General features: G+C 61.4%; 59 protein-coding genes (1 of these 59 only partly in view). 18 read left to right on the top strand and 41 right to left on the bottom strand.

The genetic code is table 11. The features are described 5' to 3' along the window. Positions 1–14: the 5' portion of a TIGR02757 family protein gene (locus KOM00_RS00295; RefSeq protein ID WP_216496843.1), read on the bottom strand. Its footprint begins 844 nt before the window's first position; only the first 14 of its 858 coding nucleotides appear in the window; the start codon lies at positions 12–14; its stop codon lies off the left edge, out of view. A 110-nt stretch (positions 15–124) separates the two neighbouring features. Here KOM00_RS00295 and KOM00_RS00290 point away from each other — a divergent pair, with 110 nt between their 5' ends. Then, the gene (locus KOM00_RS00290) at positions 125–496 is read left to right on the top strand and encodes a pyridoxamine 5'-phosphate oxidase family protein (protein ID WP_216496842.1); all 372 of its coding nucleotides are present in this window, start codon (positions 125–127) and stop codon (positions 494–496) included. A 2-nt stretch (positions 497–498) separates the two neighbouring features. Here KOM00_RS00290 and dtd read toward each other — a convergent pair whose 3' ends face one another. The 5 genes from dtd to dapF all read right to left on the bottom strand — a co-directional run bounded on the left by dtd (position 499) and on the right by dapF (position 3,739). Beyond that, positions 499–948 (bottom strand): D-aminoacyl-tRNA deacylase, encoded by a 450-nt coding sequence (gene dtd / locus KOM00_RS00285; protein WP_216496841.1) that lies wholly within the window; start codon positions 946–948, stop codon positions 499–501. Continuing rightward, on the bottom strand, positions 945–1,463 hold the full coding sequence (locus KOM00_RS00280) for an O-acetyl-ADP-ribose deacetylase (RefSeq protein ID WP_216496840.1): 519 nt from the start codon (positions 1,461–1,463) through the stop codon (positions 945–947). Before KOM00_RS00280 ends, dtd begins: the two co-directional genes overlap by 4 nt. A 24-nt stretch (positions 1,464–1,487) precedes the next feature. Continuing rightward, positions 1,488–2,339, bottom strand: a complete 852-nt coding sequence (locus tag KOM00_RS00275; RefSeq protein WP_216496839.1) for a deoxyribonuclease IV — start codon at positions 2,337–2,339, stop codon at positions 1,488–1,490. After that, positions 2,339–2,776 (bottom strand): HIT family protein, encoded by a 438-nt coding sequence (locus KOM00_RS00270; protein WP_216496838.1) that lies wholly within the window; start codon positions 2,774–2,776, stop codon positions 2,339–2,341. The genes KOM00_RS00275 and KOM00_RS00270 overlap by 1 nt, the downstream gene beginning before the upstream one ends. A 123-nt stretch (positions 2,777–2,899) precedes the next feature. Continuing rightward, the gene (gene dapF, locus KOM00_RS00265; RefSeq protein ID WP_216496837.1) at positions 2,900–3,739 is read right to left on the bottom strand and encodes a diaminopimelate epimerase; all 840 of its coding nucleotides are present in this window, start codon (positions 3,737–3,739) and stop codon (positions 2,900–2,902) included. Positions 3,740–3,872: 133 nt separating this feature from the next. Between dapF and KOM00_RS00260 the strand changes: the two genes are divergently transcribed. The 3 genes from KOM00_RS00260 to larE all read left to right on the top strand — a co-directional run bounded on the left by KOM00_RS00260 (position 3,873) and on the right by larE (position 5,559). Next, the gene (locus KOM00_RS00260; protein WP_216496836.1) at positions 3,873–4,082 is read left to right on the top strand and encodes a hypothetical protein; all 210 of its coding nucleotides are present in this window, start codon (positions 3,873–3,875) and stop codon (positions 4,080–4,082) included. Positions 4,083–4,193: 111 nt separating this feature from the next. Further along, the gene (locus KOM00_RS00255; RefSeq protein ID WP_216496835.1) at positions 4,194–4,652 is read left to right on the top strand and encodes an RrF2 family transcriptional regulator; all 459 of its coding nucleotides are present in this window, start codon (positions 4,194–4,196) and stop codon (positions 4,650–4,652) included. 100 nt (positions 4,653–4,752) lie between these two features. Beyond that, complete coding sequence (gene larE / locus KOM00_RS00250; RefSeq protein WP_216496834.1) at positions 4,753–5,559, top strand: ATP-dependent sacrificial sulfur transferase LarE; 807 nt, start codon at positions 4,753–4,755, stop codon at positions 5,557–5,559. A 4-nt stretch (positions 5,560–5,563) separates the two neighbouring features. Here larE and KOM00_RS00245 read toward each other — a convergent pair whose 3' ends face one another. Next, positions 5,564–5,986 (bottom strand): Hsp20/alpha crystallin family protein, encoded by a 423-nt coding sequence (locus tag KOM00_RS00245; protein WP_216496833.1) that lies wholly within the window; start codon positions 5,984–5,986, stop codon positions 5,564–5,566. 104 nt (positions 5,987–6,090) lie between these two features. After that, the gene (locus KOM00_RS00240) at positions 6,091–6,264 is read right to left on the bottom strand and encodes a hypothetical protein (protein WP_183345018.1); all 174 of its coding nucleotides are present in this window, start codon (positions 6,262–6,264) and stop codon (positions 6,091–6,093) included. 184 nt (positions 6,265–6,448) lie between these two features. On the opposite strand from KOM00_RS00240, the gene KOM00_RS00235 reads away from it, so the two are divergent. Genes KOM00_RS00235 through KOM00_RS00225 form a run of 3 tightly spaced genes read left to right on the top strand, consistent with a single transcriptional unit; the run spans position 6,449 to position 10,339 of the window. Beyond that, entirely contained in the window at positions 6,449–6,622 is a 174-nt protein-coding gene (locus KOM00_RS00235; protein ID WP_216496832.1) for a DUF4177 domain-containing protein, read from the top strand. Then, positions 6,623–9,301: a DNA polymerase I gene (gene polA, locus KOM00_RS00230; RefSeq protein ID WP_216496831.1), complete on the top strand. Its 2,679-nt coding sequence runs from the start codon at positions 6,623–6,625 to the stop codon at positions 9,299–9,301. It begins immediately after the preceding gene. Between the two features lie 48 nt (positions 9,302–9,349). Continuing rightward, positions 9,350–10,339, top strand: a complete 990-nt coding sequence (locus KOM00_RS00225) for a PilZ-like domain-containing protein (protein ID WP_216496830.1) — start codon at positions 9,350–9,352, stop codon at positions 10,337–10,339. Here KOM00_RS00225 and KOM00_RS00220 read toward each other — a convergent pair. Continuing rightward, entirely contained in the window at positions 10,323–11,756 is a 1,434-nt protein-coding gene (locus tag KOM00_RS00220; protein WP_236026658.1) for a GspE/PulE family protein, read from the bottom strand. The genes KOM00_RS00225 and KOM00_RS00220 overlap by 17 nt on opposite strands. A 232-nt stretch (positions 11,757–11,988) precedes the next feature. Here KOM00_RS00220 and KOM00_RS00215 point away from each other — a divergent pair, with 232 nt between their 5' ends. The 3 genes from KOM00_RS00215 (at position 11,989) to KOM00_RS00205 (ending at position 14,216) form a co-directional block, all read left to right on the top strand. After that, the gene (locus KOM00_RS00215) at positions 11,989–12,708 is read left to right on the top strand and encodes a Smr/MutS family protein (protein ID WP_216496829.1); all 720 of its coding nucleotides are present in this window, start codon (positions 11,989–11,991) and stop codon (positions 12,706–12,708) included. Positions 12,709–12,838: 130 nt separating this feature from the next. Beyond that, complete coding sequence (locus KOM00_RS00210) at positions 12,839–13,741, top strand: ROK family protein (protein ID WP_216496828.1); 903 nt, start codon at positions 12,839–12,841, stop codon at positions 13,739–13,741. An 82-nt stretch (positions 13,742–13,823) separates the two neighbouring features. Further along, a complete protein-coding gene (locus tag KOM00_RS00205) occupies positions 13,824–14,216 on the top strand; it encodes an FKBP-type peptidyl-prolyl cis-trans isomerase (protein ID WP_216496827.1) in 393 nt (130 codons plus the stop codon). A gap of 64 nt (positions 14,217–14,280) precedes the next feature. Here the strand turns inward: KOM00_RS00205 and KOM00_RS00200 are convergent, their stop codons facing one another. Next, positions 14,281–14,577 (bottom strand): MTH1187 family thiamine-binding protein, encoded by a 297-nt coding sequence (locus KOM00_RS00200; protein ID WP_216496826.1) that lies wholly within the window; start codon positions 14,575–14,577, stop codon positions 14,281–14,283. Positions 14,578–14,806: 229 nt separating this feature from the next. Between KOM00_RS00200 and KOM00_RS00195 the strand changes: the two genes are divergently transcribed. The 4 genes from KOM00_RS00195 to KOM00_RS00180 all read left to right on the top strand — a co-directional run bounded on the left by KOM00_RS00195 (position 14,807) and on the right by KOM00_RS00180 (position 17,732). Further along, the gene (locus tag KOM00_RS00195) at positions 14,807–15,742 is read left to right on the top strand and encodes an NAD(P)H-binding protein (protein WP_216496825.1); all 936 of its coding nucleotides are present in this window, start codon (positions 14,807–14,809) and stop codon (positions 15,740–15,742) included. A 120-nt stretch (positions 15,743–15,862) separates the two neighbouring features. Then, positions 15,863–16,255 (top strand): response regulator, encoded by a 393-nt coding sequence (locus KOM00_RS00190; RefSeq protein ID WP_216496824.1) that lies wholly within the window; start codon positions 15,863–15,865, stop codon positions 16,253–16,255. 19 nt (positions 16,256–16,274) lie between these two features. Then, complete coding sequence (locus tag KOM00_RS00185) at positions 16,275–16,994, top strand: PilZ domain-containing protein (RefSeq protein ID WP_216496823.1); 720 nt, start codon at positions 16,275–16,277, stop codon at positions 16,992–16,994. A 27-nt stretch (positions 16,995–17,021) separates the two neighbouring features. Next, positions 17,022–17,732: a cytidylate kinase-like family protein gene (locus KOM00_RS00180; protein ID WP_216496822.1), complete on the top strand. Its 711-nt coding sequence runs from the start codon at positions 17,022–17,024 to the stop codon at positions 17,730–17,732. Between the two features lie 9 nt (positions 17,733–17,741). On the opposite strand, the gene KOM00_RS00175 is transcribed toward KOM00_RS00180, so the two are convergent. The 24 genes from KOM00_RS00175 to KOM00_RS00060 form a co-directional block, all read right to left on the bottom strand. Continuing rightward, a complete protein-coding gene (locus tag KOM00_RS00175) occupies positions 17,742–19,913 on the bottom strand; it encodes an alpha-amylase family glycosyl hydrolase (RefSeq protein WP_216496821.1) in 2,172 nt (723 codons plus the stop codon). A gap of 226 nt (positions 19,914–20,139) precedes the next feature. Beyond that, entirely contained in the window at positions 20,140–20,565 is a 426-nt protein-coding gene (locus KOM00_RS00170; protein ID WP_216496820.1) for a MarR family winged helix-turn-helix transcriptional regulator, read from the bottom strand. 100 nt (positions 20,566–20,665) lie between these two features. Continuing rightward, the gene (locus KOM00_RS00165; RefSeq protein WP_216496819.1) at positions 20,666–22,723 is read right to left on the bottom strand and encodes a PocR ligand-binding domain-containing protein; all 2,058 of its coding nucleotides are present in this window, start codon (positions 22,721–22,723) and stop codon (positions 20,666–20,668) included. Positions 22,724–22,887: 164 nt separating this feature from the next. Further along, positions 22,888–23,487, bottom strand: a complete 600-nt coding sequence (locus KOM00_RS00160) for a response regulator (RefSeq protein WP_216496818.1) — start codon at positions 23,485–23,487, stop codon at positions 22,888–22,890. 29 nt (positions 23,488–23,516) lie between these two features. Continuing rightward, positions 23,517–25,427, bottom strand: coding sequence for a PAS domain-containing hybrid sensor histidine kinase/response regulator (locus tag KOM00_RS00155; RefSeq protein ID WP_236026657.1), 1,911 nt, complete (start codon positions 25,425–25,427; stop codon positions 23,517–23,519). 200 nt (positions 25,428–25,627) lie between these two features. Next, positions 25,628–26,368, bottom strand: coding sequence for a molybdate ABC transporter substrate-binding protein (modA, locus tag KOM00_RS00150; protein WP_216496816.1), 741 nt, complete (start codon positions 26,366–26,368; stop codon positions 25,628–25,630). Positions 26,369–26,732: 364 nt separating this feature from the next. Continuing rightward, positions 26,733–27,149, bottom strand: coding sequence for a DUF350 domain-containing protein (locus KOM00_RS00145; protein ID WP_216496815.1), 417 nt, complete (start codon positions 27,147–27,149; stop codon positions 26,733–26,735). A gap of 1 nt (position 27,150) precedes the next feature. Then, positions 27,151–28,284: a glutathionylspermidine synthase family protein gene (locus KOM00_RS00140; RefSeq protein ID WP_216496814.1), complete on the bottom strand. Its 1,134-nt coding sequence runs from the start codon at positions 28,282–28,284 to the stop codon at positions 27,151–27,153. Positions 28,285–28,287: 3 nt separating this feature from the next. Then, positions 28,288–29,613 (bottom strand): hypothetical protein, encoded by a 1,326-nt coding sequence (locus KOM00_RS00135; protein ID WP_216496813.1) that lies wholly within the window; start codon positions 29,611–29,613, stop codon positions 28,288–28,290. 123 nt (positions 29,614–29,736) lie between these two features. Then, positions 29,737–30,171 (bottom strand): c-type cytochrome, encoded by a 435-nt coding sequence (locus KOM00_RS00130; protein WP_216496812.1) that lies wholly within the window; start codon positions 30,169–30,171, stop codon positions 29,737–29,739. 4 nt (positions 30,172–30,175) lie between these two features. Then, positions 30,176–30,709, bottom strand: a complete 534-nt coding sequence (locus KOM00_RS00125) for a HyaD/HybD family hydrogenase maturation endopeptidase (protein WP_275423280.1) — start codon at positions 30,707–30,709, stop codon at positions 30,176–30,178. Between the two features lie 183 nt (positions 30,710–30,892). Further along, a complete protein-coding gene (gene cybH / locus KOM00_RS00120) occupies positions 30,893–31,558 on the bottom strand; it encodes a Ni/Fe-hydrogenase, b-type cytochrome subunit (RefSeq protein ID WP_216496811.1) in 666 nt (221 codons plus the stop codon). Between the two features lie 12 nt (positions 31,559–31,570). Then, positions 31,571–33,268, bottom strand: coding sequence for a nickel-dependent hydrogenase large subunit (locus KOM00_RS00115; RefSeq protein ID WP_216496810.1), 1,698 nt, complete (start codon positions 33,266–33,268; stop codon positions 31,571–31,573). A gap of 1 nt (position 33,269) precedes the next feature. Then, positions 33,270–34,385 (bottom strand): hydrogenase small subunit, encoded by a 1,116-nt coding sequence (locus tag KOM00_RS00110; protein ID WP_216496809.1) that lies wholly within the window; start codon positions 34,383–34,385, stop codon positions 33,270–33,272. 400 nt (positions 34,386–34,785) lie between these two features. Next, a complete protein-coding gene (locus KOM00_RS00105; RefSeq protein ID WP_216496808.1) occupies positions 34,786–35,421 on the bottom strand; it encodes a response regulator in 636 nt (211 codons plus the stop codon). A gap of 1 nt (position 35,422) precedes the next feature. Then, complete coding sequence (locus tag KOM00_RS00100; RefSeq protein WP_216496807.1) at positions 35,423–37,129, bottom strand: sensor histidine kinase; 1,707 nt, start codon at positions 37,127–37,129, stop codon at positions 35,423–35,425. A 238-nt stretch (positions 37,130–37,367) separates the two neighbouring features. After that, complete coding sequence (locus KOM00_RS00095; RefSeq protein ID WP_216496806.1) at positions 37,368–37,910, bottom strand: C-GCAxxG-C-C family protein; 543 nt, start codon at positions 37,908–37,910, stop codon at positions 37,368–37,370. Between the two features lie 132 nt (positions 37,911–38,042). Continuing rightward, complete coding sequence (locus tag KOM00_RS00090) at positions 38,043–39,173, bottom strand: ABC transporter permease (RefSeq protein ID WP_216496805.1); 1,131 nt, start codon at positions 39,171–39,173, stop codon at positions 38,043–38,045. A 10-nt stretch (positions 39,174–39,183) separates the two neighbouring features. Next, the gene (locus KOM00_RS00085; protein WP_216496804.1) at positions 39,184–40,317 is read right to left on the bottom strand and encodes an ABC transporter permease; all 1,134 of its coding nucleotides are present in this window, start codon (positions 40,315–40,317) and stop codon (positions 39,184–39,186) included. Next, positions 40,314–41,324, bottom strand: coding sequence for an ABC transporter ATP-binding protein (locus KOM00_RS00080; protein WP_216496803.1), 1,011 nt, complete (start codon positions 41,322–41,324; stop codon positions 40,314–40,316). The genes KOM00_RS00085 and KOM00_RS00080 overlap by 4 nt, the downstream gene beginning before the upstream one ends. Next, the gene (locus tag KOM00_RS00075; RefSeq protein ID WP_216496802.1) at positions 41,321–42,292 is read right to left on the bottom strand and encodes an ABC transporter ATP-binding protein; all 972 of its coding nucleotides are present in this window, start codon (positions 42,290–42,292) and stop codon (positions 41,321–41,323) included. Before KOM00_RS00075 ends, KOM00_RS00080 begins: the two co-directional genes overlap by 4 nt. A gap of 1 nt (position 42,293) precedes the next feature. Next, entirely contained in the window at positions 42,294–43,292 is a 999-nt protein-coding gene (locus KOM00_RS00070; protein WP_216496801.1) for an HlyD family secretion protein, read from the bottom strand. Between the two features lie 19 nt (positions 43,293–43,311). Then, positions 43,312–44,649 (bottom strand): TolC family protein, encoded by a 1,338-nt coding sequence (locus tag KOM00_RS00065; RefSeq protein WP_216496800.1) that lies wholly within the window; start codon positions 44,647–44,649, stop codon positions 43,312–43,314. Positions 44,650–44,672: 23 nt separating this feature from the next. Continuing rightward, positions 44,673–45,302 carry a TetR/AcrR family transcriptional regulator gene (locus KOM00_RS00060; RefSeq protein WP_216496799.1) on the bottom strand — a complete coding sequence of 210 codons (630 nt, stop codon included), beginning with the start codon at positions 45,300–45,302 and terminating at the stop codon, positions 44,673–44,675. Between the two features lie 196 nt (positions 45,303–45,498). Here KOM00_RS00060 and KOM00_RS00055 point away from each other — a divergent pair, with 196 nt between their 5' ends. Next, on the top strand, positions 45,499–45,654 hold the full coding sequence (locus KOM00_RS00055; protein ID WP_216496798.1) for a hypothetical protein: 156 nt from the start codon (positions 45,499–45,501) through the stop codon (positions 45,652–45,654). A gap of 77 nt (positions 45,655–45,731) precedes the next feature. Here KOM00_RS00055 and KOM00_RS00050 read toward each other — a convergent pair whose 3' ends face one another. From KOM00_RS00050 to KOM00_RS20865, 7 genes are all read right to left on the bottom strand, one after another. After that, on the bottom strand, positions 45,732–45,944 hold the full coding sequence (locus KOM00_RS00050) for a hypothetical protein (protein WP_216496797.1): 213 nt from the start codon (positions 45,942–45,944) through the stop codon (positions 45,732–45,734). A 129-nt stretch (positions 45,945–46,073) separates the two neighbouring features. Next, on the bottom strand, positions 46,074–46,877 hold the full coding sequence (locus tag KOM00_RS00045; RefSeq protein ID WP_216496796.1) for an amino acid kinase family protein: 804 nt from the start codon (positions 46,875–46,877) through the stop codon (positions 46,074–46,076). Positions 46,878–46,904: 27 nt separating this feature from the next. Further along, positions 46,905–47,651 carry a hypothetical protein gene (locus KOM00_RS00040; protein WP_216496795.1) on the bottom strand — a complete coding sequence of 249 codons (747 nt, stop codon included), beginning with the start codon at positions 47,649–47,651 and terminating at the stop codon, positions 46,905–46,907. Between the two features lie 341 nt (positions 47,652–47,992). Then, positions 47,993–48,217, bottom strand: a complete 225-nt coding sequence (locus tag KOM00_RS00035) for a hypothetical protein (RefSeq protein ID WP_216496794.1) — start codon at positions 48,215–48,217, stop codon at positions 47,993–47,995. Between the two features lie 118 nt (positions 48,218–48,335). Beyond that, positions 48,336–48,665 carry a hypothetical protein gene (locus KOM00_RS00030; RefSeq protein ID WP_216496793.1) on the bottom strand — a complete coding sequence of 110 codons (330 nt, stop codon included), beginning with the start codon at positions 48,663–48,665 and terminating at the stop codon, positions 48,336–48,338. 76 nt (positions 48,666–48,741) lie between these two features. Beyond that, on the bottom strand, positions 48,742–49,176 hold the full coding sequence (locus KOM00_RS00025; protein WP_216496792.1) for a hypothetical protein: 435 nt from the start codon (positions 49,174–49,176) through the stop codon (positions 48,742–48,744). A 283-nt stretch (positions 49,177–49,459) separates the two neighbouring features. Then, positions 49,460–49,987 carry an HNH endonuclease gene (locus KOM00_RS20865; RefSeq protein ID WP_328757752.1) on the bottom strand — a complete coding sequence of 176 codons (528 nt, stop codon included), beginning with the start codon at positions 49,985–49,987 and terminating at the stop codon, positions 49,460–49,462. Positions 49,988–50,461: 474 nt separating this feature from the next. Here KOM00_RS20865 and KOM00_RS00015 point away from each other — a divergent pair, with 474 nt between their 5' ends. The 3 genes from KOM00_RS00015 (at position 50,462) to KOM00_RS00005 (ending at position 55,554) form a co-directional block, all read left to right on the top strand. Next, on the top strand, positions 50,462–51,280 hold the full coding sequence (locus tag KOM00_RS00015) for a metallophosphoesterase (RefSeq protein WP_216496791.1): 819 nt from the start codon (positions 50,462–50,464) through the stop codon (positions 51,278–51,280). 442 nt (positions 51,281–51,722) lie between these two features. After that, complete coding sequence (locus KOM00_RS00010) at positions 51,723–53,297, top strand: site-specific integrase (RefSeq protein WP_216496790.1); 1,575 nt, start codon at positions 51,723–51,725, stop codon at positions 53,295–53,297. Next, positions 53,287–55,554 carry a VPA1269 family protein gene (locus tag KOM00_RS00005; RefSeq protein WP_216496789.1) on the top strand — a complete coding sequence of 756 codons (2,268 nt, stop codon included), beginning with the start codon at positions 53,287–53,289 and terminating at the stop codon, positions 55,552–55,554. The genes KOM00_RS00010 and KOM00_RS00005 overlap by 11 nt, the downstream gene beginning before the upstream one ends. The last annotated feature ends 114 nt before the right edge of the window (positions 55,555–55,668 follow it).

Genomic DNA, 55,668 nt, shown 5'->3' with positions numbered 1-55,668 from the left:
GTTTTCAGCTCCACGTGCTCTTCCTTCGCTGCTGACCGGCCCGCGGGCGCGGTAGACAATTCTTACGGGCCTGCTAGATTATCATAGTGGTTCATCAGCTTAAAGAGAAAAGGGGGCGGAACACATGAAGCTTGCGGAACTGTTTCCGGAAGGGGGGCGCGGCATATTGGGCACCGCCGACGCCAACGGTGTGGTGAACCTCGCCGTCTTCGCCATACCGCACGTAGTCGACGACCAGACGCTGGCCTGGGGTTTTGGCGACGGGCGCAGCATCGCCAACTTGAGGCAAAACCCGCATGCCAGTTACCTGTACCTGGCGCCGTCGCGAGGCTACAGCGGCTGGAGGCTGACCCTCACCATGACCGATGAGAAGGGGGAAGGGGAACTTCTGGGCGAGATAAAGGAGCGGACCGCGCTGGTGGCGAGCCCGCAGGCAAGCGCCGCGGTTTCCTGCGTGGTCTACTTCAAGGTCGAAGAGGTACGGCCTCTCATGTGAGCTCAGCGGTTGGGCGGGGTCTCCAGGACGAAGGTCACCGGCCCGTCGTTCACCAGCGACACCTCCATGTCGGCCTGGAAGATCCCGCTTTGCACCGGCACGCCGAGCTCCCAGACCTGTCCCATGAAATAGCTGTACAGCTTGTTGGCCTCCTCCGGAGCGGCAGCGGTATCGAACGAGGGGCGTCTCCCCTTGGAGCAGTTGCCCGCCAGGGTGAACTGGGAGACCGCCAGCATCTCTCCCTTGACGTCGGGGAGGGCGAGGTTCATCTTCCCCTGGTCGTCGGTAAAGATCCTCAGGTTGACGATCTTCTCCGCCATCCAGTCCGCCTGCTTGCAGGTGTCGCCGATCTCCACGCCGAGCAGCACCAGGACTCCGGGGCCGATCTCTCCGACCACCTTTCCTGCCACAGTCACGCTGGCCCGCTTGACCCGCTGAATTACCGCCTTCACAGAAAAACCTCCTGCATCGTTTCCCGATAGGTCTCGGCGTCCTCGGCGGAGAACGCCACGAAGATTATTTTTCCCAGTTCGGGATAGCTTGCCAGCGCCGCCTTGGCCTCTTCCAGCGCGATCCGGCAGGCGGGACCCTTGGGATAGCCGTAGACGCCGGTGCTGATGGCGGGGAAGGCTATCCCGGTAAGCCCGTTTTCGTGTGCCAGCCGGAAGCAGTTGCGGTAGCAGGAGCGGAGCTGTTCGGCCTCGCCGCTGCCGCCGCCGTGCCAGACCGGACCCACCGTGTGGATCACGTGCCGGGCCGGGAGCCGGTACCCCTTGGTGATCTTGGCTGCTCCGGTTGGGCATCCCCCCAGGGCGCGGCACTCGGCGAGGAGCTCGGGACCGGTCGCCCGGTGGATGGCGCCGTCCACCCCACCCCCGCCCAGGAGCGAGCTGTTGGCCGCGTTGACGATGGCGTCGACCGCCACCTTGGTGATATCCCCCTGTACGATGTCAACCTTCTCGCGCATGCCGTACCCCCTCTCGGTTCCGGATCAGCTTTCGATCAGGCTCCGCAAAAGTTTCAGGTTCACCGCGTCCATCTCGTCGTCATCCCCCTTCGGGGTTTCGATCACCTTCGGGACCAGGGCGAAGTGCGGGTCGTTCAGGATGAAGCGGAAGGGCTCGAGGCCGAGCGTCCCGGCGCCGATGTGGTCGTGACGGTCCACCCTGCACCCCAGCCCCTTCTTGGAGTCGTTCAGGTGGAAGGCCATCAGCCGGTCGATGCCGAGCAGGGCGTCGAACTCGTCAAAGGTCCTGCGATAACCTTCCCTGTCGGCGATGGCGTAGCCCGAGGCGAAGGCGTGGCAGGTGTCGAAGCAGACGCCGAAACGGGTCGGGTCGGAACAGCCCCCCACGATCGCCTTCAGGTGTTCGAACTTGTAGCCCAGGTTGCTCCCCTGGCCCGCGGTGTTCTCCAAGAGTACCTTGCCGGTGAACTGCGGCACCTCGGCGAAGAGCTGGTCGAAGGCCTCGCAGACGCGTCTGATGCCGACCTCCTCGCCGTCGCCGTTGTGCGAGCCGGGGTGCATGACCACCTTGTCGATGCCGAGCTTGGCGCAGCGCTCCAGCTCCTCCCGGAAGGCGACGAGGCTCTTGTCTTTCACCTCGCCGGGTGCCGCGGCCAGGTTGATCAGGTAGATGTCGTGGCTCATGACGCTTTTCATGCCGCTGGCAGCGAACTTGTCCCGGAAGAGCTGGGCGTCGGCGTCGGAGACGGCCTTGCCGCGCCACTGGTTGGCGTTCTGGGTGAAGAGCTGGATCACGCCGCAGCCGGAGGCGACCCCGCGGTCGACGGCGTTGTGGATGCCGCCCGAGATGGAGACGTGAGCGCCCAATAGGTCCATTACGCCCTCCCCTTGACGCCCAGTTTCCCGAGGTGGGTCCTGATCAGCTCGGCCCTTGCCAGGTACTCCTCGCTTTTGAGGATCAGTTCCCGGTGCGGCTCGCTCCAGTGCGGGCGGGGCCAGAGCGGGTCCCCCGAGCGGCGCGGCACCACATGCCAGTGCATGTGCGGCGCCATGTTCCCGAGCAGTTCGTAGTTGATCTTATCCGGGCTGAAGGCGTTGTAAAGCGCCTCGGCGACGGCACAGACCTCGGCCATCACACCGTTTCGCACCGCTTCGGAGAGATGGAACAGTTCGGTGACGTGGTCCTTGGTGTAGACGAAGCAGTAACCGGCGAAGAACTGGTCCCGGTTCAGCGAAACCATGGTGTGTTCCAGTTCGATGACCCGCTGGTCTACGTCGTCTTCCCATTTGGTGCAGATGGGGCATGAGTTCACAAAAAGCTCCTAAAGGCAGATTAAAGGCAGATTGAGATTAAGACAAAGATTGAGCTTCTCCTTAATCTCAATCTCTATCTTAACCTATGTTTATCTCGCTTCTCCTTAATCTTAATCTCAATCTTAACCTATGTTTATCTCGCCGCTGAAGACCTCGACCGCCGGACCGGTCATGTAGATGTTGCCGTCCTCGCTCCACTCCATTTCGAGGTCGCCGCCGGTCAGGTGGTTCAGGATCTTTTTCTCGGTCAGGCCGTTCAGGACGCAGGCCGCGGTGACGGCGCTGGAGCCGGTGCCGCAGGCAAGGGTCTCGCCGGCCCCGCGTTCCCAGGTGCGCTGGCGTATTTCGGTGCGCGAGATCACCTGCACGAACTCGACGTTGGTGCGGCGCGGGAACAGCTCGTGATTCTCGATGAGCGGCCCGTACTTCGCCACCTCGAAGCCGTCCACGTCGTTCACGAAGATGACGCAGTGCGGGTTCCCCATGGAGGCGCAGGTGATGTTGAAGGTGGAGTGCAGGATGTTGAGCGGCTCGCCGATCACCTTCGCGTCGGGATCACCCTGCATCGGGATCTCCTTCCGGGTTAGCCGGGGCGGCCCCATGTTGACGCGTACCTTCTCCACCTTGTTCCCCGCGCCGGTGAAGAGCTGCAGGGTCAGGATCCCGGCGCCGGTCTCGGCGGTGATCTCCTTCTTGGCCACGATGCCGTGGTCGTAGGCGTATTTGGCGACGCAGCGGATGCCGTTGCCGCACATCTCGCTCTCGGAACCGTCGGAGTTGAACATGCGCATCCTGACGTCGGCCACCTCGCTGGGCATGATCAGGATGAGGCCGTCGGAGCCGATTCCGAAGTTGCGGTTGGATACCTTGACGGCCACGGCGGCGGGGTCCTGCACGGTTTCTTCGAAACAGTTGACGTAGACGTAGTCGTTGCCGGCACCCTGCATCTTTGTGAATTTCATGGAAAAGACCCCCAAGGAAAATGTCATTCTCTAATAACAAAAACGGCCTGCGGCAACAAGCGAAAACCGGAGTTGCTTGACCGACGCGTATACTTTTCAGTAAGATCATGAGAAAAAAAGGCGGGGAGGTTTAATGGAAATCAAGAACAAGCTCTGGATGAACGGCAGCCTGGAGTGGTACGCCTACATCGGCGACGCCGAGGTATTCCTGGGCAGCCGCGAGGTCCCGGTGCCGTTGGAAGAGGGTGACAAGTGGACCAACATCTACGGCGACGTCTTCCAGGTAGTCGACGGCTACATCACCCTGGTGGAGCGTGTCGAGCCGCCCCAGCGGTACTGGTGATATGGCCCAGGCCTGCAGTGGTAAATTCGGACATACAATTCTTTATATTGTTGACATGAAAAATGTGGTATTGTATCCTCGCTTAACCATTAAACAGCGGGAGATACAGACATGAGACTTTCCACCAAGAGCCGTTACGGCTTGAGGGCTCTTTTCGACATCGCCTACAACGCCGGGAGCCAGCCGGCGCAGATCCAGGATATCTCGCGGCGTCAGGACATCTCGCCTCGTTACCTCGAGCAGATCTTCCAGGGGCTGAAAAAGCACGGCATCCTGAAGAGCAAGCGCGGCCCGCAGGGTGGATACTGCCTAGCCAAGAGTCCCGAGGACATCACGGTGCGCGCCGTGATCGAGGCGACCGAGGGGGACACCCTCATCGTCGATTGCGCCGGCAGGCGAAAAGGGGAGTGCGGCTTCGACGGAAGCTGCGTGACCCAGACCGTCTGGGAGGAATCCAACTCCAGGCTCAACGAGTTCTTCGAGTCGGTCACCCTGAAGACCCTGTGCGAACGGGGGGAGGCGCTGGGGATCAAGCGGGAGCAGGATCATCGCTTCATGTACTTCATCTAGACGGCGGGCAGCTCCCATCACAAAATGACTGCAGCCGCGGCGGCACCAACGGCTGTGAGTTACGCGGCGTGTCCCCGGGGCGGCGGTCCTGCGAGGCACCATGGCATCACCCCAGGAAAAATACACGAAACTGCAAGAGGCCCTGCGCGAGATGGGAACCGTCCTGGTTGCCTTCTCGGGCGGGGTCGACTCCACCTTTCTGCTCAAGGCGGCCATAGACACGCTCGGAACCGGGAGCGTCCTGGCCGTCACCGCAACCTCACCCACCTACCCCGAATCGGAACTCAGCGAGGCGAAGCGCCTGGCGGCGTCCGTCGGCGCCACGCAGCTTTTGGTCGAATCCAACGAGCTGGAGATCCCCGGTTTCAGCCATAACCCAAAGGACCGCTGCTACCACTGCAAGAGCGAGTTGTTTCGGATCTGCAGCGACAAGGCGCGCGAACTCGGCTTCGCCTTTGTCGCCGACGGCAGCAACACCGACGACCTTGGGGACTACCGCCCCGGGCGCGTCGCCGCCTGCGAGCTCAAGGTGCGCTCGCCGCTGCTCGAGGCGGGACTCTCCAAGGCCGACATACGGGAGCTTTCCCGGGGGCTGGGCCTCCCCACCTGGGACAAGCAGGCCTACGCCTGCCTGGCCAGCCGTTTCCCCTACGGCACCGAGATCACCGAACAGAGGCTGAACCAGGTGGAGCGCTGCGAGGAGTTTCTGAAGGGGGAGGGGTTCAAGGTGTACCGGGTGAGGTTCCACCTGGAGAGCGCGCGCATCGAACTCTCCGAGGCGGAACTTGGGCGCATGCTGGAGCCGGCGCTTCGGCAGCGCACCCTCGACTTCTTCCGGCAGGCCGGCTTCACCTACGTGTCGCTCGACCTGCAGGGGTACCGCACCGGCAGCATGAACGAGGGGTGAGCCCTCAGGTGATCTCCACCGTGATGGTCTTGGGGATGACGATGGTGAGGACGCCGCAGTCGCAGCTCGCGCTGAAGCCCGTGGTGTCGAAGTCGGGAGGGACGGCGAAGCTCCTTTGGAAGGGGCCGAAGAAACGCTCGATCCGGTGAAAGTTTTCCTTCCGTATCTCCTCGCTGTGCTTTCTTTCCCCCTTGATGGTGAGGGTGTGGTCTTCCGCCCTGATGTCGATGTCGTCCAGCTCCAGGTCCGGAAGCTCCACCTTGATGGTCACCGCCGCGTTGCTCTCGTAGACGTCGGCCGGCGGGTGCCAGACCCCCTCCCTGATCTCCTCCCCGATCTCGCGGGTCCAGGCCAGGTCCAGCAGCCGGTTCATCTTGTCCTGCATGCTTCTGAGTTCGCTGAGCGGGTTGTACCTGACGATCGCCATCTTCTCCCTCCGCAAGGTGCGCCACCGGGCGCGTATGGTAGGCAAAATTTAAGGGGAGGGAGCCGTTTCCTCAAGCCCCCTCCCCGTTGTTTCCTTCTTCTGGTTTAAATCCGCTTCCCTTTGGGTACGGTGTGCTTCAATTTTTTGGAGCCGTCGTAGAGGTGTTGTTTGACCAACTCCCTTTGTGCCTTCAAGTCCTTTTTCTCGTAGTCCATTGCCAGGTTGATTTCCATCCGCTGTGCCAATTCGTCGATGGTTTTTTCTTCGTCTCGTGCCATGCTGGCTCCCCTTTTACCTGGTTGTTAACGCCGACGCCTAACTGCCTGAACTTGCTGCACCCCCTTTTTTTATTTTTGTGAATCATAGCAGTTTGGATCTTTTTTGCAACAGAACATTTCGCCTTGAAGCATAAGGGTTTATCGGATAATATGGCCGGGAAAATCCCAGTCGTGAGGAGTATTTATGCTGCAGTACAAGGTGGTCGAGTTAAGCCACGTTTCCGAGGACGCCATCGAGGAGGCGCTCAACGAATGGACCCGGAAGGGATGGAAATTCGACGCCATGCAGTTCGCCATGCGTGACGCCAGCAAGCGCCCGGCCATGGCCTTCGTGGTCTTCACCAAAGAGGAGAACTAGGTGACGGCCGAGAGAGAAACCCTGTACCTTTTGGACGGCTCCTCCTATATCTACCGGGCCTATTTCGCCATCCGCCACCTGAGCTCCCCCAACGGCTTCCCCACCAACGCGCTCTACGGTTTCACCCAGATGCTCCTGAAGGTCATGAAGGACCGGGCTCCCGCGCACGTCGCCGTGGTCTTCGACGCCGGCAAGATCACCTTCAGAAACGAGCTCTTCCCCGCCTACAAGGCGACCAGGAGCGCCATGCCCGAGGATCTGGCCCAGCAGATCGAGCCGATCAAGCAGATGGTGCGGGCCTTCAACATCCCGGCGCTGGAGCTTCCCGGCTGGGAGGCGGACGACATCATCGGGACCATCGCCAAGAAGGCCGAGGCGGCGGGGCTCGACTGCGTGGTGGTCACCGGCGACAAGGACCTGATGCAGGTCGTCACCGAGCACGTGACGCTTTTGGACACCATGAAGGACAAGAGCTTCGGCATCCCCGACGTCATCGAGAAGTTCGGCGTGGAGCCGGGACGGGTGGTAGACGTGCTGGCGCTTTGGGGGGACACCTCCGACAACATACCCGGCGTCCCGGGGGTCGGGGAGGTGACGGCCAAGAAGCTCCTGCAGGAGTTCGGCTCGCTGGACGAGCTGCTCGCGAGGGCCTCCGAGGTGAAGGGGAAGACCGGGGAGCGGCTGGTCGAGTTCGCCGACCAGGCCCGCCTGTGCCGCACCCTGGCCACCATCGACTGCAACGTCCCCATCGAGTACGACATCGACGATTTCGCGGTGACCCCTCCGGACAACCGCCGGCTGGCAGCGCTGTTCCGCGAGTACGGTTTCGCCACCTTGTTGAAGGACCTGACCAGCTCGCCCACCCTTTCCTGCGACCGCTACGCGCTGGTGCTGACCGAGGCCGAGCTGCGCGAGCTCGTGGCGAAGCTGGAAAAGGCGCCTGCCTTCGCCATCGACCTGGAGACGACGAGCCTCAACCCGTTCGAGGCCTGCATCGTCGGCTACGCGGTCAGCTGCCATTCCCACGAGGCCTACTACATCCCGGTCGGGCACCGCTACCTGGGCGCCCCGGAACAGCTCCCCGAAAAGCTGGTGCTGGAACTCCTGGGACCGCTTCTCACCGACCCCGCCCGCAAGAAGATCGGCCAGAACCTGAAGTACGACTACCAGGTGCTGCAACTTTCCGGCGTGAAACTGGCCGGCATCTGGTGCGACACCATGCTGGCGGCGTACCTGGTCAACCCGTCGCGCAACAGCCAGGGGCTCGACGCCCTGGCGCTTGAGTACCTGGACCACCGCATGATCTCCTACGCAGAGGTGGCGGGCAGCGGCAAGTGCGAGCTGAACTTCTCCGAGGTGGACCTGGACCGCGCCGGCCCCTACTCCTGCGAGGACGCCGACGCCACCTTCCTGCTGCACGAGATCCTGCTCCCCAAGGTGCGCGAGCAGGGGATGGAGGAGCTCCTCTTCGACCTCGAGATGCCGCTCCTGGAGATCCTGGCGGACATGGAGCTGTGCGGCGTGAAGCTCGACCCGGAGCTCATGAAGGAGCTTTCCACCGGGTTCGGCAAGCAGCTCATCGAGCTGGAGGCGAAGATCCACGACCACTGCGGCGGCCCCTTCAACATAAACTCGCCCAAACAGCTGGGGGAGATGCTTTTCGAGCGGATGGGGCTCGCGGTCGGCAAGAAGACCAAGGGTAAGACCGGCTGGTCCACCAACGTCGAGGAGCTGGAGCGGCTGGCCGAGCAGCACGAGGTGGCGCGGCTGCTGCTGCAGTACCGGAGCATCTCGAAGCTTAAGTCGACCTACACCGACGCCCTCCCCAAGCTGGTCGATCCCAGGACCGGGCGGGTGCACACCTCCTACAACCAGGCGGTCACCAACACCGGCAGGCTCTCCTCGTCCGATCCGAACCTGCAGAACATCCCGGTGCGCGGAGCGGAGGGGCGCGACATCAGGCGCGCCTTCGTGGCCGAGCCGGGAAGCCTGATCCTTTCGGCCGACTATTCCCAGATCGAGCTGCGGGTGCTGGCGCACCTCTCCGGCGACCGTGTCCTCTGCGAAGCGTTCGCCTCCGGCGAGGACGTCCACCGTCGCACCGCCGCCGAGGTCTTCGGCATGTTCCCGGAACTGGTCACCCCCGAGATGCGGCGCCAGGCCAAGGTGATCAACTTCGGCATCATCTACGGCCAGGGGGCTTTTTCGCTGGCCAAGGAACTGGGAGTCACCGCCAAGCAGGCCAAGGCCTTCATCGACAACTATTTCGAACGCCACGCCGGTGCCAGGAGCTTCTTGGACAGCTGCATCTCCGAGGCCGAGACCTGCGGCTTCGTCACCACCATCCTGGGGAGGAGGCTGCAGATCCCGGAGATCGCCAGCAAAAACGGCAACGTGCGCGCCTTCGCCCAGAGAAACGCCACCAACTACCCGATCCAGGGCTCGGCAGCGGACATCATCAAGGCGGCCATGATCAAGGTCTCCCGCCGCATGCGCGACGAGCGGGTGGCCAGCCGCCTGATCATGCAGGTGCACGACGAACTGGTGTTCGAGGTGCCTGAAAACGAGCGGGAGCTGATGGCTGAGCTGGTGCGCAGCGAGATGGAGGGGGCGCTTCCCCTCTCCGTCCCGCTCAAGGTAGACCTCAACTTCGGCCTGAACTGGGCCGAGGCCCACTAACGTTTTCGGCGGCAGCCGCCGAAGAGGAGCTTGAGGGACGGAGGCGTCATGGCTGAGGAGCTGGAACAGTACGCGAGATACTTCCATGAAGGACTCAGGGTCCGCGTGGGGATACCGCTGGAAGGAGGCGGCTGGTTCCCGGAATGGGGGATGGTCGCCACGCTGGACGACGACCTGCTGCTGGTCGATCTCTCGCGGGACCAGCTCCCCGAGGAAGCGAGGCTCGAGACCGGCCATACCCTGAACGTGGGGCTACCCGACCAGGAACAGGCGCTCACCTGCCGCGCGGTACTGGTCCGCATCGACGCCGCGGAGCACCGCCTGGCGCTGCGGCTGATCGAAGACGTCTACCCCTTCGAGCCCAGGGAGTACTATCGCCAGGACGTCTATCTCCCCCTGGACTACCGGCTTCCCCTGTCCCAGATCGAGGCGGACGTGAGGCTGCGCTGGCTGGAACGGCGCCGGGAGATGGAGTTCGCGGCGCAGACCCCGGAACCGGGCGAACCGGAGGAACTCGAGGACAGCAGGGAGGAGATCCGGGCCAGGCTGGAAAAACGCAGGGAAACCCCGCCGGTGGCGGCCAACATCTCGGGGGGCGGCCTGCGCATCAACATCAACGAGAAGTTGATCGCGGGGCAGCTGATCGAGCTCAGCATCTACATCCCCAACGCCAAGCACCCGGTCGAGATCGTGGGGGAGGTGGTCGAGGTGCGGGACCTGACCGATCAGGTCCGTTTCAGCACCGCGGTGCGCTACCGCATGATCGATGAGGCCGACCGTGACCGCCTGATCGGCTACATATCGGCGCAGCAACTGCTGCAACTTTCCCAGCAAACCCCGAGGGTGCTGCCGTCCCCGGAGCCGGGTCTGTCCCCCTTCGCCTGGCGCCTGCAGATCGCCCTGGCCTTCATCCTCCTGGTCGCCTTCATAGGGTGCCAGGTGCGGGCCATCCGCATGGCCAAGGACCGGGGCGAAAAATGGGAGGTGCAGCGGATTTTCGACGAGGGATTCGTGGAGTTCCTCAAGCGGCAGCGGTGACCATCTCCATGGCGTCCTCGATCATGATCTCCAGCTCCGCGAGCATGATCTCCTTGATCCCCATGCTTTGCGCCTCGAAGGTCGCCGCCAGCATCAGGTTCGGCTCCGGCGCCCCTCCAAGCCCCAGCTTCCGGCAGGCGTGATCCACCAGCCGCACCAGGCTCAACAGCACGTTGCCGGTGTCGGCGAGTTCGGTGTGATGGTCGATGCTGGTCGAGAGCTCGTTCAGGTGCTGCACGCAGCTGTACAGGGTCGAGGTCTTGCCGCTGCCGGTGGGGCCGGTGACGATGAGGACGCCGCTTGGGGTGTCGAGGGCGTCGTCGATGAAGCGCTCCAGCATGCGCCCGGGCATCCCGATCTCCTTGAGGTCCAAAAGCTCACCCTTCATGCTCAAAAGGCGCAGCACGATCTTTTCGCCGTGGATGGTGATGTAGAAGGAGACCCTCATGTCGAGGGTGGCGCCGGTTTTGGGGCTTTCGTAGCAGATCCTGCCGTCCTGGTGCCTCCTTCGCTCGGCGATGTCGGCCTCGGCCATCACCTTGATCCTGCTGCTCACCGGCAGCGCCAGCTCCTTGGCGAGGTCCTTGTAGAGCACCAGCATCCCGTCCCGGCGGAAGCGTACCCGGAGCACGCTGCGCATCGGCTCGATGTGGATGTCGCTGGCCCCCTCCTTGAGCGCCTCTTCGAAGATGGTGTTGACGATGCCGGTGACGGTGTGCTCGTCGGTCGCTGTGCCGTCACCCTGGATCATCCCCCGCTTCAGGAGGGTGAAGGCCTCGCGGATCGCCTTCATGGTGCAGATGGTGAAGATGGTGTTCCCCTGGCCGAAAAGCTTTTCGGCGGTTCGTCTTCCCTCCAGGTTCAAAGGGTCCGCTATCGCCACCAGTATCTGCCCGTTCTCCTCCCGGACCGGGACGAAGTTGTGCTGCGCGAGCCAGTGTTGCGGGACCTTGGCCAAAAGCGATCGGTCGATGTCGGAGGCCTGCAGATCGATGAACGGGTAGCCCAACTGGAATGCCAGCACCTCAGCCAGCGTGTACTCCTCGATGAAGCGCTGCTCCACAAGGATCTCGCCGAGCATCTTGCAGTTGTCACCGTCGCGCTGGATGCCGAGCGCCGCTTGCAACTCGGCCGGTTTCAGGTAGCCAAGCTCCACCAGCAGGGCGCCCAGCTTCACCGAAACGATGTTGCTGCGCAGGGTCTCGCGCAACTGCTCACGGCTGAAAAAACCGAGTTCGAGCAGCACCGCGATCAGCGTCCTCGGCGTCACCAGCTTGGTCTTCACCCGCTGGGCGTAGGCAAGCTGGTTCTCCGCCAGGTACCCGGATTTCACCAGCAGGGAGGCTATTTCCAGGCCGGAGTCGTCCATCCCGTCTTTGCGGACCGCTTGGTTCGGGTAGTTGCCGTAGCTTTCCATGCACCTTCCCCCGCGTGAGTGCCGCTCGGTCGCGACACTCTTCGTTGACATACGCCCCAAAACCTTGGTAGTATACCATGCCGATTGGAGCAGGCTAATTTATCTCCTCTGTCGAAATCGCACACCTTCCACCTTCAATGTCTGTAAAAACAGCAGCTTGTGCTAGCGCGCATCTGTCACTCCGCAGGATCGGGCCGCAGGCAGAGCAGAAGCGAAAGAAAGGGCCCGCCCCATGAAAAACAAGGACAAAGAGAAACAAAAAACAAAGCAGAAAGAGTTCAGCGCCTCACCGTTCAAGGCGCTCAAGGGTGCTTCCCTCGAGCTGCACGGCGCACCGGTTGCCTCGGCTCCCCCGAAAAAGAAGGAGGAGAAGCCGGCGAAGGCGGTGCAGGAGCTGTCGGACGAGCTGCTGTTCTTCGAAGCCGTGGCAGGGGTAAGGCGCCTGTCGGGGAGCCCCGCTCCGGCGCAGGTGAAAGCCCAGCAGACGGTGAAGGCCCGGCGCGACGAGGAGGACCACGAGGTTTTCTTCAAAGCCCTTGAGGCCCTGCGGCTCGACGTCCGTTTTTCCGACCAGATCCAGGACGATGAGCCGGCCCCGCGACCTGCGGCGGTAAACCGGCTGCGCCAGGTCCGCCGTGGCGGCATCAGGATCGACCTGCAGCTCGACCTGCACGGACTGACCAGGGACGAGGCGCTGGAAAACCTGGACCGCTTCGTGAAAGCCGCCTACAACCGAGGGCAGAAGGGGGTGCTGGTGATCACCGGAAAGGGGAACAATTCCCCGGGCGAGCCGGTGGTGAAGGTTGCCGTCGCCAACTGGCTCAGGGAGCACGGCAAGGGGATGGTCGCCGAGTTCGTGCAGGCACCCAGCGACATGGGTGGGAGCGGTGCCTTCGTGGTGTTCTTCAAGGAGAAAAAGGTGGAGCCGGAAGAGGAAGTAGCTAAAAGCTAGGGGGCCGGGGGCTGGACCGGGCACCCCCAACGCTTAGGTCTCTTGCAGCCTCCGGATGAGAGCTCACACCTGCATTTCGAAGATCCGGGCAGCCTCCGCTTGCGGGGGCTGGTCTGTTTCGGGAGCACAAATGACCGCAGCTGACATGTTTCGCATCGGCATCGATCTCGGGGGGACCAAGACGGAAGGGGTGCTCCTCGACCCCCGCGACGCGGTCCTGGAGCGGGAGCGCCGCTTCACCCCCCTGGCCGAGGGGTACCAGGCCATCCTGGAGTCGGTGGTGCAACTGGTGCGCGACCTCGCGGCACGGCTGCCGGAGGGGGCCAACTATCGCATCGGCGTGGGCATTCCGGGTTCGGTGGATGCGGTCACGGGACTGGTGCGCAACGCCAACTCGGTCTGTCTCATCGGCCGCCCCTTCCAGGCTGACCTGGAGAGGCTTTTGGGGCGAAGGGTGGGGGTGCGCAACGATGCGGACTGCTTCACCCTGGCCGAGTGCCGCATGGGGGCGGGCGTCGGGCACCAGGTGGTGTTCGGGGTCATCATGGGGACCGGCTGCGGGGGCGGGATCTGCCTGCATGGCGTGGTCCGCGAGGGACCGCACCGGATCTGCGGCGAGTGGGGTCATGTCTCCGTCGATCCCGCCGGGGCGCCCTGCTACTGCGGCAACCGCGGCTGCATCGAGACCAAGATCAGCGGGTCCGGCGTCGAGGCGGCGTACCTCGCGCGCAACGGCGTGAGTCTCACCATGGAGGAGATCGTGGCCGGTGCCCGCCGCGGCGATGCGCGCGCCCTCCTCGCGTTCAACGCCTTCCTCGACGATTTCGGCCGCAGCCTGGGCGGCCTCATCTCCGTCCTCGACCCCGATGCGGTGGTCCTTGGGGGAGGTCTTTCCAACATCGAGGAGTTGTACCATGCCGGCGTCGAGCGGGTGCGGCACTACGCCTTTCACAACGACCTGCGCACGCCGATCCTCAAGCACAGGCTGGGGGATTCCGCCGGTGTCTTCGGGGCAGCCTGGATCGGAATCTGAGCACTATGCTACGTTTGAAATAATTAATGTCTTTGCTACTATAGTTTGGTTTCAGGCCCATTCCCCAAAAAGGCGGTGCCGCATGGAAACCGAACCCGGCAAAAGGATCAACATCAGGTACAAGTGCAGGCTCGATGACGGCAGGGTCTACCTCGTGGGCGAGCACAACACCCTCGAGTTCGTCGTCGGAGCGGGGCGTGTTCCTCCCGCCCTGGAGCAGGGGCTTATGGGCATGGCCCGGGGAGACCATCGCGTGATACGCGTGCCTGCCGGCGAGGCCGACCTCTTCCCCTTTCCGCTTGGGTCCCACTTCGCCTTCTCGACGAACCGGGCCCCCGGAGTCGCCTACGACTTCGGCCCCGGGGCCGGGGGGGACGTCTCCCTTTCCATGGGGAGGCGCGACTACCGCGAACCGCTCCCCGCGGACCAGGACGTCTTCTTCGAGATCGAAATGCTGTCGGTTGAGGCCGCGTGACCGGCCAAGCCACCGTTACCGCCACGAGAAAGGCCCTTCGCAGGGCCTTTTCCTTTTTCTTTATTTACATCTTCTCCTTCACGCTCCTGATCTTGTCCTCCATGGTCTGTTCCCGGTCGGTGCGGGTGCCGAGCTTCACCGTGGTGGTGATGCGCGGGGCGCCCATGGCGTGAACGGTCTCGTGACAGCGCTTGATGGCGGCGAACACTTCGTCCCACTCCCCTTCGATGTTGGTTCCGTAGGAATGCAGTGCGATCTTCAGACCGGCCTCGTTCAGCACCTTTTCGCAGGCAGCGATGTAGCTGGAAAGGGAGACGCCGACACCCAGCGGCACTATGCACAGATCAACCATAACTTTCATCACGTTCTCTCCTTGAGTGACAGTTCATTGAGGACCCGCGGCTGAGCCGGATCCGAGTACCAATGATAATAGATGGTGAGCCGGTTTTAAAGCTGCAAACTCAACTCGAACCGATGTCTGGCTCAACGCACACGCCGCTACACAGTGCCGGCTGGTGTTGACTTTGAGTGTCCAGGACATAAACTGAAGCAATTCGCAGGCATCATGGCACTGTAACAGCGGAGAAACTGTGAGTGGAAATGAGGAAGTAAAGGCCAAGGTACTTGTCACCGGAGCCACCGGTTTTATCGGGAGGAGGCTGGTGGACGCCCTGGCGGCGGAGGGGATCCCGGTCCGGTGCCTGGTGCGCCGGTCGGACGTCGTCTTCCCGCCGCAGGTGGAGGTGGCGCAGGGGGACCTCTTGCAGCGCAACTCGCTGCTCGCACCGCTGCGGGGGATCGAGACTGCGTACTACCTGGTGCACGCCATGGCCGGCGAGCGCGCGGGATTCGAGCAGCGCGACCGCCAGGCGGCGGAGAACTTCGTGGCGGCGGCGGAGATGCAGGGGGTGAAGCGTGTCATCTACCTGGGGGGGCTGGGGGAGGAGGGGGACCAGCTCTCCGAGCACCTGGCGAGCCGCCTGGAGGTGGCCAGGATCCTGCAGAGCGGTGCTTTCAAGACCACCTACCTGAGGGCCGCCGTCATCATCGGCGCGGGGGGCGCCTCCTTCGAGATGATCCGTTACCTCGTGGAGAGGCTTCCGGTCATGATCACGCCTCGCTGGGTCTCGACCAGGTGCCAGTTCATCGCGGTTCAGGACGTGATCGCCTACCTGGTGGGGTGCCTGAAGGACACGCGCACGGCCGGGCGCACCTACGATATCGGCGGTCCGGAACTACTCTCCTACCGGGACATGATGGAGCGCTTCGCGGAGGTGGAAAAGAAGTTCATCAAGATCATCCCCGTTCCTTTCCTGACCCCGAAGCTCTCGTCTTACTGGGTCTGGCTTATCACGCCGGTAAAGCCGTCCATTTCCATGCCGCTCATCGAGGGGCTGGGAAACGAGGTCATCTGCCACGACCAGGAGATCAGGAAGATCCTTCCCATCCCCCTTACCGGGTTCGAGGAGGCGGTGCGCCGGGCACTCGAGGAGGCAGCCGGGGAGGGGGAGGGAAAACTCACATGAAAAAACGGCGTGTTCCCCTTCAAGATTAATTAACAAGCGCCGATAAGGTTGTCAGAACCAGCGGTGATTACGAGTCGAAGCTGCACCGGCATCGGGCGCCGGAGGCGGCGGGGGAGAGGCATGAAGTGCTTGATCATTGAGGACAACGAGTTCCTGCGCGAGGGGCTCATCATGTTTCTGCAGGGGGTGGCGGAGATCGAGACCGCCGGCAACGGCCGGGAAGGGGTGGATCGCTTCACCTCGGCCCTGCAGCAGGGGCACCCCTTCGACCTGGTACTGCTCGACATCGTCATGCCGGAGATGGATGGGCAGCAGGCCCTCAAGCTGATGCGCCAGGCGGAAAAGGCAGATGGGGGTGTCGGACCAAAGAGCGTGATCATCATGACCACGGCCCTGAACTCCCCAGCCAACATGGAAGAGGCGATGTGGGACGGCGACTGTTCCGACTACCTGGTGAAGCCTGTTTCCCGTTCCGACCTGATGGCCATGCTGCAGCGTCACGGCCTGCTCTGAAGCCGGGAAGGGATCGACCATGGAACCTAATTTCTACCGCCCCACGGTGCAAACCTCCCTCGAGCAGGACTCCGCGGAGATACTCGCAAACTTCAGGGCGATCATCAAGAGCGGCTCGGGGACCAGGGTGAAACTGGTGAACTACTACAAGGGGCTGCCGATCAGCTACCCGGCCACCCTGGTGGAAGTGAGCGGGCAGGTCCTGGAGCTGGACGTGCACCCGCAGCAGGCGGTGGCCCTGGGGCTCTCCGGGCGGACCTGCATCAAGTGCGGCACCTTCAGTCACACCTTGCTGGCCGACGTCAAGGACGCGGACGTGCGGCGCATGATAGCGTCACTGCACAACTTCAGCTACGTGGACCTGATGGTGGAGCAGCGCGCCTCGCTGCGGCTCGAGCTCGATCCCCCCTGCGAGGCGGAGATCACCGTCTCGGGGCGCAAGGTGGCAGCGCAGGCGCTGGACGTGTCGCTCGGGGGCTTCTCGGCGCTGACTCTCCAGCCGACCCAACTGGCGAAGGGTGACGAGGTGCTGCTCAAGGTGATGATGCCGAACCTGCTGCACAACACGGTGGCACCGCTGGAAGTGCCGGCGACCGTGGTGGACGTGGCAGGCTGTGACGCGGGCGAACTCTGCCGGTTTTCCATCAGCTCGGACAGCCAGGCCGAGGGAGTGCTCTCCAGGTTCATCTTTCAGCGCCAAGTCGACCTGATCCGGGAACTCAAGGAGATGAGCGGCTAGCGTGAAGCCGCCCCCGAAGGAGAAAGCATGCCAGACAACCTGTTCATACCGTCGGTGGACCTGAGGATCGGGAGCCTGGAGGAGTACAACCGCAGGCAGAAGGAGAAGGCGGCGTCCAGGCACGCCAAGCCCAAAGCCCGCCCCTGCATCACCATCTCCCGGGAGTACGGCTGTACCGGTTACCCGACCGCCGAACTTTTGCGCGACATCCTCATGCAGAGGACCGGCGAGGAATGGGTCATGATCGACCGGGCCATCGTCGAGGAGGTCGCCAAGCGCCACAACCTGTCCCAGGAGATCCTGCAGACGCTGGGCGAAAACAACCGGCTCCTTTCCGAGATCCTGGCCACCTTCTCCTCACGCTGGAAAAGCAACTACGACTACTTTCTCCCCCTCTCCCAGCACGTGGTGGCGCTCGCCGAGCAGGGAAACGTCCTGATCCTGGACCTTGGCGGCGCCATCGTGGCCAGGCACCTGGAGCATTCCTACCACTTCAGGATCTTCGGCTCCGAGCCGTTCAAGATCGCGACGCTGGCCCGCCGCCTAAGCATCGAGGAGGAAGAGGCCGAGAAGCTCATGCACCGGCAGCAAAAGGTGCGCGACCGCTTCACCAAGGACTTCCTGAACCAGGACGGCCGTGATCCCGCCCTCTACGACATGCTCTTCAACAACGACCGCTGCTCCTCCGACCGGATCGCCCACACCATCGCCGACTTCGTGCTGGGAAGGGCGGCCTGAACCAGATGATCAGACCGGCTCCAGCTTCAGGTACTGCACCTCGTTGGGGAGGGTGAAGACGACGTAGATGCCGTTTTCATGGATCTCCTGGGCACTGCGCGCCGCCGGCCACAGCCGACGGTTCGGGTCGTCCGCCACCAGGTTCCTCGCCTGGTATTGCCCGGAAAGCCTGATGTTCCCCGGCAACCGGAAGGTGCCCGCGTTGCCGTGAGAGATGTCCAGGTTGACGAAGACCAGCGTCACCGCGTCCCGTTCTCCATCCTCCCCGCGCCAGCGCGCCACCGAATAGATCTCCTCGTGGAACCCGCCTTCGACCAGGCTCAGGAAGTAGCGGTTCGGCTCCCGCAGTTCCGGCGCCGCGTCGCGCGCCTGGTTGATCTTCAGGTACATCCTACCCACGGCCTCCCGATCCGGGATATCTTCGGTCCATGCCTTGTACATGTTCGCCCAGCTGTCCCTAAAGGGGAGCTTGTCCGGCAGTCCCAGCGGCTGCCCCATGAAGACCATGGGGAGACCGTAGCTGGAGGCGGTCACGGCGTAGCGCGCCATCATGGCCCACTTGTCGTCGTTGCCGACCTCGTCGTGGCTGGAGCCGTTGTGCATCACCAGCGCCTCCCCGCCGAAAAGGGCGCTTTCCGCCTCCAGCGAGTGGAAGAGGTCGGTCATCCGCACCGCGTTCATCCGGTACAGGTGGTGGTCCTTGGTGGTCAGGACGTCGAAGACGCGGTTCAGCCGGTACTGGATCACGTCCGGGTCGAGCACCTCGGCCAGGAAGATGAAGTCCCAGCGCGCTTTCCTGGTGCGGTTCACGATGTACTCCCAGAGGTGGTTGGGAAGGCCCTGGGCGAAGTCTGCGCGGATCCCGGCCAGCTTCCCGCCCGTCTTCTCGATCCAGTAGGGGAGGATGTAGCCGAAGTACTGCCAGAGCCTTTCCGTCTCGTTGTCCGAGGCGAGGTCGCTGTAGAGGATGTCCCGCTCGTCCTCGGCGTTCCCCTTCGGGTCCCAGTGCGTCACCGGGTTGCCCCAGTAGTCGGTGGCGCGGCCTGGTTTGGGACCCAGGGCGGAGTAGTCCCCGAAGAACCAGTCCACGTTGGCGTCGTCCCAGATGTGCTCGTTGAGGCGATCGGCAGGTGCCCAGACCGCGCACTCGAAGTCGGAGCGGGCAGCCTCGCGATAGTAGGGGACGCTGTGCCCGTCGACGAAGGCCGTGCCGCGGGTGCACCAGGAAGGGCGGTGCTGGCGGATCCACTCTTCCTCCTGCTGCATGGTGCAAAAGCCGAGGTCGACGCCCCCTTCCCCGTAGATGACGTCGCGGCCGGCGTGGTTGAAGGCCAGGTCTATGAAGACGTCCAGGTCGACGTCGCTTGCCTCCCGGAACAGGATCTGGAACAGCTCGAGGGCACGGGCCGGCGCGGCGTTGTCGGCGAGCCACCGGTTGATGCTCCAGTAGTCCCGCGACGAGTAGGGGCTCCCCGGGCTGTCGTTGGACGCCCAATCCCACTTCTGGCGGTCCCAGCGCCACTGCGTGTTGGGGAAGACCGGCATGAGCCAGAGCGTGTTGAAGCCGAGGTCCTTGGTGATGTAGGTGAGCTGGAAGGGGTTGAAGCCGTCGAAGTCGTGGGTGGAGAGGAAGTCGTCCAGGGTGCTGCGGTTCTCGTACGAGCCGCCGGCCAGCGCCTCGACGGTGAGGGCGTTGGCCTCGTAAAGGCGGGCTTGGGCGGCCTTCTGGGGAGAGACGACCACGGCGCAGTCGCGCTGCAACTGTTGCCCCGGCCAGGGGGCGAAATCGTTGTGCCACCACCAGGTGTCGGAGCCCGCGCCGCGGTAGCGGGCGGTGATACGGTAGGCGCCGCACTTCACGACCGGCAGTTCCAGGGTGAAGACCAGGTTGTCGAAGGATCTCCCCTGGTACGACATCCGGTAGGGCATCCAGTACGACGTGGGGCCTCCGGAGTCCGCGAGCGGCTCGTGGGTCTTGACGAAGTCGCGGCGGTTCAGGTTGCTGAAGAGCTCCACCTCGAACCCTTCCGGTGGAATATCCTGGGCCGCGATCTCCACCGTTACCTGGAGCCGGCCCGGGTTCGCGCCGCTCATCGTCTCGTCCAGCAGGAGCTTTACCGTGCCGTAGTTCCCCCAGCGCCCGTTCACCTTGAGGTTGCCGATCCAGGGACTGTATGCCATCGCGCACCTCCCTAGCCGGCGGCCGCGCCACCGGCAGAGTTGTCTTTTGGGCAAACAAGTTAGAACAGTAGCGGAGTTTGGCCGGTTGGCAACAGGTGGGGCGGACGATGGATTACCCTCCCGTCAAAGGAGGGGAGCGGACATCTTGTAGGGGCGAATAATCATTCGCCCTTCTCCGTCGGGAGGTGCAGATGGCCCGCTTACGGGAGCGGGCGGGGGGAGGGGGTCAGGGAAGGTTGGCGCGGATCTTCTTCAACAGGCGGACCAGCTCCCGTTGCTCCGCCTCGTCGACGCCGCGCCACATCTGGTCGATCAGGTTGCGCGACACCTCCTCGAAGACGGGCTGCAGCGCCTGTCCCCGCTGCGACAGCCTGACGTACACGGTCCTTTGGTCCAGGGTGCTGCTCACCTTGTCCACGTAGCCGTTGGCGACCAGTTTCCCCACCAGGGCGGTCACCGTCGACTTGTCCCGGCGCACCGCCTTGGCCAGGTCCTTCATGGTGACCTGCTCGTTGTTGAAGAGGTGGTACAGGATGGCTCCGTGCGAAGGGGCGAGTCCCTCGATCCCCAGGCGCTTGAGCTCCTGGAGCAGGTACCGGTTGATCCCGGCGCGGGTGTCGCTGATGATGGCGGCGATGTTCCTGGTTTCCATGAGACGGGAACTTAGTTTGACGGCAAACTAAAGTCAAGAAAAAAAACCGGCCGGTTCAAACTGCGCCCTGCCGGTTGGGAAAGCCTCAGGCGAAGCAGGGTCAGTCGTCGGAGAGGAAGGTGTCCTCGATCTTGACGGAAAGGGTGCTGATGTCGAACGGTTTCTGGATGAAGTGCATCCCCTCTTCGACCACGCCGCTCCTTGCCACGAGGTCGGCCGTGTAGCCGGACATGAACAGCACCTTCACCTCGGGAAAGGACGCCTTGATCTCTTGGACCATGTCGTTGCCGCTCATCCCGGGCATGATGACGTCGGTCAGCACCAGGTCGATCCTGTTCTCCCTCCCGGTGCAGATGTCGATCCCCGCCTGGGGGGTGTCGGCAACTATGACGTGATATCCCAGCTCCTCCAGGTAGGACCGGGTAACCGTGCGCACCATGTCGTTGTCCTCGACGAGCAGCACGGTTCCTGTGCCGATCCGGACATCGGTGCACCTCTTCGGGGCTTCCGCCGGGGCGGCGCCGCTGCTGCGGGGGAGGTAGATCTTGAAGGAGGTGCCGTGCCCCGCCTCCGAATAGACGTTGATGAAGCCGCCGTTTTGCCGGACGATGCCGTACACGGTGGCGAGCCCCAGCCCGGTCCCCTTGCCTATCCCCTTGGTCGTGTAGAACGGTTCGAAGACGTGCTCCAGCACCTCTTCTCCCATCCCTACCCCCGTGTCGCTCACGACCAGCTGCACGTAATCGCCAGGGACCGAGTCGCGCAGGTACTGGCAGCTTTTCTGGCTCAGGTGCACGTTGTCCGTGTGGATGGAGAGGACGCCCCCGTCGGGCATGGCGTCGCGGGCGTTGACGGCGAGGTTCACCAGGATCTGGTCGACCTGGGACGGATCCATCTTGACGCTCCAAAGGTCGGCCCCCGGGCGGAAGTTCAGTATGATGCTCTCCTCGATGAGCCTCAGTAGCGTCTTCTGCGTCACGGCGACGAGCTGGTTCAGGTCGATCGGCCGCGGGTCGATGATCTCCTTGCGGGAGAAGGCGAGCAACTGGCGGGTGATCTGGCTGGAGCGCTGCGCCGCGGTGGCGATCTGCTCCAGCGGCTGCCACAGCTCATGCCCCGGGGTGATCTTCATCTGTGCCAGTTGTGCCTGTCCCATGATCACGGTGAGCATGTTGTTGAAGTCGTGGGCCACCCCTCCCGCCAGCCTCCCCACCGATTCCATTTTCAGTGCCTGCCGCAGCTGTTCCTCGGTCTGTTTGCGTTCGGTTATGTCACGCACGGTGGCGATGACGCCGACGATTTCGCCTGCGGCGTTTCTGAGGGGGGCCAGTGTGTCCGAATGCCAAACCGTACGGCCCGAATCGGGGAACTTCAATTCCACCTCGTCGGATTCGACGCCGTCGCCGGAGAGGACCCGCCGCAGCCTCTGGACCACCCCCGCCCGCTCCAGCATCGGAAAGACCTCTTCGGGAAGCCTGCCGATGACCTGCTCCGCGCTAAAGCCGGACAACTCTTCCATGTAACGGTTCCAGACCTGGAAGCGCAGCCCGCGGTCGTAGACGATGATCCCTTCCTGCGCGCTGGCGATGATCTGCTGCACGCGCTCCTCGCTCTCGCGCAGGCACTCCTGGACCTCGAGACTCCTCAGTTGGGTCAGCCCCTGCATCGCGAGGAGTTCGGTCAGGTTGGCGATGAAGAAAAGGTTCTGGTCCAGCCTCTCCTGGCTGATGACCGGGACGCGATCCATGGCAAGCAGGTACGAGGCTTCCTCGAAGCCGTACCGCTCGGCCTGAAGGCGGAAGCGGCCGCGATCGGGAGGTTTCAGGAAGAGCTGACCGGTGAAGATGTTGGCGAGATGATCCCCCTCGATGATGAGCGGGGTGGCTGTGTCGGTGAGCCCCAGGGGGCAGGTGATCTGGACGTGGCGCTGCTGGTCCTGCAGGCCGCTGGTGATTTTCCGGTCGCTTTCGATGCAGAACCGCTCGGTGGTGGGGTTAACGCGGTGGTACCTTGTACAGATGTCCTGCCATCCGGAGCCGGTCAGGATCTTCCCCTCCAGGTCGATGATGGCGGACGGGATCCCGGACACCTCGTAGAGACTGTCGAGGATCGCTTGCAGCTTGGGGATGTCGAGAAGCTCGGCGATGGAGTATTTCATCTGGTCTCGCGTTATCCGCAATGTCATTCAAGTCCGCTATGTAAGAGCCGTCACGGCGTTAGCCTTTATTACTTAATAGAGTATCCGGGAAAAGTGTCAATGAGGGAAAAGGAAGTGGACAAAGGGAAACTTCGTAAAGATGTCGTCCGAGAAGAGTAAGCCCTTTACTTGAGAAAGTCCGTCATGGCGACCTCGGCACACTCGGGGCAGTAACTGTGGCTGAAGAGAACCTCGGAGTGTTCCGAGATGTACGACTCCAACTGGTTCCAGTACCCCTGGTCGTCGCGGATCTTCTTGCATGTCATGCAGATGGGGAGGAGTCCGGAAAGTTCCTTGACCCTGGAGAGGGCAGCCTGCAATTCCTGGTTCCGGCGCTGCAGTGCCTCTTTCTGGGACCGCAGCTCGAGGTGCACCGCCACCCGGCGGGCGAGGATGGCCGGCTTGATCGGTTTGTTGATGAAATCGACCGCACCCGCCTCGAACCCGCGCGTCTCATCGACCTCCTCGTTGAGCGCTGTGATGAACATGACCGGAATGTCCCGCAGCAGCGGGTCCTGTTTGAGCAGGCGGCACACCTCGTAGCCGTCCATTTCCGGCATCATGATGTCCAAAAGGATCAGGTCGGGAGGGGTGGATTGGACCAGTCGCAGCGCCTCGGCGCCGCTGTTGGCGCCGATGACTTCGTACTCGGATCGAAGCACCTTGTAGAGGATGATGAGATTGTCGATGGTGTCATCTACGACAAGAACGGTTTTTTTACCCACCGGGCCCTCGATGCGACCAGGAAGTCTGCTTACAGACGCTGGTCAATCTGGATGTCCAACTCCTCGCACAGCCTTTGCACTGTCTGCAGGGCTCCGGTGCAGTCGAACTGTCTGATTTGCTGGTTCAGCTGAGACAGCAGGGGAAATTCGGGAACTGCAGAGGCGAGGTCGTTCACCTTGTCCAACACTCCCATGTTTCTCTGCTTTAACAGCGGGATCACGGAAGTAAGTATGTCGGCAAGTTTTGTGATGTCAACACTCCCTGCCGCTTGGGGCGCGGCGGCGCCGGGCGGGGCTTCGTGGTGCACGGGAGACAACTGCAGGCAGCGCTTCAACTCCTGCAGCAAAGACGCAATTTCAACCGGCTTGGGGACGTAGCCGTCGTACCCGAGGTTCAGGAACTGCTCCTGCTGGTTCTTGAGGGCGTGGGCCGTGAGGGCGATGATGGCAGTCCGACCACCGGAGGTCTGCTCCATTTCCCTGATGCGGCGCATCGCCTCGTTGCCGTCCATGGTCGGCATCTCCACGTCCATGAGGATGACATCGAACCGTTTCTCACGCCATTTCCGCAGCACATCTTCCCCGTTGACCGCGGTGTCGAGCTCGTGCCCGAAGCGTTCCAGCAGCCGGGACATGATGTTGCGGTTGGTTTCCTGGTCGTCGGCCAGCAGGATGTGCAGCTTCTCCCCCTCCCATAGCCGCCTGATGTCGCTCCTGGCCGGCGTGCGCGGGTCCTGCCGCTCGTCGGAGCGCCGAAACGGGATCACCATGTGGAAGCTGCTCCCCGCGTCCTTGCGGCTCTCGGCCCAGATCCGTCCCCCCATGAGCTCGACGAGCTTGCTGCTGATGGAAAGCCCAAGCCCGGTGCCGCCGTACTTCCGCGTGGTGGAGCTGTCCTCCTGGCCGAAAGGGGAGAAGATGCGCTCGATGGCCTCGTTTGTGATGCCGATGCCGGTGTCGGTAACGCTGATCCCGAGGACGGCGACCTGTTCGCGATATTCCTGTACGGAGACGGAGATGGTGATCCCTCCCTCCCTGGTGAACTTGATGGCGTTGCCCACGATGTTCAAGAGCACCTGCTTCAGCCTCAGCTGGTCCCCCACCAGGGTTTCGGGCACGTCCTCGGCTATTTCCGGCCTGAGGAAAAGACCCTTCTCCATGACGGAGCTCATCTGGGCCTTGATGACCTCGTAGATGCTGCGCCTGATGCTGAAGCCGTGCAGCTCCAGGTCGATCTTGCCTGCTTCCACCTTGGAAAGGTCGAGGATGTCGTTGATGATGGCGAGCAGCCCTTCGGAGGAGGAGAGGATGCCGTCCACGTACTCCTTCTGCTCCGCGGTGAGGTCGGTGAAGGCGAGCAGCTGGGACATCCCCATGATGCTGTTCATCGGGGTGCGGATCTCGTGGCTCATGTTGGCCAGGAAGTCGCTCTTGGCCCGGTTCGCCGCCTCGGCGCTCTCCCGGGCCAGCACCAGGTCCATCTCGGCCTTTTTGCGATCGGTGATGTCGAAACAGTAGCCGATGTAGCCGGCGAAGCAGCCGTCCACCGCGTCGATGGGGCGGCCGATGTCCAGGATCCAGCGGAACTCCCCGTCATGACGGCGCAGACGGTATTCCATCTCGAAGCTCTCCCGCTTCTCGAAGGCCCCCAGCCAGATGTCGACGCAACGCTTCAGGTCCTCCTGGTGCACCCCCTCGGCCCACCCGCTGCCGTATTCCTGTTCCATGGTCCGGCCGGTGAACGAGAGCCAGGTGTTGTTGAACCAGTCGCACTCCGCCTTTGTGTTGGCGCGCCATATCAGCACCGGTGCCTGCGCCAGGATTTTGAGGTAGTGGTCTGCCAGCATCTGCTCCAGGACGGGACGGCGACCGTCGGAACCGGCCGCGTTGCCGCCCGAGGACGGGTGTGTGTTGGAAGGAATATTGTCTTTAGTTGGCATCTTGAACCTCTGCGCATCCATGCTCGGGTCTAGATCTCTTGCTTGAGTCGATGGGCATTATTATCAGATAATTTGTCGCTCTCAAATAGATTTCTTGCCAGCCCCCTAATTCATATATTGTAGCGCAAAAAAAGAGGTTTATAGTGACCAACGTCTCGGTGATGCCAGTGCGCTATTTCAATTCTTCAATTAATTTATGGTTAAAAACTGAACCCGTACTTTCTCAAGACAGACACAGCCTCGGGCCCTTTGAGGTACCGGATAAAAGCGGCCGCCTCGCTCTTTCCCGCAGCAGACGTCGTGAGCGCCATGGGGTAGCTGATGCGCGGATAGAGCTGCTGCGGCACGGTGAAGAGGATCCGGGCACGCCTTCCCAGCAGGGCGTCGGTGCGGTAGACGAAGGCCCCTTCGACTTCGCCTCGCTCGGCGTACATCATGCTTTCCCTGACGTCCTTGGCGAACACCAGCTTCCCGCTCAGTTGCTGCGTCAGGCCGGCTTTGCTGATGGCCTCGGTTGCGTACTCGCCGGCGGGGACGCTCTTGGGGCTTCCCATGGCGATCCTCCCCAGCGCGGCGAGGTCGTGCATGCCGGTTACCTTTTTCTCGGTGCTGCCGGCGAAGACGAGGGTGTTGCAGGCAAGTGTGTCGCTGGCGGAAACCAGTCTCCTTTGCTTCAGGTAGGTCATCCACTCCTCGTTGGCCGCGATGAAGATGTCGGCCGGGGCGCCGCTCTCGATCTGCTTCGCGAGGGTGCCGGAAGCCCCGTAGTTCGGCACGATCCTGACGCCGGGGTGCGCTTTCGCGAAGCGCTCGGCGAGCTCGTTCACCGCCTCCTTGAGACTGGCGGCGGCAGAAACAGCGACCTCTCCAGCCAGGGCAGGAGCGGAGAGCAGCAACAGGACGAAGAGGGACGAGGCTACCTGGATCAACAGTTTTCTCATGGCGTGCTCCTTTGTTGTCGAAATGGGACGGGTGCGGGAATGTCCGCGGTGTTGGCCGTCGTTGCCCCGGTTACATAACGTGTGCCATCGTTGCCGGTGCAGCCTCATCCTCAATGATGAAGGGTGTTTGGAAGGAAGAACAGGGTGGTCGGCGAGGTGGGGCTGCCGGAAAAAGGGGCAGTTGCCAAGTGATCCGGCAGGGAGCGGGAGCGGAGGGGGCGACGGGAGAAGGAGAAGGCAGGAGAGAAGGCAGGAGAGAAGGCAGGAGAGAAGGCAGGAGAGAAGGCGTGGAGAGAAGGCAGGAGAGAAGGCGTGGGGGCGCCGGTGCGACGTTCCCCCCGGTCTCGTTGCCGCGGGGGCGGTTCTAGTAGGTCATGCAGGCGGCGCTCAGGATGCCGGCGGCCAGGGAGAGTGCTCCGAGCAGGATGGCCGGGGCCAGCACGTTGCCGGCGATGGCGCGGCTCAAGTCGGCGAAGAGCAGGCGCAGTACGAGGAACACCAGCAGCTGGACCAGGAGGGCAACGGCGGCCCAGACCAGCATGTCCAGAAACGAGACGCTGTGGGAGATGGCGCTGGCGAGGGATATGACGAATCCAAGCAGCGCGCCTGCGAAGCTGACGGCAGGCGCCACCTTGCCCTCGGCTATCAGTTTGAACTCCGGGTAGGGGGTGATGCGCACGTAGATCACGCAGAAAAGGGCCACCAGCAGTGCTGCAGCCAGCAAATTCAGGAAGTAGCCGTTCACTCCCCCCAGGGACTCCACCACCGTTACCGAATTCATCTCACCCCTCCACGAAGTAGTGCGGCAGGAACCTGCTGCCGTTGGTGGTGATCTCCGTTGCGTCCTCGCGGATGCCGATCCCGGCGGGGTCGCCGTCGATCACCCAGGAGCCGATCACCGGGTAGTTGCCGCCGAAACAGGGGAGCGGCTGGTAGCGCTGCAGGATGCAGCCGTCGCCGCCGTAGCTGCCGGGGGTGCTGAGCACGCCCCCTTCCCGGTGGATCTCGATGTTGCTGCCTTCCCGGGAGAAGAGCGGCTTACGGACAAACTCCCCCTGCATGGGGCGCTCCTCGAAGCTTGCCTGCAAAAGGTTCGGGTGCCCTTCGAACAGATCCCACAGGATGGGGAGAATCCCCTTGTTGCTGAGCACCATCTTCCAGGCGGGCTCCAGCAGACGGATCCTCGCCCGGGTGAGGTGGCGGCCGAACTCCTCGCGGATCATCCACTCCCACGGGTAGAGCTTGAACAGGACCCTGATGGGCGCCTCGTCCAGGTCGACGAAGTCCATCCTGGCGCTGTCCCAGCCGATCTCCTCGATGAAGAGCCTGCGCGTGCGCGCTCCCCCCTGCAGTGCGGTGTCGCGCAGGTATTCCAGGTTGCCCAGGTCCTCGATCGCGTCGCCGGCGCAGGCGAAGTGGACCGGCGTCCGTTCCAGGCCGGGCCAGCGCTGCCAGAAGCGGATCAGCTTTTCGTGGATGGAATTGAACTGGTCGTGGTCGGGGCGGGTCTCCCGAAGCCAGAACCACTGCACCACGCTCGCCTCCAGGAGCGAGGTGGGGGTGTCCGCGTTGTACTCGTACATCTTGGGTGCGCCGTTGCCGTCCCAGACCAGGTCGAAGCGGCCGTAGAGGGTGGGCTCGTCGTTCTCCCAGGAGTCGATCACCTTCGCGGCGAACTCCTTCGGGATACGGAGCTTTGCGAAGAGGTCGCGCCGGATCACCTCCTCCACGGCCTGCAGGCAGAGCGAGTGCAGCTCGGCGGTGGCGACGTCGATCGTGTCGATCTCGGCGCGCGTGAACCGGTAGCAGGCGGACTCGTCCCAGTACGGCGCGCCGTCGATGGTGTGGTAGAGCATGCCCACCGACTCCACCCGTTCCTGCCAATTGTCGCGCGGCGTCACCGCGATCCTTTGCACCGGCTACCCCCCGAAGCCGGCGTGGAAGCCGCCCAGCGAGCCGAAGCCCCCGCGGCTCACGCTGGTCACCCCCATGGCGCGGGTGGCCCTGCCGGTACCGCTGCCGTAGCGCGGCCCGTAGTAGTGCGCCCCGCCTCCATAGCTGCCGCCGCCCGAAGCATTGGCGTCACCGGGGAGTTCACGGCAGGCCGCGTCGCCCCAGTCGTCCTGGCAGTCCTTCTTGTTGGCGTAGAGGTAGTGGTTCTCCTCGCCATAGCTCACGACGGCCAGTGCCCCCATGAGCACCAGGGAGATCTGCAGGGAGCGCCGCGGCAGTAGCTGCGCCGGGACGGCGGCGCTCTCCGGAGCGGTCTTTCCGGCCGAGAGCCGCTCCCAGGTGGAAAGGCGCGGGTAGCCGTCCCGGAAGTAGAACCATGCCACGATCATGAAGAGGTACAGGTCGAGGGCGTTGCCGAACAGGGCGAAGAGCGTCAGGCCCAAAGCCGCGACGACCACGGCAACCGTGGCGCAGTAGAAGGCGTTCAGATCCGCGCGCTCCAGCCGGTCCATGACCGGTGCCACCCCTGCCTCGCCGCTGCGGCGGGAGGGGGCGCTCCAGTGCCTGATCAGGAAGAAGCCGGAGACGGCGAGGGCGATGCCGGAGACCCGGATCGGGTAGGCGGGGAGGGAAAGGGCCATCCCCATGAAGACGTTGGAGAGCCCGACGGTGAATATGGCGATGAGGGCGAACAGCAGGAAAAAACCGGCCATGAGACGGTAGCTCCCCGCGGCCTTCATGAACTGGTCCAGGGCGATCTTGCTGCAGCGGGATTCGGTGGCGCCGGAGGTCCGGCCGGTGAAGCTGACATGGTGGACGTCCTGCAGGTAGCCCAAAGCGTCGGCAAAATCATCCTCGCTGATCAGGTACCGGTACACCTTGATCGACTCGCGCGGGTTCTTTTCCGAACCGTGGCAGAGTTTCAGGTCCTGCTGCTTGTTCACGTGCAGCTTCAGGTCGTAGACGGGTATCTCCTGGATGCCCAGGATCCCCTTCTTGTAGATCCGGTCCGGGGTGAGCATGACCTCCTGGGTGAGCAGGCAGTCCGAGCCGATCTCCAGGCAGGCCACCAGGGCGATGACGCAGATGATCTGGAAGACGAAGAAGCCCTCCTCCAGGAAGAGCTGGAAGAAGGGGAACAGGATGAACGGCGTGATGAGCGTGGTGAGCTTGGGCCAGAGCCGGTACCTGATGGTGAGGGTCTCCCCCTCCTGCCAGCCGCGCAGGGAGCGCTCCGGCTGGTCCTGCTGGCCGTCCATCTGCTCGAACTCGAACTTTTCGAAAAGGCCCATGGCACTCCCCGCTGAAGTAATGGCGGACGGAATATATGCCACAGTTCGCATAAAGTAAATAAGCAAAAACGAGGGGGCTCTAATCCGGTGGCCGGTGGGGCGGCCCTGTCGCGCGGACTGCGGTCAGCGGTAGGTGGCGAGGATGTATTCGGCGATGAGGCGGGCGTCGGCGTCCGGGATGGTGCCTCGGTCGAAGCGGGCCATCCCGGGGCCGGGGTTGCGCATCCTGGCTATGATGCCGGCGGACGTGGTGATGCCGTTGTCGGCCAGCACGCCGCCGTGCAGGGTCTTCCTGGGATTGATGACGTTGCCGCCGTCGGGGTGACAGGGGGCGCAGCGCTCCTTGAAGAGCTGTTCGCCGCGTGCGCTGGCCGCGGGGGGCGGCCCCGGGGGCGGGGAGTCGGTGCAGCCGGAGAGCAGCGCGAGCATGGCGAAAAGAGCAAGCGCGGGAGGCCCGAGGATCGAGCCCCCCTCCCTGCCTCCCCCCTCCGCGGGGATGAGCAGGCAACGGTGGTGATCGCAACCGCGCGGTGCAGGAGCTGCAGGCCTTACCGTCACGGTGCTAGTCCCTGTACTCGTCGTTGACCGCGCGGGAGACCGGACGGCACTGGACGCCGTAGGCGGTAAGCTCCTTCAGCACCGCCCCCTTCATGCTCTCCACCTGCAGCGATACCTCGTGGGTAAGCTCGGTCCCCATCTCGATGTTTCCCGGCTGCACGCCGATCAGCACCATCTTGCCCGGGGCCTGCCCCATGAGCCGCGCCACCGAAAGGAGGTCCTTGAGCCCCATCTGGTGCGGCGAGATCTTGGTCTCCAGGGCGATCGGGAGCTCCTCCCCGGAGAGCCGCACGCAGGTCCCCGGCTCCTTTCCCGTTTCCACGGCGTCGACCATGATCAGGTGGCTCCTCCCCTCCAGCACCGGGAGGAGGTCGAGCCCCAGGGTCCCGCCGTCGACGATCTCGACGCCCTTGGGGAAGCGGTACTCCCGCTGCAGCTGCTGCACCACCCGTATGCCGACGCCGTCGTCGCCCATCACCACGTTTCCTACGCCAAGCACCAGGACCTTCGGTGCGTTCTTCACGGAGTTAGCCGCCACGTGTTCGTTCTCCTTTTATTAGGTATGATCTCCGCCTCCCGACTCTTACAATTCCCTCTCCCTCCGGGGAGAGGCTTGTGCGATCTTCCGCCCCCCCCGGCTCTTACAATCCCCTCTCCCTCTGGGAGAGGGCTAGGGTGAGGGGATTTTGGCGTCGGGTTTTTGGAGAGGGAATCCAGGAGGTTATTCTCCTTTTTTCACGGTGAACTTGTAACCGCTGAACATGCTGGAGATTTCGCCGCCGTGCTCCTTGATGTCCATCAGCCAAGCGCTGTAGATGTGGTTGATGACGAAGCCGAAAATGAGCCACATCCCGAAATGGTGGGCAAGGCGCATCCCCTGCAGGGAGAAGTGGGAGTACATGAAACCAAGCGACCTGAACATCACCCCCCCGGGTGCATGGGTGGCGTACATGGCGAAGCCGGTGAGGATCATGCCCAGGTAGACCAGAAAGAGCGCGAAATAGGCCGTGGTCGCCAGCGGGTTGTGCCCCACCGTTTCCGGCACCTGGTGCGTTTGCAGCGTGTAGTAGCGTATCATGTGCCGCAGCTTTTCCCTCCCCTTGGCGCTGAACATGGGGAAGAAGGCGCGCCAGCTGGCGTGCTCGTTGCCGATGAAAGACCAGACCACGCGCGAGGCGACGCTCACGGTGAAGGCGTAGGCCGCGACGAAGTGAATCAGGCGGATCCACCCCATGGCGTAGTCGCTGGGGGTGCTCCCGAGCGTGACCGGGTGCCCGATCAGGAAGCCGGTTCCCGACAGGAGCACGATGGCGAGCACGTTGATCCAGTGAAACCAGCGCAGCGGCAGTTCCCAGACGTACTGCTTGAACTTGCAACGATCCGACATGGCCCACCTCCCCTAGGATGCTTTCACCCTGACCATCTCCCTGCCGGTGGCGTCGAGGACGTGCACTGCGCAGGCCAGGCAGGGGTCGAAGGAGTGGATGGTGCGCAGGATCTCCAGCGGCTTTTCCGGGTCCGCGACCGGGGTGCCGAGGAGGGCCGCCTCGTAGGGACCCGCCTGCCCCTTGGCGTCGCGCGGCGACGCGTTCCAGGTGGAGGGGACCACCGCCTGGTAGTTGAGTATCTTCTGGTCCTTGATCTTGATCCAGTGCCCCAGCCCCCCGCGGGGCGCCTCGTGCCAGCCGTAGCCGTGCGCCTCCGCCGGCCAGGTCGCCGGGTCCCACTTCTCGTTGGAGTGGATCCTCAGGTCACCCTTGGCGATGTTGCCGATCAGCTCGTCCAGCCACTTCGGGGCCTGCTGCGCGATCACCAGGCAGTCGATGCCGCGGGCGCCGGTCCGCCCCAGGGTGGAAAAGAGCGCTTCCGGGCCGACCCCCAGTTTCTTCAGCACCATGTCCACCGCAGCCTTGGTCTCCTTGTGACCGGAGACGTAGGCGACCAGCACGCGGGAGAGCGGCCCGACCTCCATCGGTTTCTCCTCGTAGCGCGGCGCCTTGACCCAGGAGTACTTCTTGTCCGTGTCGAGGTACTGGTAGGGGGGCTTCGGACCGGTGTAGTTCGGCTCGGTCGCCCCCTCCCAGGGGTGCAGCCCCTTGCCGTCCCCCCCCGCATCCTGGTACCAGGAGTGCTCCACGTGCTCGGTGATCTTCTTCTGGTCCAGCGGCACCACCTTCGAGATGTCCCGGTTCAGGATGGCCCCTCCGGGGAGCCAGGTGTTGCCCGCCGCGTCCGGGAACTCCGGATAGCACATGTAGTTGCCGACCCCGGCGCCGATCGCCGCCCAATCCTTGTAGAAGGAGGCTACCGCCAACAGGTCCGGGATGTAGACCTTCTCCACGAATTCCTGGGCCTTGTGCAGCAGGCGCTTGATCTCGATCAGCTTGTCGGCGTTCAAGGCGTTCTGGGAGTCCGGGTCGATGGGGATCGACATCCCCCCCACCAGGAAGGTCTGCGGGTGCGGGTTCTTGCTCCCGAGAATCGCGTGGATCTTGATGATGTCCTTTTGCCACTCCAGGGCCTCCAGGTAGTGGGCGGTGGCCATGAGGTTCGCCTCCGGCGGGAGCTTGTAGGCGGGATGCCCCCAGTAGGCGTTGGCGAAGGGGCCGAGGCGCCCCGAGCCGACGAAGGCCTTCACCTTGTCCTGCACGGACTTGAAGTAGGTGGGGGAGTTGTTGGGCCAGTCCGAGATGGAGGCGGCCAGCTGCGCGGTCTTCACCGGGTCGGCCTTGAGCCCCGAGGTGATGTCCACCCAGTCCAGGGCGTGCAGGTGGTAGAAGTGGATCACGTGGTCCTGGGTGTTCTGGATGGCGATGATGATGTTGCGGATCAGCTGCGCGTTGGGGGGCACCGGGATCTTCAGGGCGTCCTCGACGGCTCGGATGGAGGCGATCGAGTGCACCGTGGTGCAGACCCCGCAGAAGCGCTGGGTCCAGTACCAGGCGTCGCGCGGGTCGCGATCCTTCAGGATCTTCTCGATGCCGCGGAACATGGTGCCGGAGACCCAGGCGTTGCTGATCCTGCCGCCGGAGACTTCCGCCTCGACGCGCAGGTGCCCTTCGATCCTGGTGATCGGGTCGACAACGATCTTGCTCATCTTAGTCCTCCTTGGCGTCCTCGCCCGGTTCCTTGTCCTTTCTCATGGCGGAAAGCGCGCCGTGCACCACGAAGGCGCCCGCAGCGCCCGCGGCGAGCCCGAGGCCGATGGCGTCGGCGGTGTGCTCGATGCCGAAGCCCGGCACGTTGGGAAGGCGGCGGTACATGGGGGACATGACGTCCCAGAATTGGGGCTCGGCGCAGCCGACGCAGGGGTGTCCCGAGCCGATGGGCCAGGCGGTCTTCTCGTTGTAGCGCTGGGTGGGGCAGTTGTGGAAGGTGGCGGGTCCCTTGCACCCCATCTTGTAGAGGCAGTACCCCTTGCGGTGCCCCTCGTCCCCCCAGTGCTCCACGTACTGCCCGGCGTCGAAGTGCGGGCGTCGTTCGCAGTTGTCGTGGATGCGCTTGCCGTAAGCGAAGAGCGGCCGGCCGTGTCCGTCGAGGGCGGGGATCTTGTTGAAGACCAGGTAGTGCACGATGGTGGCGGTCAGGTTGTCGGCGTTGCAGGGGCAGCCGGGGAGGTTGATCACCGTGGCACCCGGGACCGCCTCCTTGACCCCCACCGCGCCGGTCGGGTTGGGGGCCGCCGCGGGAATGCCGCCGTACGAGGCGCAGGTGCCGATGGCGATGGTGGCCGCGGCGCCGCCGCAGACCTGGCGGGCGCGCTCCAGGTGCGACTTGCCCCCCACGCAGCCGTAGACGCCGCCGTCCTTCATCGGGATGGAGCCCTCGATGACGGCGAAGTACTTCCCCTTGTAGTCGGTGATGGTCTTGTCCAGCGCCGCCTCGGCCTGGTGCCCGGCGGCGGCCATGATGGTCTCGTGGTAGTCGACCGAGAGGATGTCGAGGATGATCTCGGCGACGGTCGGGTTCGCAGAGCGCAGGAGCGCCTCGCTGTCGCCGGTACACCCCTGGAATTCCAGCCAGACTAACGGCGGCCGCTTGACCTCGTCCAGGGCCCGGGCCACGGACGGGGCGAAGGATGGGGGTAGCGCCAGGGCCGCCGTGACGGTGGAGCAGAACTTGAGGAAGTCGCGTCGGGAGACGCCCCGTTCCTTCAGTATCTGGCCGATGGAAAGTTCACTGTCATCCCTTGCTTCTGTTCTCGTCTTGCTCATCCCGGCCTCCCCTTTGCTCACAGAGAAACGATAGGGCTCTTTGGAGCGCGAACCTGAACTGGCTGAATTATGATTTTAGTAGAAAGTTGTTTTATTGCAATAGGGGAAAGTGAAACGGGTGAGAAAAAAATCACAACGTTTAGGGGCTTTGACAGTAGAACGCGTATTGTGTCTGTTGGTGGGTGGCCTGCTGCGATGATCTCGCGCTAGTCCCCTCCCTCTTCGGGAGAGGGTGACCGAAGGGGGGGGGAGGGCGCCCGAAGAGGGGGTGAGGGTGCCAGAGGGCGGGTGAGGGCGCCGCCGGCTGCTGGCATCTTGCCCTTGACGCCTCCCTCACCCTGACCCTCTCCCAAAGGGAGAGGGGATGTGGATGTATGTGGCGGGAGATCAATGGTGGCGGCTACACGAGCCCCTTATCCTGGGCGTAGCGCAGAAGCGCCACGCGGCCGTCCACGTGTATCTTCTGGTAGATGTTGTGCAGGTGGACCTTCACCGTCCCCTCGCTGATGCAGAGCCTGTCGGCGATCTCCCTGTTGCGCAGGCCGCCTGCCACCATGCGTACCAGTTCGATCTCGCGCTGGGTGAGGAGCCCGGAGACCTCGCGTCCCCCCGCCTCGCGTTTCAGGAGCTTTTCCAGGGCCTGCTTGGCCGAGCGGCGCTCCAGCCACTGCTCGCCCGCGTGCACCTTGCGGATGCACTGCACCAGGAACTGCGGCGCCATCTCCTTCAGGACCACCCCCTGGATGCCGAGCATCACCGCCTCGAGCATGTCCGCGTCCTCCAGGGCCGCGGTGAGCAGGACCAGTCGTGCGCCGAGCCTTTCCTCGGTCACCCTGCGGGCCACCTCGATGCCGCTCAGCCCCGGCATGCGGATGTCGAGCACGGCCACGTCCGGGCGCTGCCGGCGGATCTCCTCGAGGGCGTCCGGCCCGTTGCTGCAGCTTGCCAGCACCTCGAAGTCCTCCTCGAAGTTGAAGAGGCCCGTCAGCCCGTTCAGGATCAGGGGGTGGTCATCGGCTATGACCAGTCGTATCATGTCAGCCTCCTAGTTCCATGAGTGGCAGGGTGATGTCGAGGCGGGCACCCCGCTCGCCGGAGTCGATCGTGAGCTTCCCGTTCAGGGCGTCGATCCGCTCCCGGAGGGTCACCGGGCCGCGCTTGAGGTCGCTCAACTGGTCCTGGTCGTAGCACCCCTGGAAGCCGAAACCCCGCCCGTCGTCGGTCACGCTGATGTGCGCCCACTGCGCGTCGAAGCTGATTTCCGCCCGCAGGGTGGTAGCCTCGGCGTGGCGCACCGCGTTGATCAGCGCCTCGTGCACCACGAAGTAGATCTCGCGCGCCACGCTGCGCTGCAGCCGCGGCGCCGGCGTGTGGCAGGTCACGGAGCAGGCGATCTCCCATTGCCGCCTGATGCGGCCGGCCAGCTCGTCCAGGCGCTTGGCCAGCCCGTACTCCTCGGTCTTGCGCCGGTAAAAGAGCGGCTTCATGTCGTTGATCTGGGTTCTCAGGTCCCGCTGCTCCGAGGCGAGCAGTTGTTGCACCTGCTGTATGTTCTCCCTGGCCGCGGCCGGGTCCGTCTCGATCAGCCGGCTCACCGTCGCCAGTTGCAGTCCCGCTCCCGCCAGTGACTGGAGCAGGCCGTCGTGCAGGTCGTGGGCGAGCCGCAGGCGCTCGTCCGCCGCGGCACCCTGCTGCAGCTGTTTCAAGAGCAGGGCGTGGTCGAGCCGGGCGGCGATCTCATGGGCGACGATGCCGCCCAGGACCAGGTCGTCCGGCGTGAGGTGACTCCGGTCCAGGGCGACCAGGTACCCCGAGATCTTCTCGCCGTCAAGGGGAGAGACGCACGCGGAGGTGACGTCGAAGCGCCGCACGAACTCCGGATGCAGCGGGGCGCAGCGGCGCTGCTGCAAGCCAGCGACCGTATTGCAGACGACCAGCGCCTGTGCCGAACCGGCCTCGCGGGTGAAGAAGCTCGCCTGCTCCAGTCCCTCCGCCACGATGTCGCCGAAGACGCCCGGTTCCTTCCATTCGTAGCGGCTTCCCTCCGCCGTCCAGCAGAGCAGGTGCAGCCAGGGCTCCTCTTCTTCCTCCCATAAAAGCACGACCCTCGGCGCCCTCAGTATGGCTGCGGCATGGCCGAGCATCCCGTGCCCCTCCTCGCCCGGCTCTTCTGGCAGCGTTTCACTGGGCCACTGGGAGAGCATGGCGAGTATCTCCCGCATGGACTCCTCATAGGCGCCCAGGTACCCCAGCAGGCCCGCCACCACCGTCAGGTAGGCGATGCGGATGATGAAGCGGTTGAGCTCGAAGTTCTGGTCCATGAGCAGGTTCGAGGGGTACCAGGCGAGCAGGAGGGTGACCGACATGGCCGCCGCGGCGGTCCAGAGGGTGCCGTGCCATTGCCAGCGGAAGGTGGCGCAGACCAGGATGAAGATGAAGTAGACGAAAAAGGGACTGTTGGGGCCGGTGGTGAGGAACATGAGGCAGGCGAAGACCAGCAGGTCGACGCTGTGGGTGATCAGGTGCAGCATGCCCCAGGCAAAGCCCCGGCGCCAGGTCAACGCCGCCATCACCACGGAGTAGCCGAGATACGCGGAAAGGATGCCGTAGGTGATGTGGGCGTAGCGGGAGGGTTCGGAAGGATCCAGCCCAACCGCCAGCAGGAAGAAGGCCGCCAGGATGACGCGCCCGGTAGCGATCAGGTACTCCGCCCGCGTTTTCGAGTGGTATCTCAGCTGCGCCATCTGCATCGGTCTCCTGCAACGACAGGCGGGACGGCTCCGCGGGCGTCGGAATGGATGACCGCGGCGTAGGGAAAATTCTTAGGGGCGCATTCTATACATTATGTTTACGCCACGTCAATGATTTAGAGGGCTTTTGTGCATCGAAAGGTGGGGAATCGGGGACGCTCGATCAAACGGCGGATCATAGACCACGAGAAAGGGGCGCCGCCGCTCGTCACGGCGACGCCGGGGGCTGGGATCAGATCATCGTCTCCAGGATCTCGGCGGCGCTTTTCACGTAGCCGGGGCAGCGGGCTGCTATCAGCCCCTTGCGCTGCGCTTCCCTCATCCCCTCCTTGGTCCCCATGTCCACGCCGAGGAGCCGCGAACAGGCGAGTTCCTTGTGGCGCGCCTTGAACCGCTCGTTGAAGGTCTCGATCTTGGCGAAGACCTTTCTTTCCTTGGGGCCGTGGGCGAGGCCGAGCACCATGTAGGCGGCGGTGACGGCGCCGCACTCGTGCCCGGCTGCCATGCCGCCGGCAAAGCCGGTGGCCAGTTTGCAGGCGGTTTCCGGCTGCACGCCGTAGGCAGGCGCGTAGTTCTCGAGGATGGACTGGGAGCAGTTCATCGTCTTCACGAACTGTTTCCGGGCCGCCTCGGGGCGCCCCGCCGCCGTCTGGGGCGTCGCCGCCCCCTCCGCCTCCTGGAAGGAGCCCCCCGCCGCGAGGCAGACCCCCAGGCAGAGCGAACCCTTGAGCAGCTCGCGCCTGCTGATCAGTTCCTTTTTGCATTCGTCTTTCATGGCAGCCTCCGCATCAACCGGGAGAGGTCCCTCCGCCGGCGTTCGTAGTGAGTTGTCGCGGGAGGTAGGTATATCACAATATTTGAATTTAAAGAAGGGGTTGTGTTCCGGGGGCGCACGGGGAGTCGAGACTCATTCCAGCGACTTGCGGAAGCGGAGCACGCTCACGGTGAGCATGACGACCGCGATGAGCGCCATGGCGGCCATCTGGGGCCAGAGCACGTCGAAACCGACCCCTTTCAGGTAGACGCTTCTCAGCACCACCTCCTGGTAGCGCAGCGGGTTCAGGTAGGTGAGCCGTTGCAGCAACAGCGGCATGCTGGAGATGGGGGAGCCGAAGCCGGAGAAGATGACGGCGGGCATGATGAAGAAGAAGCTCGTGACCATGGCCTGCTGCTGGGTCGCCGAGACGGTGGAGATGAAGAGGCCGACGCCGAGCATGCACAGGATGAAGCAGACGGTCCCGGCGGTCAGCACCAGCAGGCTCCCGGTGAGCGGCACCCGGAACCAGAGCGTGCCCGCCAGGCTGATCAGCGCCGTGTCCAAAAGCCCGATCAGGAAGAAGGGGATGGTCTTGCCCAGGATGAACTCGGTGCGCCGTATCGGCGTCACCATGATCTGCTCCAGGGTGCCGATCTCGCGCTCGCGCACCACGGCGAAGGCGGTCAGGGTGACCACGATCACCAGCACCAGGTTGCCGATCACTCCCGGCACGAAGAACCACTGGCTGGTCATGTCCGGGTTGTACCAGGGGCGGCGCTCCACGACGATCTCGGGGAGGGAGGCGGCGACACCGGGAGCCTGCCGGTTCAGCGCCTCGATGCGGTACTGCCGCGCAAAACCCTGGGCCACCTGGTTCACGTACCCAAGCCCCACCAGCGCCGTGTTCGAGTTGCTGGCGTCCACTATCACCTGCAGGTGGGCGGTCTCCCCCTTGCGCAGGTCGCGTGCGAACCCCGAGTTGATCTGCAGCGCCATGATCACCTGGTCCCGGTCGATCAGGTCCGGGATCTCGCGCCGGTCGGCCAGGCGGCGCACCTCGAAGTAGCGGCTCGCCTGGAAGCGGGAGACGAGGTCGCGGCTCACCTGGCTGTTGTCGTAGTCGACGATGGCGACCGGGACGTGCTTGATCTCCAGCGTGGCGGCGTAGCCGAAAACCAGCGTCTGGATGACGGGAGGGGCGAACAGGAAGAATCTCGCCCTCTTGTCGCGGATTACGTGCAGGAACTCCTTGATCAGCATCTGGCGCAGGCGGCCCAGCATGTTTCCCCCCTCAGGCGAGCTTCTTGCGGAAGACCCGCGTTGCCGCCAGCCCGAGCAGGGCGGCGAAGATGGCGAGTCCCAGGAAATCCTGCCACATGGTAACGACGGACGATCCCTTCAAAAAGACGTTGCGCAGGATCGCCATGTAGTACCGGGCCGGCACCGCGTGGGTGATCCCCTGCACCAGTGGCGGCATCTGGTCGATCGGGTACACGAAGCCGGACAATAGGAAGGCCGGCAGGAAGGTGGCGATCAGGGAGATCTGGCTTGCCGCGAGCTGGGTCTTGGCGACCACCGAGAAGAAGTAGCCAAGCGAAAGGACCACGGTGAGGAACAAAAAGGTGCTCAGCAGGAAGACCCAGATCTCCCCCCGGAAGGGGACGCCGAACCACCACACCCCCATGACGGCGCAGAGGCTGGTGTCGGCGAGCCCGATCACGACGTAGGGGACGAGTTTGCCCAGCATGATCTCCAGCGGCGTCACTGGGGTCGAGATGAGCTGCTCCATGGTGCCCCGCTCCCATTCCCGCGCGACGGTGAGCGAGGTGAGGAAGGTTCCGACCACCGCCATCACCATGGCCACCACCCCGGGGACGATGGTGACCATGCTCTCGAGGTTCTCATTGAACCAGGTCCGGGCGTCGACGCTCAAGGGGAGCCGCGCCGCTCCCTGCCCGCGTGCCTGCAGCCATTCGAGCTGGAGCTGTTGCGAGTGCGCCAGTGCCACCGCCTCGGTGTAGCTCATGCCGAGGCTCGCGCTGTTGCTGTCGGTGCCGTCGAAGATCGCCTGCACGCTCACCTTCCGGCCGGAGCGGAGTTTCCTGGAGAAATCGGGAGGGACCACGAGTCCGATCTGGCAATCCCCCGTGTCGATGGCCCGCACCAGTTCCGGGTAGCTTGCCACCGTTTTTACCACCTTGAAGTAGACCGACGCCTGGAAGCGTTTCAGGAAGTCCTGGCTTTGCTGGCTTTTCTCCTGGTCGTAGACGTAGACCGGGATGTGCTTGGTGTCGAAGCTCACGCCGTAGCCGAAGGCGAACATCATCACGATGGGCATGGCGATGACGATGCCGATGCTGCGGGCGTCGCGCCGGATCTGGATCATTTCCTTGCGCGCCATGGCGCAGAGCCGGTTCCAGTTCATGGTTGCGCCTTCTCCTTGTCGTTATCTACTCTTGTCTCCGCTTTATCCCTTCTATCCCTTTCATCCCCTTCATCCCTGTTCAAGCCGGTGAGCGAGACGAAGACGTCCTCGAGGGAGGGGCGGATCTGTTCGATGCGGGTCGTGGTGATGCCGCGGCCGGCGAGGTACGCCTTGACCTGCGGGATGGCCTCTTGCGCGGAGGGCACCACCAGGTGCAGCGCGCTTCCGAAGATGGCGGCGTCGGTCACCCCCGGCGCCTCCTGCAACTCCTCCAGGGCCTTCCCCACCTGGTCGCACTCGAGCAGCAGCAGGTTTCCCTCCATGCTCTTTTGCTTCAGCTCCAGCGGGGAACCCGAGGCGACGATCTTGCCCCGGTCGATCAGCACCAGGCGGTTGCAGTACTCGGCCTCGTCCATGTAATGGGTGGTCACGAAGACGGTCACCCCGTCGTCGGCCATGCGGTGGATCAGCTCCCAGAAGAGCCGCCTGGAGATGGGATCGACCCCCGAGGTCGGCTCGTCGAGGAAGACGATGGGGGGGCGGTGCAGCACGGCGCACCCCAGGGCGAGGCGCTGTTTCCACCCCGCGGCGAGGGTTCCGGTGAGGAGCTGCTCCCGCCCGGAGAGCCCGGCCATGTCGATGGCCCAGTCGATGCGCTCCTTCAGGTTGGCCGCCGAGACGCTGTACATCCCGGCGAAGAAGCGCAGGTTCTCGATCACCTTGAGGTCGTTGTACAGGGAGAACTTCTGCGACATGTAGCCGATGTTCTGCCGCACCCGCTCCGGCTCGCGCGCCACGTCCAGCCCGGCCACCAGCGCCTCCCCCGAGGTCGGCCGCAGCAGCCCGCAGAGCATCCTGATGGTGGTGGACTTGCCGGCGCCGTTGGGCCCCAGGAAACCGAAGATCTCGCCGGGGCTAGCCTCGAGCGAGATGTTGTCCACCGCGACGAAGTCGCCGAAGCGCTTGACGAGGTCTCGCACCACGACTGCCGGGGCTGCGCCGTTCATCGCTCGCCCCCTCTGTCACGTTCGTGGCCATTGTCACCCCAGTCACCCTGTACCGCTTCGACGAACAGATCCTCGATGGACGGGGCCACCTGCTCGATGGCGTCGCAGGAGAGCCCGGCAGCGGCGATCCGGCTGCGCAGTTCCGGGATCATGCGCTGCGGGTCGCGGACCACCAGGTGCAGACCGTCTCCCACGATCATGACGGTGGAGATCCCCTCCGTCCCGGCGAGGAGGTCCCGGACCGGGCGCGGGTCGGCGCAGACGATGGAGAGGACGGCGCCGGGAAGGGAAGCCTTAAGGTTGGCCGGGGTGTCGCAAAAGAGCATGCGCCCCTCGTGCAAGAGCGCCACGCGGTGGCAGCGCTCCGCCTCGTCCAGGTAGGCGGTGGTGGTGAGGATGGTCACCCCCTGGTCCAAGAGGGTGTAGAGGATGCGCCAGAAGTCGCGCCGCGAGACCGGGTCGACCCCGTTGGTCGGCTCGTCCAGCAGCATCACCTCCGGGGTGTGGATCAGCGCGCAGACGAGCCCCAGTTTCTGCTTCATGCCGCCGGAGAGCTTCCCGGCCAGGCGGGAACGGAATTCCGCCATCCCTGCCGCCTTGAGCAGTTCCGCCGAGCGCTCTTCCCGTTCCCGGCGCGGCACGCCGAAGAGGTCCGCGTAGAAGCGGATGTTCTCGTCCACGGTCAACTCCTCGTAGAGCCCGAAACGCTGCGGCATGTAGCTGATGCGGTGCTTGGCCCGCTCGGCGTCCCGCGCCAGGTCGAAGCCGGCGACCGTGGCGCTTCCCTCGTCCGGGGCCAGTACGCCGGCCAGCATGCGCATGGTGGTGGTCTTGCCGGCACCGTCGGGGCCGACCAGTCCGAAGATCTCGCCGCGCCGCACGGCAAAGCTCAGCCCGTCCACGGCGCGCACGCCGGGGAACGACTTGGTGAGCCCATTGAGCTCTATGGCGTTCTCGGAGCCGCTCATGTCACCTGGCCGGCGCCACGGCGAGGGTCGCGTCCGCGGGCATCCCCGGCTTCAGCTCGTGAGCGGGGTTCTCCAGCTCGATCTTGATGCGGTACACCAGGGTCACCCGCTCCTTGTGGGTCTCCACCGACTTCGGGGTGAACTCGGCCTGGGAGGAGATGAAGGAGACCCGCCCCCGGTAGGTCCTGCCCGGGTAGCTGTCCGTCTTCACCGTGGCTACTTGGCCCAGTTTCACCCGGCCGAGGTCGGTCTCGCCCAGGTATCCGCGCATCCAGAGGTGGTCCAGGTCCGCGATGGTCGCAACCGGCGTCCCTGCGGTCAGCACCTCGCCCAGTTCGGCCTGGCGCACCAGCACCACGCCGGTGATGGGTGCCTGGAGGGTCGTGTAGGAGAGCTTGATCTTTGAGAGTTCCAGCGCCTGGCGCGCCGAGCGGACCGCGGCGCGGTTGACGTCCACCTGCTCCTTGCGCACCCCCTCCAGCACCTGGTCGTAGTTCTGCTTGACCCGCTCAAGTGCCGCCTGGCTCCGCTTCAGGGCCGCCGCGGCCGTGTCCCGCACCTGTGCCGAGACCTCGTCCTTCTCGTAGAGGGACTGGTAGCGCTGCAGGTCGTGCTTTTTCAGCTCGTAGTCCGCCTGGGCGTCCAGCACCGACTGGTGCGCCGCCTTCTTCTCCTGCGGACGGCTCCCCGCCGTGGCCAGCCCCAGCTCGGCCTCCCGGGTGCCGACGGCCGCCTCGTCGATCTGCATCTGCTGCCGGTAGTCGCCCTGGTCCAGCCTGGCCAGGACGTCGCCCGCCTTGACCAGCTGTCCCTCCTCGACCGGGAGTTCCGCGAGCCGCCCGGGGACCTTGAAGCCGACCACGCTCTCGTGTGCCTCGATGTTCCCCGAGAGGACGATCGAGGTGGCCTCGGCGTCGCTCTTGGCGCGGTGGGTGAAGAAGTATCCGGCGCCGACAAGCACGGCGACCAGCAGGAGGATCGGGATCAGTTTTCTTTTCATGGCGTGCATGACCTCGCAGTTATTCGATGCCCAGGAAGAGCCGGTACACCTTCTCCGTGTCGCCCAAGGCGCGGGCGAGCGCTATCTTCGCCTCGGCGTGCTGCGCCAGGGCGTTCAGCTCGTTGTCTCGGGCCCGCGCCAGCGCGTCCTGGGCCGTGACCACCTCGATGTTGTTGGCGATCCCGTTTCTGAAGCGGTCGCCGGCATACTGCAGTTCGCGCTCGGCGAGCTGCGCCCCCTCCCGCGCGGTGGCCACCTGGTCCGTGGCGGAGTTCAGGTTCAGGAGCGCCTCCCGGATGTCCTGCTCCACGCCGAGCTTCAGGTCGGCGATCTGCAGCCGGTTGCGCTCCAGGCGGCTGTCCAGCTCCAGGCGCTCACCCTTTCTGTCGTAGTCGAACAGGTTCAGCACCAGGTTCACCTGGAGCATCCCGGTGGGGTCCAGGTTGCTCATCTCCTGGCCGCTGGTGCCGTAGTTGCCGCTCAGCACGATCCTCGGGAGGTAGCGCGAGCGCGAGGCCTTCACCTGTTCCTCGAGGGAGGCGCGCTGGGAGAAGAGCGAACGATAGTCGGGGCGGCTCTCCAGCGCGGCCTGGATCCCCTGCTCGATCTGCGGTGGCTCCAGCTTTCGGAAGGAGAGCTTGTCGGTGAGGGTGATGGGAGTGCCGAGATCGATGCCGACGCTGCGCGCCAGGGCGAGCAGGGCGAGCTGCGCGTTGTTGGCGGTCACCAGGAGGTTCTGGCGGTCGTTGGCGAGCTGCACCTGGGCGCGCAGTACGTCCAGGCCGTCGGCCACCCCGACGGCGCGCTGGTCGCGGGCGAGCTTCTCCAGCGCCTCCGAGGTCTGCACCCGGCTCCGCGCCGTCGCCACCCGGGCCTCCGCGTAGGCCGCGTTCAGGTACTGCACGGTGACCAGGCGGATCACCCCCCCCCGGGCGTCCCGGTAATCCTCCTGCCGCGCCTGCTTTTCCTTTTCGCTCGCCTTGATGGCATGGTAGCTCTGCAGGTCGAGGATGCTCTGTTCGCCGTAGATGCGGAAGTCGTAGCTGGTGAAGGGGCCCACGACGGCGGGGGAGTTGGGGAGGCTGATCCCCTGGGCGCGCAGGTTGCGGGTCTGCCAGGCGAAGGGGGTCTCGATGCGCAGGTGCGGCAGGTAGCTCGAGAGCCTGCGCTCCCGCGTCCCTTCCGCCTCGTCCACCCGCGCCCTGGCCAGAAGCGCGTTCAGGTTGTTGTCCAGCCCCCGGGTGATGGCCTGGTCCAGCGACAGCGCAAGGGGTGGGGAGTCCTGGGCGGCGGCCTGTCTGCCGGCCATCCCGAGCAGCAGTGAAACGGCCAACAGTTTCAAGGTCTTTGCGATCATGGCGTGTCCTTTGTTGCCTGTTGCTATTTCGAGCGGGCTCCGTCGACGAAGATCTGGATGCTCTTCTTCAAGTTCTCTTCCAGGGGGTCGATCGGGCTGAGCGACCAGGTGATCATGGTGCCGAAAATGATGCGCTGAAAGCTCTGCGCAACGCTGAACGCGTCCAGGTCGCTGCGGATCTCCCCCGACTGCTGGCGCCGTGCAATCAGGGCGGAGAGCTGCCGGATGTTCCCCTCCATGGCCTCCGCCATCCGCTTTTGGACCGTCTCGCTGCCGAAAACGGCGGTCATGAGGCTCTGGATCAGGCCGGGACCCTTTTCCTGCTCCATGGTCAGCGTCAGCGCCAGTTGCAACAAAAGCGGCGCGAGCGGCCGGTCCGAATCCCGGTGCGCCGCCACGAAGTCGGCCACCCGCGCCATCTGCAGTTCCCGGTACTCCAAAAGGACGCTTTCCTTGTTGTCGAAGTAGTTGAAGAAGGTGCCCTTGCCGACGTCGGCTGCTGCGGTGATCGCCTCTATTGTGGTGGCGTTGAAGCCCTTCTCCGCGAAGAGGTTAAGCGCGGCGCGGAAGATCCGCTCCCTGGTTTCCTCGCTCCTCTTCGCCCTGCGGCCTGACTGGCGGCCGGCGGGGTTCTCGGTCTCGATGGTTGTCATCGTGGTTCTCCTGGGAAAAGTGACCAACGGTCAGATTTGACTATAGGTCACTGTAGAGCGGATGTCAAGCGCCTCAAGGCAGTTTGAACGCTGGCGGGGCAGGGGACGGAAAGGGGAGGGAAGAAGGTTGTCAAGAACGCTGTCGCTTGGATTACAATGAAGATGGCAGATGCTGCCGCATAGAGGAGAGATCATCATGAGAAAGATGAGAATATCCATCGGGTTGCTGCTTCTTGCCACCGTGCTGTCGGGGTGTTGCCCGTGCTGGTGGCATGACCGGGATTACGACTACGGCCGCCACGACGGCGGGCGTTACGACGACCGCGGCGGTTACGGCGAGCGCAGGTACTGACACGAAATTCCAGCCTTGAAAAGTAAAGGGGGCCGCCATGGCGACAGCCCCCTTCACCGTTTCTGCTTCGAACCGTCCTAGTCTTCCTCTTCACCCTGGTGCTTCGGTCCGCGCGGCAGCTCAAGCAGCTCTGCGCCCAGCGACTCCGCGATGAACTTCAGTTCGCACATGCGCATGTGCTGGCCGTACACCTTGAGATCGAGGTCCGCTACCGCCACCAGCACGTGGCGCGGCTGATGGGCTCCGTCCTGCATCTTGGTCCTGTGCCGATAAAAGATTTTACCCGCCATGAAAGGGTGCCTCCTTTCCTTTTTTTCCTCCATGAGGAGGGGATACACCTTCATTATACAGGTTGACCATGTGTGCGGCTAGTCGATGCATCACATGAGAGTGCCGACCTCGTCCGCCGTCTACACCCATCACACGCGGATCAGGGTGCCAACCTTTTCCTTGCGGATCGCCATCCCCACGGTGCCGCGCTTGTGGCCGTTGACGATGCGAATCTCCTTCACGTTGGCCATGTCCCGCAGGAGGTAAAGCATCTTCCGCTCCAGGACCATGTCCTCCATGTCCAGCTTGATCAGCTCGTCCACCGTGATCTCCTCGATCAGCTCCGCCTTGGGGTTCACGCGGGGATCCTCGGTGAAGAGACCGTCGACGTTTTTCACCAGGATGCAGCTCTTAGCGCCCAGCACCTCCGCCATGAGCAGCGCGCCCGTGTCGGTGCGGTGCGGAGGGATCAGCCCCGTCTCGGGCGGGTGCTCGTAGAGCCCGTAGGGCGGGGTGCCGTGGATCACCGGCAGCAGCTTCAGGTGCAGCATGGTGGGGAGGTCGAGGAGGTCGCCGGTCTTGACCCGGCTCCCCCCCCATTTGGAGAGAAGCAGGGTCACGATCTCGGCGTTCTGCTCGCTTATTTTGCCGGCGAGTTCGGCAAGGACGCCGGTCGGCATGCCCAGGTCGATGCCGATATCCAGGATGTGGCGCACCCTGACCCCGCCGCCGGTAACCACCATGACCTGGTTCTCCCGGGAAAGCTCGCCGATCTCCTCCAAAAGGGGCAGGACCACCTCGCGGCCGTAGTCGATGATCCCATGTCCGCCGATCTTGACCACGTTCAGATCCGGGACGAGTCGGAGCGTCGCTGCACCTGCCCCGCGTTTGAGCCCCTTGCGGACCAGTGTCTCCCCCTTCAGGTGCGATTCGATTTCATGTCGTGCATTCATTGATTCAGCCTCCAGGAGTTTGGTTCACTAATATTCGCGCAGCAGCCTACGGGGCAGGGTCTCCCATGCGGTGCCGATTGACGGGTCCGCGGGGCGCACCAGCAGCACCGATGCCCCGTCGCGCAGCACCGTCTTCGGCTTGTCCCCTATGGAGACCAGCTCTTCAAGGCCCGCGGTACTCCCGTCGGCGCAGCTCACGGCATCGACGTCCGGCTGCGCAAGGAGCTCGCGCACGGTGAGCAACTGCCCGGGGCGCACCCCGGCGAGGCTTCCCCTCATGCGGCCGTCACTTCCCCACAACCGCAGGCCAACGCCGGCAAGGGCGCCTATCACGCCGTGGCCGGTCCCGCCATGCTCGGACAGGTGCACGCCGAGCCTGCCCGCCAGCGCCAGGGCCTCACCCTTGGTGATCACCTCCTGCTTTGCCCGTCTCCCGAATGCAATCAGATCGGCGGCGACCGGAACCTGCTCCGGGACCGCGACGCAGAGTCCCGGATCGGACCCCTCGGCGCATTCCCGCTCCAGGAAGCCGCAGGCGAAAGATACCAACGGCTCCAGGTATTCTTGCGGCATATCGACCGGGAAGCACATGGCGCTGTTGTGCGAGGTGTAGGGTATGTCGGGGTGTACCAGCAACTGGTGTCGGCTGATGAAGCCGGCAACCCCCCAGCCGTTCTGATCGATGGCGTCGGCGATGAGCGAGGCTATTTCACCGGTTCCCCTGCTGACAGAATTATCCGTGTCGTCGATGGCTATCAGGACTCGTACGGGCATGGCGGCTGCTCTCTTTGGGTTAAGGAGAAGGACCCGACATACTATAACATGGAGTTGCAGGAACTTAAGGAGAGGGGGGCGCGATGTGTAGGAAAATTATTATATTCTTTGGCAGCGCGATGTGGTCGGTTGTGTCTGGCCGAGCCTTGCACGGTGAGGAGCGAAAGAAGGGGGGGAAATGAAAAAGGGTCACGACAATGTCGTAACCCTATTGATTTTTGGCTCCCGAGGTAGGACTCGAACCTACGACACACGGATTAACAGTCCGCTGATCTTTTCATACCCTAAAAAAAGTTACCGACTGTTACCGCGTCGATAGCGTCTATCCCCGATTCTCAGGATCAGCTTTTTTTTACAGCCGCGATTCGTTCACCTTTCACTTCTGAATTCCTGAGAATCGTTAACAACTGCTTCGCAATTGGAAGAGCGGACTTTGGCAAGGCATTAGCTGCAGTAATATCATTATCACCCTTACCAAATGGGTCCTCCCAGTAATCAACATAATCATTTATCATCTTTTCAAGTTCGTTTGCCGTGAAGGTTGTGGTCTCGATTACGTCCTTCATATCTTTCCCCTCAACATTATCTTTAGCGTATTTAAATTCGCACTCAAAACCCCAAATAAAGATAGAGCTACTTCAATAAGATTGGTAAGAATTAGGCCATTTAGCAACCTAATACCGTTCAGCACAAGTCGTACTTTGAGAGGAACTCATTCACTATTGAGAACTCTTTTTCGTTAAGATACTCACGACCCTTGAGCTTCAAAATGGCCTGTGCCAATTCCCGATTGGGGGTGTCTGAATCATGGACAGGGCCAGGAGTCCGTTCAAAGTAGTAATCCTCATCCTCCACGGCCACCACCTCAATTGACCGCATAGTTTGAGGGTAGACGGGATGGGTCTTGTCGTTTTTAATTATCGTGCATGCGGTCTGCTGCCCAGCGATCCTCCGATCAAGCTTTGACAAGAGCGTGAGAAGATTCCTTCTTGATAAAAATACTCTGGCATTCACAGGGCCTCCTCTCGTTTTTCCGCGATTTAAAGCTGACAGAACTTCCCCGTACTCAAAGGTGAATGATGCCGTCCTCTTATTTTTTATTAAAAGGCAATGTGGTGAATTTTTCCACATCCTGCATCTGAGAATTCCTTATTACCGCTTTAATTATTTCGAAGAAGTTTCTTTTTACTATTCGGTCCTGAGGGTGGCGTTGTGCCCATTCAAGTGCTTCGCTTACCCCCCAATCTTTACACCACTTTTCAGCTCTTACATTGTCAAGTATGAATTCAACGTGTGACTGAAGTGTACGGTGACACCCAGTACATACACATACACATTTGTCTATCTCTTTCAACACTACGATAAGTTTGCTCCGACGTGAAACCAGGTTTGCTACAGATGCTACTTTCATTTGTGGTATAACGTGATGAAATTGCAATTTTGCAGGATCATCTTCTTCACAGAGAAGACAACCTCTGTTGCTTTTTATGTGGTTAATGATGTCAATAATTGTATCACGTTTCATTTTGCACCTTCTTTTCAACTCTTGGTGCCACTTTGGGTTCTGAAGTTTTTTTTGCCGTAAGTGGTCTCTGCAAAAAATGCGCTGTTTGTCACTGTCCTTGTACGGCATTGCCACTCCTCAATCACTTACTCAAACAGGCTGCTGAAAATCTCTCGCTGAGTGGAAATGCTGACGGGCCCGGTTCTCGTAAATGGCTGTAAGCAGTTTTTAAGCCTTGATGGGGGGAGACAGAACCCCTCGAATATCCATTTTTGAGGCCTCAAAATTGTTTTTCAACATCCTGCTAATCTCTTCTGGTTGCTATCCGTTGTAATTTTTGTATATCATCCTTCGTCGGACACACGTGTAGTTTTCGATGGCAGTTGGGACAGAGCGCAACACAATTTTCAAGCGTATCGGTACCACCATCGGTAAAAGGGACAATAAAGTGGGCCTCAAGGTACGGAGAACCGTCAGGGTGGTTGAATGGGGCTTTCATGCCACATAATTCGCAGTGTCCCGCGGACCTCTGTTTAGCATAATCTTGAAAGCAACTTTGATTTTCATGCATGGGCACACGCTTTCGCACCTTGGTCGGTAGGAACAGTTGTCTAATGGTAGAAATATCAGGTGTTTCCCCCAAACGAACCAGTATTGTTTCAGCAAGCTCCACGGATATATTTTTCCTTCCTTTCCGCACAGAGCAAAGATACCCTCGAGTAACCCCTAGGGTGTCTGCCAGTTTAGCGTCGCTTGAAATTTCCTCTCTCTTTTTTAGCTCATCCAGCAATGCTGACCAATCGTGTGCCGACTCTTCAATCCAGTTTGTCACGTCCACCCCCGTCTTTTTTTTATAACATTTCGCTTGCCAAAATGGTATACGTATTTTATCATGTCACGCATGTTTACCAAAATGGTAAACGGACTCGGGGCATGCCGATAACCACAGGATTAATGAAGGGGGCAATCTACCCTGTTGCGGATGACATTATGAGCACTACTCGCGCAAAAAAACCGCCTTGTTTTGTCTTAGCGGAAGTTACCCCCCGAGGCTACGGTGAAGTTTTTTTCCTGCCTTCTGGTGCTAAAGAGCTTAGGGAATGGTCAAACTATGGATCATTGGGAGTTATAACGATGATACAGCCAAAATGGATTTTAGCGTGTGTTTTGTTGGGTCATGTCAATGAGCAGATGGCTCGACATTATCTCAGATTTAGTAAGTGTTCACCACCACTTCATCTAAGACATGAGGTGACGAGCAGTAATATTGAGTCTACTTCGTTGCGTCTTGAAAGGCGGACAATGGATGAAAGTTAGAATAATTAGCGATTTACACACTGAGTTTTGGTCCAATGACGGCGGTCTTTCGTTTTTTCGCGATCACCTGTTTCATTATTTACCCATACACCCTGACGACAAGGATACGGTATTAGTGTGCGCCGGCGATATGGGTACATTCAGCAGGTGGGAGACCACCTATCACCTACTGTTTGCGTTCCTTTCACCACGCTTCAGGCAGGTTGTCGTAGTCCCAGGGAACCATTCGTATTACCGTTCCAAAGGGATCTGGGGGCAGGAAGAGAAGTTCTGGCGTAGCCACTACTTACCAGAGAACATCGCCTATCTGGACAATCAGGCCATCACCATCGACGAGGTCACCTTCATCTGCTCTTGTGCGTGGACTGATTTTCACGACAGCGACCCGAAGGCCATGGCCCTAGCCTCGTCTCAAATGAACGACTTCCGCCTGATCTATGCAGAGACCGATGGCGTTCTCCGCAAACTTTCGCCTGAGATGACTGTCGAACGCCACCTGAAGTCTATTGCCTTCATTCGTGGAGCTCTCGATGAGAACCGCAACAAGAAGTGCTTTATTGTCACTCATCACGCGCCGAGTCCACGTAGCGTTCCTCAACAGTACCAAGGTGATAGCCTCAACCCAGCGTTCTTTACCGACCTCTCGAGTCTAATTCTGGCATATCAGCCCGTTGCCTGGGCTCACGGGCATATGCACGACAGCCAGAGTTACCACATAGACCAGACTGCGGTCATCTGCAATCCCCTTGGTTATTACCCCAATGCATTAAACCCAGGCTTCGACCCAGAACTGTTTTTGGTAATTTGACTGCGAACACTTTCTGCCTCAATTCCGCTATTCCCAGTCAAGGGGACTACCACTTTCTTTCTGTCACTGTGTCAGAGTCTTCCCCGGTCGTCCCTTGCCTGTCCACTATGATTCGGACGGGTGCTTCGCGAACCACTTTATCAATCTAAAAGGATTTCTGCGCAATGGAGGTTTTACGAGATTGTCTATAGTCATATCAAAGCCGGAATCAGGGGAAGCAAGAATAGTCTCTGATTCATCACTCGATGACATCATTCAATTTATGAACCTTTTGGGAGTTAACGACTGGAGTTTGTACAACAAGGGTACTGCGAGGTTGGAGATGAATAATCCGAATTTGTATGTAGCGATTGGACCAGCTAACTTTAAGGATATTGGGCAGTTATTGAAGATCGCATGTCCAAAATGATTGCCATGTCATCAATTCTTAAAAGGGTGATGAATGCAGTATAGGCAACATGGTTTACATCACACGATTTTAGTTCAGGAGGTGGCTACTGCACCTGGTTTTGCCGTACCTGTTTTGTATCTGAGGCAAAAGGACGGTCAGATTGCGGCTCACGTTCAGCTCCATGAATATTTTCTCGCGCATAGAAACATGTCATTGCAGTGGAGGCGGACCACCGCCAGGTCACTTGGTTTATTTTGGGATTTTGTTGTGCAAGCTGAAACAGAGGCCCAGAATTGGTCGCCGACGAACATCCACAGAGCGCTTTTTAGGCTGTGGTGCGAGGCATTGCAGTTCGGGACGATTAACCCTAAAACCAAGCTTGACCATCTCAACCTATATTGGCTTTCAACCAGCACAAGACAGGCAAAAAATTATGTAGAATCTTTGACGTCATTTCTACAGTGGATTTACAACAATTCCCAAGGGACAGGCAACGAATTCGCTTCAAGTACACTCGTCACGGTAGCCGACAACACCCTGCTGAATTTCCCGACAAACCCGAAGGCAGCCACACGTTTTCTCATCGTGGCTTGTGCAATGAAGAACATCAGCCTCATGCATCACCTTAAAGACATTCAACAAGATGCGAGAAGGTTTGAACAGATTAAGAGCCAGGAACTCTATTGCTTTGGCGATTCAATGGGAACGAGTCCCTTCAGTAAGGAATCCTATAAATTCACAGACCCCGAAATTGTTGCCTCCATGATGCGAGTTGGTTTTATCAAAAAGCCCAAAGCCACAGTACCGGAAGAGTTTGAAGATATTACTGCGAAGATGATCTTCCTTCTGCAAGCCTTCGGTGGGTGCCGGATTAGCGAACCTTACCACCTTTGGTTCAACGACGTCGTCCCGGAAGGTAGATTTTCTTGCAAGGTGTTTTTGCGGCATCCTGCCAACGCTGACACACACTTTATAGGCCAGAAAATGTCAAGGAGAGAATACCTTGCCTGTGTGGGCCTACTGCCCAGGAACGAGGACGATACCTCCGGATCCTATCATGCCGGTTGGAAGCATCTCGACGTCGACAAATCGTTCACAGCCCCCGTCTTTTGGCTCCATCCTGGCGCCGAAGCCTTGTTTGCAACCTTGTACACCCGGTACCTGGCCTATCGCGAATGCTTGATGCAGGAGAGGCGTAAGCGTGGTCTGCCGGACCATCCTTTTCTATTTGTATCCAACGGAGAAGACCGTAACGCAGGAATCAGCAAAATTGGCGAGCCGTATTCCATGACAGCGTTCAATAAAGCTTGGGATAAGGCTCTGCGGAGGGTATCCAAGGATCTGGGAATCGAGATCCTGAAGAAGAAAGACGACGGTACGACTCCTCACGGGCTCCGGCACTTTTTTGGCCAGGTCCTGAGTCGTAGCTCACAGCACCCACAGGTCATTCGAAAGTCTTTGCGCCATCGCACCGTATTAAGCCAGGGGCCATACACTGCAGCCGATTTCAAACGCGTCAACAACGCCCTGACTGTAGCAAGAGACAAGGTTCAAAATGGAGACGTCTCTGATTTCGACCTTAGTGGAATAAATTCGTGTTTAGGTGGGAGTGATAATGTTTGGTGAGGCGCAGATTGTCGAAATAAACGGCGTGCGAGTAAATATCGGCACAATGTCCGCCTTCTGTAACGGGATCGACGCGGAAATTGCGGACGTCCTGCAAAAGTTAGATGTTGTATCCAACACCAAAGACCATGATGCACTCATCGGACGGCTCTCAGTATTTAAAAGTCTTGGCGTACTGCTCCCGAGTTCATTCATGCTCGAGCTCGGGCGGAAACGTAATAACTACAAAGCACCGTCATTCGAGTGTGTTACTGATATCCCAGGTGTTGAACCAATTTGGCTGAATATGAAAGAGCATTGGCCAAAAACGACTCGTATTAATTTAATTCAATCATTCTTCGCGCGTATCATTATATCTCTTTATTATTGTATGGAAATTTCGGATTTTAAAAATATGACACCTGAATTGTTTCACTCGGCTATACGGCCGTGGAAAGATGATTTGGGGTTCTGGCGTAAAGAACTTCTTGCTACGGATACACAAACATCAACTTTAAATAAAGTCGCTGATTCTTTTAATAGATTGCAACAGACCACTGCTTATAAAGCTGCTACCAAGCAGCCGAGAACTAGGAACGATGGAATATCGGCTGGCGCCAACTTCTTGCTTTCCCATCCACCAAAAGGGACGGAAAAATGGGCTTTGTATTTCAATGAGTGGTTGCACGGACAGCAATTGTCCAATACACGCCTTCAGAAAACGTCTTTTGCTAATTTGCTGAAGTGGTTGATCCTCTATCCAATAGACATAATCAGTACACCCGAGCAATTTATGTTGGCGACAAAAACGGATCCTTCATTTGTAGATTTTATGAAAGGGAAAAAACAAGAATTTGCAAAGGAGCCTGCAAAGATCGTATTAACAATGTTGAAATTCACTGAGTGGATAAGAGCAAATTATTTAACTGATACATCTGAAGATGGTGCTGTTATTCTCGGGCAGCCACTTATACTTCCAAAGGAAATGAGTGTACTAGATGGGGCTTGGGTTAATCATGGCTTAACAGAGACTCAATCACGACCCCTGCCCACTGCCTGGAGGATAAAGCTTAGGGAAATTATTACCCGCGATGACTTTGAATTTCCGAAAAGTATTGATGATCAATACTTTCTTTGGTTGAACCCTGAAACGGGGATACTTGAAAAAAAATGGGTTCCAGTGCTTAGTTACGCCTTTTTAAGCATGTTGGAGCTTCCTGTTAGGATGATTCAAGTCATGATGTTAGACAGTGGAGAGGGTGACATCAAAAGGTATAATCACCAGCTGAAATGCTGGGAGCCAAACGACCACTCCTGCGCTTGTCATTGGACAAAAGATCCTGCAATAAAAGTGAACAACAAAGGTGTGCTGAAGGCCATGGGGACACCTGTGAGGCCACTAGTCGGTTTTTACATCAACACCAACAAGACATCAGGTAACACGGAGCGCTATGGTGAGTACGCAGGATACGACATTCCTTGGGAAAACGAACAAGTAATCGCGCTATTTTCCGAGTTACGTGCTTGGCAGGGTGTTTACAACCCAGTAGATGCACCTTTACCTTTTTCCGCTGTAGCAGAGCCAGTCTTCGGGTATAGGGCAACTGAGCGCGTGCTGCGGGAAGTCCCTGACCGTTTTTATCTTTTCAGGTCTCCTACTTCCCCTGGGAGTCGTCAACATCCACCGACCTATAGGCAGCGTTACGACTTTTGGGTTGAATTGATGGAAAAACTCGAGGCGGAACTGCGAGAAGAGGGGGAGGATGTCCAGATCATCATAAAAAGGAAGCCTGATGGACGGCCGCAGACCCCGTTTTACAACATCCATGGACTCAGGGTTGCCACCCTTACAGCGTTTGCGGAGGCAGGTGTCCCGATCGAGGTCTTGAGTAAGCTCGTAGCTGGGCACTCAACAATTATCATGACGCTGTACTACATGAAGTTCAATGAGGCCGCAATCTCCAGCTTGCTAACGGAAAAGTCATTGGTTGTCGCCGAAAATGCAGAGTCTGAATTGAGGCGCTGTTTAGAAAATAAGGCGTGGGAGGACGCTAAACGCTTAGCTGTCTATAATGACGAAAATACTTTCCGCTCCACCATCGAAGAACAAATGTATCCTTCTTGGCACAATGTGGGGTTTGGTTTCTGCCCAAACGCCGGGACACGGTGCTACGAGGGCGGGCCGGAAATAGGACACAAAAAAGAAAAGAAAAACCAAAAGTTTGGTCCAGTGCCTGGAGGCAACAAGAATTGTGTCCGGTGCAGGTTGGGGGTGTAAAAAGGTTTGTGTAAATGGTCATTTCGGGGTAAATCCACTTACCCCAAGGAGTTGCCATGACCATTGACCTTGCTGTAATCGATGACCTACTGAAACAGTATAAGAGCCCGGAGG

The sequence above is a fragment of the Geomonas diazotrophica genome, assembly GCF_018919385.1.
GTDB classification, from domain to species: domain Bacteria; phylum Desulfobacterota; class Desulfuromonadia; order Geobacterales; family Geobacteraceae; genus Geomonas; species Geomonas diazotrophica.
This window is presented reverse-complemented; position numbering and strand designations above follow the sequence as displayed.

Coding starts and splice junctions, on each gene's coding strand:
- dapF (WP_216496837.1), bottom strand. CDS start 3,739: ATGAAATTCACAAAGATGCAGGGTGCCGGCAACGACTACGTCTACGTC.
- KOM00_RS00050 (WP_216496797.1), bottom strand. CDS start 45,944: ATGGCGGGTAAAATCTTTTATCGGCACAGGACCAAGATGCAGGACGGA.
- KOM00_RS00225 (WP_216496830.1), top strand. CDS start 9,350: ATGGCTGAGGAGCTGGAACAGTACGCGAGATACTTCCATGAAGGACTC.
- KOM00_RS00040 (WP_216496795.1), bottom strand. CDS start 47,651: ATGCCCGTACGAGTCCTGATAGCCATCGACGACACGGATAATTCTGTC.
- KOM00_RS00070 (WP_216496801.1), bottom strand. CDS start 43,292: ATGAAAAGAAAACTGATCCCGATCCTCCTGCTGGTCGCCGTGCTTGTC.
- KOM00_RS00200 (WP_216496826.1), bottom strand. CDS start 14,577: ATGAAAGTTATGGTTGATCTGTGCATAGTGCCGCTGGGTGTCGGCGTC.
- KOM00_RS00165 (WP_216496819.1), bottom strand. CDS start 22,723: ATGAAATACTCCATCGCCGAGCTTCTCGACATCCCCAAGCTGCAAGCG.
- KOM00_RS00190 (WP_216496824.1), top strand. CDS start 15,863: ATGAAGTGCTTGATCATTGAGGACAACGAGTTCCTGCGCGAGGGGCTC.
- KOM00_RS00075 (WP_216496802.1), bottom strand. CDS start 42,292: ATGAGCGGCTCCGAGAACGCCATAGAGCTCAATGGGCTCACCAAGTCG.
- KOM00_RS00240 (WP_183345018.1), bottom strand. CDS start 6,264: ATGGCACGAGACGAAGAAAAAACCATCGACGAATTGGCACAGCGGATG.
- KOM00_RS00275 (WP_216496839.1), bottom strand. CDS start 2,339: ATGGACCTATTGGGCGCTCACGTCTCCATCTCGGGCGGCATCCACAAC.
- KOM00_RS00015 (WP_216496791.1), top strand. CDS start 50,462: ATGAAAGTTAGAATAATTAGCGATTTACACACTGAGTTTTGGTCCAAT.
- KOM00_RS00085 (WP_216496804.1), bottom strand. CDS start 40,317: ATGAACTGGAACCGGCTCTGCGCCATGGCGCGCAAGGAAATGATCCAG.
- KOM00_RS00100 (WP_216496807.1), bottom strand. CDS start 37,129: ATGGCGCAGCTGAGATACCACTCGAAAACGCGGGCGGAGTACCTGATC.
- KOM00_RS00060 (WP_216496799.1), bottom strand. CDS start 45,302: ATGACAACCATCGAGACCGAGAACCCCGCCGGCCGCCAGTCAGGCCGC.
- KOM00_RS00110 (WP_216496809.1), bottom strand. CDS start 34,385: ATGAGCAAGACGAGAACAGAAGCAAGGGATGACAGTGAACTTTCCATC.
- KOM00_RS00095 (WP_216496806.1), bottom strand. CDS start 37,910: ATGAAAGACGAATGCAAAAAGGAACTGATCAGCAGGCGCGAGCTGCTC.
- KOM00_RS00005 (WP_216496789.1), top strand. CDS start 53,287: ATGTTTGGTGAGGCGCAGATTGTCGAAATAAACGGCGTGCGAGTAAAT.
- KOM00_RS00260 (WP_216496836.1), top strand. CDS start 3,873: ATGGAAATCAAGAACAAGCTCTGGATGAACGGCAGCCTGGAGTGGTAC.
- cybH (WP_216496811.1), bottom strand. CDS start 31,558: ATGTCGGATCGTTGCAAGTTCAAGCAGTACGTCTGGGAACTGCCGCTG.
- KOM00_RS00245 (WP_216496833.1), bottom strand. CDS start 5,986: ATGGCGATCGTCAGGTACAACCCGCTCAGCGAACTCAGAAGCATGCAG.
- KOM00_RS00065 (WP_216496800.1), bottom strand. CDS start 44,649: ATGATCGCAAAGACCTTGAAACTGTTGGCCGTTTCACTGCTGCTCGGG.
- KOM00_RS00235 (WP_216496832.1), top strand. CDS start 6,449: ATGCTGCAGTACAAGGTGGTCGAGTTAAGCCACGTTTCCGAGGACGCC.
- KOM00_RS00090 (WP_216496805.1), bottom strand. CDS start 39,173: ATGCTGGGCCGCCTGCGCCAGATGCTGATCAAGGAGTTCCTGCACGTA.
- KOM00_RS00280 (WP_216496840.1), bottom strand. CDS start 1,463: ATGCGCGAGAAGGTTGACATCGTACAGGGGGATATCACCAAGGTGGCG.
- KOM00_RS00010 (WP_216496790.1), top strand. CDS start 51,723: ATGCAGTATAGGCAACATGGTTTACATCACACGATTTTAGTTCAGGAG.
- KOM00_RS00205 (WP_216496827.1), top strand. CDS start 13,824: ATGGAAACCGAACCCGGCAAAAGGATCAACATCAGGTACAAGTGCAGG.
- KOM00_RS00175 (WP_216496821.1), bottom strand. CDS start 19,913: ATGGCATACAGTCCCTGGATCGGCAACCTCAAGGTGAACGGGCGCTGG.
- KOM00_RS00045 (WP_216496796.1), bottom strand. CDS start 46,877: ATGAATGCACGACATGAAATCGAATCGCACCTGAAGGGGGAGACACTG.
- KOM00_RS00215 (WP_216496829.1), top strand. CDS start 11,989: ATGAAAAACAAGGACAAAGAGAAACAAAAAACAAAGCAGAAAGAGTTC.
- KOM00_RS00170 (WP_216496820.1), bottom strand. CDS start 20,565: ATGGAAACCAGGAACATCGCCGCCATCATCAGCGACACCCGCGCCGGG.
- KOM00_RS00180 (WP_216496822.1), top strand. CDS start 17,022: ATGCCAGACAACCTGTTCATACCGTCGGTGGACCTGAGGATCGGGAGC.
- KOM00_RS00115 (WP_216496810.1), bottom strand. CDS start 33,268: ATGAGCAAGATCGTTGTCGACCCGATCACCAGGATCGAAGGGCACCTG.
- larE (WP_216496834.1), top strand. CDS start 4,753: ATGGCATCACCCCAGGAAAAATACACGAAACTGCAAGAGGCCCTGCGC.
- KOM00_RS00080 (WP_216496803.1), bottom strand. CDS start 41,324: ATGAACGGCGCAGCCCCGGCAGTCGTGGTGCGAGACCTCGTCAAGCGC.
- KOM00_RS00290 (WP_216496842.1), top strand. CDS start 125: ATGAAGCTTGCGGAACTGTTTCCGGAAGGGGGGCGCGGCATATTGGGC.
- KOM00_RS00255 (WP_216496835.1), top strand. CDS start 4,194: ATGAGACTTTCCACCAAGAGCCGTTACGGCTTGAGGGCTCTTTTCGAC.
- KOM00_RS00035 (WP_216496794.1), bottom strand. CDS start 48,217: ATGAAGGACGTAATCGAGACCACAACCTTCACGGCAAACGAACTTGAA.
- KOM00_RS00105 (WP_216496808.1), bottom strand. CDS start 35,421: ATGATACGACTGGTCATAGCCGATGACCACCCCCTGATCCTGAACGGG.
- KOM00_RS00055 (WP_216496798.1), top strand. CDS start 45,499: ATGAGAAAGATGAGAATATCCATCGGGTTGCTGCTTCTTGCCACCGTG.
- KOM00_RS00135 (WP_216496813.1), bottom strand. CDS start 29,613: ATGGGCCTTTTCGAAAAGTTCGAGTTCGAGCAGATGGACGGCCAGCAG.
- modA (WP_216496816.1), bottom strand. CDS start 26,368: ATGAGAAAACTGTTGATCCAGGTAGCCTCGTCCCTCTTCGTCCTGTTG.
- KOM00_RS00155 (WP_236026657.1), bottom strand. CDS start 25,427: ATGCCAACTAAAGACAATATTCCTTCCAACACACACCCGTCCTCGGGC.
- KOM00_RS00145 (WP_216496815.1), bottom strand. CDS start 27,149: ATGAATTCGGTAACGGTGGTGGAGTCCCTGGGGGGAGTGAACGGCTAC.
- KOM00_RS00185 (WP_216496823.1), top strand. CDS start 16,275: ATGGAACCTAATTTCTACCGCCCCACGGTGCAAACCTCCCTCGAGCAG.
- KOM00_RS00220 (WP_236026658.1), bottom strand. CDS start 11,756: ATGGAAAGCTACGGCAACTACCCGAACCAAGCGGTCCGCAAAGACGGG.
- KOM00_RS00210 (WP_216496828.1), top strand. CDS start 12,839: ATGACCGCAGCTGACATGTTTCGCATCGGCATCGATCTCGGGGGGACC.
- KOM00_RS00025 (WP_216496792.1), bottom strand. CDS start 49,176: ATGAAACGTGATACAATTATTGACATCATTAACCACATAAAAAGCAAC.